The organism is Actinoplanes sp. NPDC051475 (assembly GCF_040689425.1).
Lineage (GTDB): Bacteria > Actinomycetota > Actinomycetes > Mycobacteriales > Micromonosporaceae > Actinoplanes.
Genome location: NZ_JBFAZZ010000022.1, coordinates 57672 through 114777 on the forward strand (window position 1 = coordinate 57672; position 57106 = coordinate 114777).

52 protein-coding genes, 4 pseudogenes and 1 CRISPR repeat array (1 of these 57 running past the window's edge) are annotated in these 57106 nt (G+C 67.5%); of the genes and pseudogenes, 25 read left to right on the plus strand and 31 right to left on the minus strand.

What is annotated here, in order from left to right; genetic code table 11:
• Nucleotides 1–178 precede the first annotated feature (178 nt).
• The 4 genes from AB0368_RS33660 to asnB (AB0368_RS33675) are packed head-to-tail and all read right to left on the minus strand — an operon-like array spanning nt 179 to nt 4526.
• Nucleotides 179–1198 carry a diiron oxygenase gene (locus AB0368_RS33660; RefSeq protein ID WP_366158062.1) on the minus strand — a complete coding sequence of 340 codons (1020 nt, stop codon included), beginning with the start codon at nt 1196–1198 and terminating at the stop codon, nt 179–181.
• Nucleotides 1199–1217: 19 nt separating this feature from the next.
• Nucleotides 1218–1514, minus strand: a complete 297-nt coding sequence (locus AB0368_RS33665; protein ID WP_366158063.1) for a PqqD family protein — start codon at nt 1512–1514, stop codon at nt 1218–1220.
• Nucleotides 1511–2293 carry a hypothetical protein gene (locus AB0368_RS33670; protein ID WP_366158064.1) on the minus strand — a complete coding sequence of 261 codons (783 nt, stop codon included), beginning with the start codon at nt 2291–2293 and terminating at the stop codon, nt 1511–1513. Before AB0368_RS33670 ends, AB0368_RS33665 begins: the two co-directional genes overlap by 4 nt.
• Nucleotides 2286–4526 carry an asparagine synthase (glutamine-hydrolyzing) gene (gene asnB, locus AB0368_RS33675; RefSeq protein ID WP_366158065.1) on the minus strand — a complete coding sequence of 747 codons (2241 nt, stop codon included), beginning with the start codon at nt 4524–4526 and terminating at the stop codon, nt 2286–2288. Before asnB (AB0368_RS33675) ends, AB0368_RS33670 begins: the two co-directional genes overlap by 8 nt.
• Before the next feature lie 1417 nt (nt 4527–5943).
• Between asnB (AB0368_RS33675) and AB0368_RS33680 the strand changes: the two genes are divergently transcribed.
• A complete protein-coding gene (locus AB0368_RS33680; protein WP_366158066.1) occupies nt 5944–6492 on the plus strand; it encodes a hypothetical protein in 549 nt (182 codons plus the stop codon).
• Nucleotides 6489–7313, plus strand: coding sequence for a ThiF family adenylyltransferase (locus AB0368_RS33685; protein WP_366158067.1), 825 nt, complete (start codon nt 6489–6491; stop codon nt 7311–7313). The genes AB0368_RS33680 and AB0368_RS33685 overlap by 4 nt, the downstream gene beginning before the upstream one ends.
• A gap of 485 nt (nt 7314–7798) precedes the next feature.
• Here the strand turns inward: AB0368_RS33685 and AB0368_RS33690 are convergent, their stop codons facing one another.
• Nucleotides 7799–8329 (minus strand): response regulator, encoded by a 531-nt coding sequence (locus AB0368_RS33690; RefSeq protein WP_366158068.1) that lies wholly within the window; start codon nt 8327–8329, stop codon nt 7799–7801.
• 391 nt (nt 8330–8720) lie between these two features.
• On the opposite strand from AB0368_RS33690, the gene AB0368_RS33695 reads away from it, so the two are divergent.
• Nucleotides 8721–9104: a response regulator gene (locus AB0368_RS33695; RefSeq protein ID WP_366158069.1), complete on the plus strand. Its 384-nt coding sequence runs from the start codon at nt 8721–8723 to the stop codon at nt 9102–9104.
• Nucleotides 9105–9202: 98 nt separating this feature from the next.
• Here AB0368_RS33695 and AB0368_RS33700 read toward each other — a convergent pair whose 3' ends face one another.
• The 5 genes from AB0368_RS33700 to AB0368_RS33720 all read right to left on the minus strand — a co-directional run bounded on the left by AB0368_RS33700 (nt 9203) and on the right by AB0368_RS33720 (nt 14714).
• Complete coding sequence (locus tag AB0368_RS33700; protein ID WP_366158070.1) at nt 9203–9946, minus strand: EAL domain-containing protein; 744 nt, start codon at nt 9944–9946, stop codon at nt 9203–9205.
• A 293-nt stretch (nt 9947–10239) separates the two neighbouring features.
• Complete coding sequence (locus AB0368_RS33705) at nt 10240–10947, minus strand: hypothetical protein (RefSeq protein WP_366158071.1); 708 nt, start codon at nt 10945–10947, stop codon at nt 10240–10242.
• A 39-nt stretch (nt 10948–10986) separates the two neighbouring features.
• Complete coding sequence (locus AB0368_RS33710; protein WP_366158072.1) at nt 10987–12030, minus strand: alpha/beta hydrolase-fold protein; 1044 nt, start codon at nt 12028–12030, stop codon at nt 10987–10989.
• Entirely contained in the window at nt 12005–12967 is a 963-nt protein-coding gene (locus tag AB0368_RS33715; protein WP_366158073.1) for a hypothetical protein, read from the minus strand. Before AB0368_RS33715 ends, AB0368_RS33710 begins: the two co-directional genes overlap by 26 nt.
• Nucleotides 12968–12980: 13 nt before the next feature.
• Complete coding sequence (locus tag AB0368_RS33720; RefSeq protein ID WP_366158074.1) at nt 12981–14714, minus strand: phosphatidylglycerol lysyltransferase domain-containing protein; 1734 nt, start codon at nt 14712–14714, stop codon at nt 12981–12983.
• A 162-nt stretch (nt 14715–14876) separates the two neighbouring features.
• On the opposite strand from AB0368_RS33720, the gene AB0368_RS33725 reads away from it, so the two are divergent.
• Together AB0368_RS33725 and AB0368_RS33730 are read left to right on the plus strand one after the other, a co-directional pair.
• Complete coding sequence (locus AB0368_RS33725; RefSeq protein ID WP_366158075.1) at nt 14877–15701, plus strand: LCP family protein; 825 nt, start codon at nt 14877–14879, stop codon at nt 15699–15701.
• Nucleotides 15702–15727: 26 nt separating this feature from the next.
• Nucleotides 15728–16114, plus strand: a complete 387-nt coding sequence (locus AB0368_RS33730; protein ID WP_366158076.1) for a hypothetical protein — start codon at nt 15728–15730, stop codon at nt 16112–16114.
• Nucleotides 16115–16146: 32 nt separating this feature from the next.
• Here the strand turns inward: AB0368_RS33730 and AB0368_RS33735 are convergent, their stop codons facing one another.
• Both AB0368_RS33735 and ftrA read right to left on the minus strand, forming a co-directional pair.
• Nucleotides 16147–17724 (minus strand): ISL3 family transposase, encoded by a 1578-nt coding sequence (locus tag AB0368_RS33735; protein ID WP_366158112.1) that lies wholly within the window; start codon nt 17722–17724, stop codon nt 16147–16149.
• Between the two features lie 297 nt (nt 17725–18021).
• A pseudogene (gene ftrA / locus AB0368_RS33740) lies at nt 18022–19028 on the minus strand (transcriptional regulator FtrA).
• 72 nt (nt 19029–19100) lie between these two features.
• Here ftrA and AB0368_RS33745 point away from each other — a divergent pair.
• The gene (locus AB0368_RS33745; protein ID WP_366158077.1) at nt 19101–19556 is read left to right on the plus strand and encodes a rhodanese-like domain-containing protein; all 456 of its coding nucleotides are present in this window, start codon (nt 19101–19103) and stop codon (nt 19554–19556) included.
• Between the two features lie 719 nt (nt 19557–20275).
• Here the strand turns inward: AB0368_RS33745 and AB0368_RS33750 are convergent.
• Entirely contained in the window at nt 20276–20623 is a 348-nt protein-coding gene (locus AB0368_RS33750) for an STAS domain-containing protein (protein WP_366158078.1), read from the minus strand.
• On the minus strand, nt 20620–21144 hold the full coding sequence (locus AB0368_RS33755) for an ATP-binding protein (protein ID WP_366158079.1): 525 nt from the start codon (nt 21142–21144) through the stop codon (nt 20620–20622). Before AB0368_RS33755 ends, AB0368_RS33750 begins: the two co-directional genes overlap by 4 nt.
• Nucleotides 21145–21757: 613 nt before the next feature.
• Between AB0368_RS33755 and AB0368_RS33760 the strand changes: the two genes are divergently transcribed.
• Nucleotides 21758–22087, plus strand: coding sequence for an STAS domain-containing protein (locus AB0368_RS33760; RefSeq protein WP_366158080.1), 330 nt, complete (start codon nt 21758–21760; stop codon nt 22085–22087).
• A 33-nt stretch (nt 22088–22120) separates the two neighbouring features.
• Here AB0368_RS33760 and AB0368_RS33765 read toward each other — a convergent pair whose 3' ends face one another.
• Nucleotides 22121–22531 (minus strand): response regulator, encoded by a 411-nt coding sequence (locus AB0368_RS33765; protein ID WP_366158081.1) that lies wholly within the window; start codon nt 22529–22531, stop codon nt 22121–22123.
• Nucleotides 22532–22819: 288 nt separating this feature from the next.
• On the opposite strand from AB0368_RS33765, the pseudogene AB0368_RS33770 reads away from it, so the two are divergent.
• The 4 genes and pseudogenes from AB0368_RS33770 to AB0368_RS33785 all read left to right on the plus strand — a co-directional run.
• Nucleotides 22820–22930 (plus strand): annotated as a pseudogene (locus tag AB0368_RS33770) (IS5/IS1182 family transposase); the annotation flags it as partial.
• Between the two features lie 219 nt (nt 22931–23149).
• Nucleotides 23150–23386: a hypothetical protein gene (locus tag AB0368_RS33775; protein ID WP_366158082.1), complete on the plus strand. Its 237-nt coding sequence runs from the start codon at nt 23150–23152 to the stop codon at nt 23384–23386.
• An 83-nt stretch (nt 23387–23469) separates the two neighbouring features.
• Nucleotides 23470–23802: a glyoxalase superfamily protein gene (locus AB0368_RS33780; RefSeq protein WP_366158083.1), complete on the plus strand. Its 333-nt coding sequence runs from the start codon at nt 23470–23472 to the stop codon at nt 23800–23802.
• 621 nt (nt 23803–24423) lie between these two features.
• A complete protein-coding gene (locus AB0368_RS33785; protein ID WP_366158084.1) occupies nt 24424–24549 on the plus strand; it encodes a hypothetical protein in 126 nt (41 codons plus the stop codon).
• 4 nt (nt 24550–24553) lie between these two features.
• On the opposite strand, the gene AB0368_RS33790 is transcribed toward AB0368_RS33785, so the two are convergent.
• Nucleotides 24554–25204 carry an HNH endonuclease family protein gene (locus AB0368_RS33790; protein WP_366158085.1) on the minus strand — a complete coding sequence of 217 codons (651 nt, stop codon included), beginning with the start codon at nt 25202–25204 and terminating at the stop codon, nt 24554–24556.
• A 109-nt stretch (nt 25205–25313) separates the two neighbouring features.
• Nucleotides 25314–26504, minus strand: a complete 1191-nt coding sequence (locus AB0368_RS33795) for a S8 family peptidase (RefSeq protein ID WP_366158086.1) — start codon at nt 26502–26504, stop codon at nt 25314–25316.
• A gap of 1158 nt (nt 26505–27662) precedes the next feature.
• Between AB0368_RS33795 and AB0368_RS33800 the strand changes: the two genes are divergently transcribed.
• The 3 genes from AB0368_RS33800 (at nt 27663) to AB0368_RS33810 (ending at nt 29505) form a co-directional block, all read left to right on the plus strand.
• Complete coding sequence (locus AB0368_RS33800) at nt 27663–28283, plus strand: TMEM175 family protein (protein WP_366158087.1); 621 nt, start codon at nt 27663–27665, stop codon at nt 28281–28283.
• Between the two features lie 188 nt (nt 28284–28471).
• The gene (locus tag AB0368_RS33805) at nt 28472–28924 is read left to right on the plus strand and encodes a CDP-alcohol phosphatidyltransferase (RefSeq protein ID WP_366158088.1); all 453 of its coding nucleotides are present in this window, start codon (nt 28472–28474) and stop codon (nt 28922–28924) included.
• Nucleotides 28925–29067: 143 nt separating this feature from the next.
• Nucleotides 29068–29505 carry an NUDIX hydrolase gene (locus AB0368_RS33810; protein ID WP_366158089.1) on the plus strand — a complete coding sequence of 146 codons (438 nt, stop codon included), beginning with the start codon at nt 29068–29070 and terminating at the stop codon, nt 29503–29505.
• 110 nt (nt 29506–29615) lie between these two features.
• On the opposite strand, the pseudogene lexA reads toward AB0368_RS33810, so the two are convergent.
• Nucleotides 29616–29963, minus strand: a pseudogene (lexA, locus tag AB0368_RS33815) (transcriptional repressor LexA); the annotation flags it as partial.
• 173 nt (nt 29964–30136) lie between these two features.
• On the opposite strand from lexA, the pseudogene AB0368_RS33820 reads away from it, so the two are divergent.
• Nucleotides 30137–30274: pseudogene (locus AB0368_RS33820) on the plus strand (transposase family protein); the annotation flags it as partial.
• A 24-nt stretch (nt 30275–30298) separates the two neighbouring features.
• Here the strand turns inward: AB0368_RS33820 and AB0368_RS33825 are convergent.
• Entirely contained in the window at nt 30299–30946 is a 648-nt protein-coding gene (locus AB0368_RS33825) for a TetR/AcrR family transcriptional regulator C-terminal domain-containing protein (protein WP_366158113.1), read from the minus strand.
• A 156-nt stretch (nt 30947–31102) separates the two neighbouring features.
• Between AB0368_RS33825 and AB0368_RS33830 the strand changes: the two genes are divergently transcribed.
• The 9 genes from AB0368_RS33830 (at nt 31103) to cas2e (ending at nt 39582) form a co-directional block, all read left to right on the plus strand.
• Complete coding sequence (locus AB0368_RS33830; protein WP_366158114.1) at nt 31103–31894, plus strand: DUF4386 domain-containing protein; 792 nt, start codon at nt 31103–31105, stop codon at nt 31892–31894.
• Between the two features lie 293 nt (nt 31895–32187).
• Nucleotides 32188–33171: an NAD(P)-dependent alcohol dehydrogenase gene (locus AB0368_RS33835; protein ID WP_366158115.1), complete on the plus strand. Its 984-nt coding sequence runs from the start codon at nt 32188–32190 to the stop codon at nt 33169–33171.
• Between the two features lie 328 nt (nt 33172–33499).
• Nucleotides 33500–34654: an alpha/beta hydrolase gene (locus AB0368_RS33840; protein WP_366158090.1), complete on the plus strand. Its 1155-nt coding sequence runs from the start codon at nt 33500–33502 to the stop codon at nt 34652–34654.
• Nucleotides 34655–34947: 293 nt separating this feature from the next.
• Nucleotides 34948–35661 carry a DUF4386 domain-containing protein gene (locus AB0368_RS33845; RefSeq protein ID WP_366158091.1) on the plus strand — a complete coding sequence of 238 codons (714 nt, stop codon included), beginning with the start codon at nt 34948–34950 and terminating at the stop codon, nt 35659–35661.
• Between the two features lie 6 nt (nt 35662–35667).
• Nucleotides 35668–36126, plus strand: a complete 459-nt coding sequence (locus tag AB0368_RS33850) for a hypothetical protein (protein ID WP_366158092.1) — start codon at nt 35668–35670, stop codon at nt 36124–36126.
• 894 nt (nt 36127–37020) lie between these two features.
• Nucleotides 37021–37581 (plus strand): type I-E CRISPR-associated protein Cas5/CasD, encoded by a 561-nt coding sequence (locus tag AB0368_RS33855; protein WP_366158093.1) that lies wholly within the window; start codon nt 37021–37023, stop codon nt 37579–37581.
• Between the two features lie 2 nt (nt 37582–37583).
• Nucleotides 37584–38312 carry a type I-E CRISPR-associated protein Cas6/Cse3/CasE gene (cas6e, locus tag AB0368_RS33860; RefSeq protein WP_366158094.1) on the plus strand — a complete coding sequence of 243 codons (729 nt, stop codon included), beginning with the start codon at nt 37584–37586 and terminating at the stop codon, nt 38310–38312.
• Entirely contained in the window at nt 38312–39307 is a 996-nt protein-coding gene (cas1e, locus tag AB0368_RS33865; RefSeq protein WP_366158095.1) for a type I-E CRISPR-associated endonuclease Cas1e, read from the plus strand. Before cas6e ends, cas1e begins: the two co-directional genes overlap by 1 nt.
• Nucleotides 39304–39582 carry a type I-E CRISPR-associated endoribonuclease Cas2e gene (gene cas2e, locus AB0368_RS33870; RefSeq protein WP_366158096.1) on the plus strand — a complete coding sequence of 93 codons (279 nt, stop codon included), beginning with the start codon at nt 39304–39306 and terminating at the stop codon, nt 39580–39582. The genes cas1e and cas2e overlap by 4 nt, the downstream gene beginning before the upstream one ends.
• A gap of 18 nt (nt 39583–39600) precedes the next feature.
• Nucleotides 39601–41027: direct repeats of the CRISPR family, unit length 21 nt; unit sequence GTCGTCCCCGCACGCGCGGGG.
• Nucleotides 41028–42749: 1722 nt separating this feature from the next.
• On the opposite strand, the gene AB0368_RS33875 is transcribed toward cas2e, so the two are convergent.
• The 12 genes from AB0368_RS33875 to AB0368_RS33930 form a co-directional block, all read right to left on the minus strand.
• Nucleotides 42750–43793 (minus strand): site-specific integrase, encoded by a 1044-nt coding sequence (locus AB0368_RS33875; RefSeq protein ID WP_366158097.1) that lies wholly within the window; start codon nt 43791–43793, stop codon nt 42750–42752.
• Complete coding sequence (locus tag AB0368_RS33880; RefSeq protein WP_366158098.1) at nt 43790–44128, minus strand: hypothetical protein; 339 nt, start codon at nt 44126–44128, stop codon at nt 43790–43792. The genes AB0368_RS33875 and AB0368_RS33880 overlap by 4 nt, the downstream gene beginning before the upstream one ends.
• Nucleotides 44129–44643: 515 nt before the next feature.
• Complete coding sequence (locus AB0368_RS33885; RefSeq protein ID WP_366158099.1) at nt 44644–45531, minus strand: alpha/beta hydrolase; 888 nt, start codon at nt 45529–45531, stop codon at nt 44644–44646.
• 96 nt (nt 45532–45627) lie between these two features.
• The gene (gene asnB, locus AB0368_RS33890) at nt 45628–47457 is read right to left on the minus strand and encodes an asparagine synthase (glutamine-hydrolyzing) (protein WP_366158100.1); all 1830 of its coding nucleotides are present in this window, start codon (nt 47455–47457) and stop codon (nt 45628–45630) included.
• Nucleotides 47458–47516: 59 nt separating this feature from the next.
• A complete protein-coding gene (locus tag AB0368_RS33895) occupies nt 47517–48716 on the minus strand; it encodes an MFS transporter (protein WP_366158101.1) in 1200 nt (399 codons plus the stop codon).
• Nucleotides 48717–48808: 92 nt separating this feature from the next.
• On the minus strand, nt 48809–50065 hold the full coding sequence (locus AB0368_RS33900; RefSeq protein WP_366158102.1) for an aminotransferase class III-fold pyridoxal phosphate-dependent enzyme: 1257 nt from the start codon (nt 50063–50065) through the stop codon (nt 48809–48811).
• On the minus strand, nt 50059–51210 hold the full coding sequence (locus AB0368_RS33905; protein ID WP_366158103.1) for a hypothetical protein: 1152 nt from the start codon (nt 51208–51210) through the stop codon (nt 50059–50061). The genes AB0368_RS33900 and AB0368_RS33905 overlap by 7 nt, the downstream gene beginning before the upstream one ends.
• Nucleotides 51207–52547, minus strand: coding sequence for a hypothetical protein (locus AB0368_RS33910; RefSeq protein WP_366158104.1), 1341 nt, complete (start codon nt 52545–52547; stop codon nt 51207–51209). Before AB0368_RS33910 ends, AB0368_RS33905 begins: the two co-directional genes overlap by 4 nt.
• Nucleotides 52534–53760, minus strand: a complete 1227-nt coding sequence (locus AB0368_RS33915; RefSeq protein ID WP_366158105.1) for a hypothetical protein — start codon at nt 53758–53760, stop codon at nt 52534–52536. The genes AB0368_RS33910 and AB0368_RS33915 overlap by 14 nt, the downstream gene beginning before the upstream one ends.
• On the minus strand, nt 53757–55106 hold the full coding sequence (locus AB0368_RS33920; RefSeq protein WP_366158106.1) for a DUF6002 family protein: 1350 nt from the start codon (nt 55104–55106) through the stop codon (nt 53757–53759). The genes AB0368_RS33915 and AB0368_RS33920 overlap by 4 nt, the downstream gene beginning before the upstream one ends.
• A 135-nt stretch (nt 55107–55241) precedes the next feature.
• A complete protein-coding gene (panD, locus tag AB0368_RS33925) occupies nt 55242–55661 on the minus strand; it encodes an aspartate 1-decarboxylase (RefSeq protein ID WP_366158107.1) in 420 nt (139 codons plus the stop codon).
• Nucleotides 55662–55688: 27 nt separating this feature from the next.
• Nucleotides 55689–56456 carry a TauD/TfdA family dioxygenase gene (locus tag AB0368_RS33930; RefSeq protein WP_366158108.1) on the minus strand — a complete coding sequence of 256 codons (768 nt, stop codon included), beginning with the start codon at nt 56454–56456 and terminating at the stop codon, nt 55689–55691.
• Nucleotides 56457–56810: 354 nt separating this feature from the next.
• Here AB0368_RS33930 and AB0368_RS33935 point away from each other — a divergent pair, with 354 nt between their 5' ends.
• On the plus strand, nt 56811–57106 hold the 5' end (the start) of the coding sequence (locus tag AB0368_RS33935; protein ID WP_366158109.1) for a maleylpyruvate isomerase family mycothiol-dependent enzyme. The gene runs 436 nt beyond the window's last position; 296 of the gene's 732 nt are visible here — the first part of the coding sequence; the start codon lies at nt 56811–56813; its stop codon lies off the right edge, out of view.

Below are 57106 nucleotides of genomic sequence, written 5' to 3' on the forward strand. Positions count from 1 at the left end.
CGCAGGTCGTCGCGTTTCGACCGCTCGCTACTCACGGCTTACGGGCCAAATAGCGCTCGTGGGCGCGCGAGGGCGCGGTTCCGCTGGGCGTCATCGGAGGGCCTCTCTATCGTCATCACGACTGACAGGTGGGTGACACAGACTAGCTCAGGACCGACAGGTCCCGAAGCGTCTGTGATCAGGATCGTGGAAGCAGTCCTTGGTCATGCAATCGCTGCGACACGCCCGGGAGGTCAAGCACCCCGAGCCGGATAAAATGCCGAAGGGTGTGCTGTGAGGTGGTCCGGGCGTAGTCCTCGATCACTTCACGGGGGAAGACCTCGGCGAGAACCTGCTCGGTGTCGTCCGCCCCGAACCGGTAGCCGAGCAGTTCCGTGCGCAGCGCGGGCAGGTCTGGCCGTAGGAAGGCGTCAATCAAGTCCGGCACCAGCATCGCTGCCCGGATCCGGAGCTGGGGCGTCAGCTCGCCCCACAGGTATGTGAGGAAAGACGCGAAGTAAGCGTGGTGGCGCCCCTCGTCGACCGCGTGGTCGTCGATCATCCCGCGCACAGCTGCCGACACCGTCGGATCATCCGGTACGGCCGCCAGCGTCGCCGATATGAGCGTCTCGGAGACGATGACGAATAGGATCTCGACGAGCGCCCGGACGTCCGGGTTCTGCTCCTGCAGCTCGCTGAGGCGGGCGAGGAAGTACGGCGTCGAGGGCAACCGGGGTGCGATCCCGGTACGGCGCTGAACCTGCGCCCGCAGGTCCGCGGTGAACAACGCGTGGTACGCCTCGTCGCAGTAAATCTTGAATCCATCGAGGCGCATCTCATCCGGAACGGCGACGCCGACGGAACCGTGGGCGATGCCGAGCACGGTCCGGTTGACGACCAGGTACTCCAACTTGGCGGTGAAGTCGAGGTATCGGTACAGGTGTTGGGTCAGCACCTCGTCGAGGATCGGCTCCGGCGCCTCGGCGACCAACGGATGTCGCGCCAAGGGCACCAGGTCCGTGGAGAACAGGCGCACCCCCGGAGCGTCGTCGTCGAGGTTGCGCCGTGGCGCTCGCCGGACGCTGGACCGCTCGTACCAGTTGGTGAAGGCGCTGCGATACTCTGGCTGTTCCTCGCCATCACCCGTCTCGGGCGGTGCCTGTACTGGACAGAACGCCACAGCGGCGCAACCGATGAAAAGCCCGAGGACTCCGCACACCGTCGTTCTCCTTCCAGGCTCAGGTCGGCGGGGGGCCCGCAATGGCGATGGCGCCGTGCGACACGAGTTCGGTGATCAGATCGGCAACGTCGTTGCAGGCCTCGCCGACATCGATGTCGTACTCGGCGGCAAGATCTGCGCCGAGGTCGGCAATCGTCCGCCGGCCGTCGATCCGGCGCCAGATGAATTCGGCGACCTCGTCGAGGGCGAATACCTCCTCAGGTCCGGCGAGGTGGACAATTCCTTGGTAACGGCGGACCCGTTCGTCGAGCCGACGCACCGGAACGGTCGGGCCCGGGAGTACGTCGGCGCTCACCCCACGTCTACCTTGCTGCAGAGGTCCCGGCAGAAGAGCAGGACTTCTTCGGGCCACCGCTCGGGGAACGCGGGGTCGAACGTGCGCATCGTCTCGAACGCCCAGTAGTCGTCGAAGGACATCTCCTTCGGCTGCGCGGCCAAAAACCTTCGTGCCCGCCACTTCGTCCCCGACCCGAACTCGCCATACAAAGCGAGGACACCGTCGATGGCGTAGCCGAAGGCCGCCTTCGCTGACAGGACGGCGCTTTCGGTGTCCCCGGTCGCAAGTTGACCGACGACGTCCTCGGCGTAGTTGTCGTAATAGTCGAGCGCGCGGACTGCCACCACTGACCGGTACGCGCTGGCCTCAAGCCGGCCACGCCACTGCTCGAACCAATCCCCGCCGTGAAGCAGCTGGCTGGAGCTGAACTTGTCCAAGAAGTCGACCTCGTGCGGCGTCAACCACAGCCCGATGTCCTTCCCGCTGGCGAATTCGCTCGGCGACACCTTCTCCAAGAGCTGTGCGATCTGACTCTCCAGCCAGTACTCGACATCCCAGCGACGTCCGTCGACGTAGACCGACCGGACATGAACGGCGCCCGCGTCCAATCCGACCGGCGCAGAGATCGTCGACGCCACCCCGGCTGGCTCGTCGAGGACGACGAACACATCGATGTCGCTGGTGGCGTTGCCCCACCCGCGGATCAGCGACCCGCCGGCGAAGACGCAACGATGCCCATCCGGGAGAAGATCGTGGTCACGCAGAACGCTCAGGGCGTCGTTCGGAAACTCAAACACGGGCCACCTCAACAATTTCGCCGGTCGGACCGGGGGACTGCACGACAGGGAAGGAAGCGAACCGCACGAGACCGATCTCGACGGCACTCTGCAGCTGCTCGGTCACATCCGCCAGGGACACCTCGATGCTGCCGAGCACATCGTCGAGGCAGCGTTGTCCGTCGACGGCACGCAGGAACGCGAGCCACGAGGGGTCGCTGTCGGCGTCAATCTCGTACTCCAGCACGCCGTCGACGGCGACGTACCACATCTGCACCGCGGGGTCATGCAGCAGCGAGGTGCCCGGCCGCAGACTCGGCACGTCAGTCGGACCGAGGTCGGCGAGCTGCAGAACCCGGCGAGCCGTTTCGGCCGGCGCATCAAGCCACGTCCGGCCGTCGAGTGCCACCGGTAGCGCAGCCCGGGCGGCGACCGCCGGTCGGGCTGGCATGCTCTGGGTCATCGCGTCGAGTAGGCCTAGGTTCACCACGCGCATCACTTGCTCGACGTGGCCAGAACCTGGGTCGTCGTGCAACGCTCGGAGCTGCATCATGACGTTGTCGGCGTCGATCAGCTCCCGCGCGGAGGGCGTCGACAGCGCCTCCTCAACCAATGCCGCGCCGTCGCTCAGCAGCATCCGGACGAAGACCGACTGCGTCTGCAGGAAGCCGTCACCGTGATAAAAGGCCACCTTCGGCCGGTCGACGATCATCGGTGGCAGCAGCGGCCGGACCGCTTCGCGGACCAACCATTTGTCCCACAGCAACGCCTTGCGCCGCTCAACGGACAGACCCATGATCAGCTCGATTAGCCGGACGTCCAGGAATGGGACGCGCGCCTCGATACCATTCCCGGCAGCCGTGCGATCCTCGTGCCAGCAGTTGTACTGGTCGACATCTCGCAGTTTCGCGGCCACGTATGCGGCATACGGGTCGTCGAGCGCTGACGCACCGTCGGCGAGCACACGGTCGCGCAACAGCGGCAAAGGCGAGTCGAACCAGATCGAGAGTCCAGGTCGCCGCTGCAGCAGTCGCTGCCGAGCCATCCCGGTGAGCGTGTCGATAAAACCGTCCCAGCCGCCGCCATCTGCGTACAGGCTGGAGTATCCGCCGGCGTACTCGTCCGCCGCCGCGCCGAGCAGCATTCCCTTGATGTTCGGGTGCTGTGCCTTCACGTAGCGATGCATCTCGTACTTGTAGAACTGTTCGGGCCCACAGGTCGGCATCTCGGTGAGCCACAGAAGCCGCTTCCACTCGGCCGCGTCCGGGACCCGATCCGCCGGAAACACCACCTGGTGGTGTGGCAGCCCCAACGCGTGCGCCGAACGGAAGGCATGCTCGGCGTCCCCGCTGCGCACCGTTCCGCCGGACAGGACCGTGAACGTGTGAAGGTCGCCCGTCCGTGCGGCCAGGCTCGCCACCGCGGCCGAGTCGACACCGCCCGACAGAAACAAGCCGACCTCGGCGTCCGCCATCGCGCAGTCGGTCACCGACTCGCGTAACAGTTCGGCGAACGTGTCGACGATAGCGTCGTCCGAGCCGACAGTTGTCCCGGGCTCAGGCGGCTGCCAGTACCGATGGGCGCGTGTGCCACCGTCGCGCAGGTCAATCTCCAGGATGGTTGCCGGTGGTACCTCCTCGATTCCGTCGAACCACACGGTCGTCGGCGCTTCACTGATCACTGGTGCGCCGGAGAACGCTGGATGCGCGAGCACGGCCTGCCAATCCAACCGCCGCGGGCACGCCGGTTCCTCGAACAGCGCCTTGATCTCGGACGCGAACGCGATCCGTGTACGGTCGCGCCAGAAATACAGCGGCTTGACCCCGAACTGGTCTCGCGCCAGGATCAGCCGCCCGGTGCGCTGGTCATACAACACGATGGCGAACATGCCGCGGACCCCGTCGAGAAAGCGCACCCCGCGCTGCCGGTACAGGTGCACGAGCACCTCGCAGTCCGAACCGGTCCGCATGCGTGTACCCGACGCCAAGCCCGCTTCGAGTTCGCGATGGTTGTACACCTCCCCGTTCGCGATGAGCACTACCGTGCCGTCCTCGCTGTACAGTGGCTGGCCGCCGCCCGCCGGGTCCACGAGCGACAACCGGGTGAAGGCGAGCCCGACAGGGCCGGCACGCAACAATTCCTCATCGTCCGGGCCGCGATGAGCCAAGGCCATCGCCATGTTCGCCAGCGTCCGATCCGCCGCTGGCGACAGGTCCGCACCGTCGAGCTGCGCCACCCCACCCAACCCACACATCGCGTACTCCTTGCCTATTGCCGTTCCGGACCGTCCCCGACGCGCCGGGCGCGGGTGTCACCCTTGGTGACACCCGCGCCCGTCACCATTAGTGGTTGCCTCGGATAACAGCGCCGAAGCCGACCTTCTTGGCCTCCGGCCGGGTGTACTTCTTCATGTCGTAACCTCCCCCCTCAACTAGGACACCTGGCGGGCATCACGCCAGCGACGGTCACCGACCACGGGGGCAGCGCGGTTCTCGTGCGCGGAGGTGACGGCCCATCCCACCCACCTGGTGGGCGTGCAACGTCGCGACGCAGGGGTCGCGACGGGTCAGGGGAGAGTCGACGGAGCTTCGACGGCGCAGCCTGGCACCGGCGCCGAACGGCGCAGAATCTTGGGAGGCCTGCAACACGTAGAGATCGAGAAATGCACCTTAGTCGCCTCTCTATCGCCCATCCGGACTGATAGGTGGTCTTACGTTCGTTGGCGGCGACTGTAGCGACCACCCGACTCGTGCGCAACCCGCACGGCGGCCGCAGCGCCCCCGTCCGCCCATGGCGGACGGGAGAGTTGCTCACCGCTGTCGATCCTTCAGCAGCGGGATCAGAGTCAAAGTTTCAGACATTTCCGGCGCACCACCGAATCCCCGACCGGCATAGCCGTGCAAGAGCGGTGCAGGGACGTTCGCGCATCCACGAGTGTGCGAGGCTCGGCGGCATTCGGCACTCCGTGCATCATCGGCCGATGAAACGAGTTTCGGGCGTAGGCTTTGGTGCTACGCCGAACCATCCTCGAACCGGGTGTGTTGTGGCTTCTCGGGGTTTGTCGCGTGGTCGATCGGGGCAAGCGCGAGGAATTCGTACACGCTGCGCGTTGCTAATCTCAGCCTCAGCAAACGCTGCCGCAGCAAGGGTCAAGTCGAACGGTCGCAAGACTCCCTATGCATCGAATGGCAGGCATCGCACTTGATTGGCCGTGGTCACGCGCCTGGTCACAGTGGTGATCAACTTCTCCGGGATTGGTTGAATTCAGGCGGCATAGCGGTGCCGTTCTGTCCGCTTCTGCGTACATAAAAGTACGTGCTGACACTGCTTAACCGGATTGTAATGCGACTGGGGGTCAAGGGGTCGCAGGTTCAAATCCTGTCAGCCCGACCAAATCAAAGCCCTGACCAGCAGATATGCCGGTCAGGGCTTTGTCGTCTGTCTAGGAAGTTTTGAACCTCCCCCCGAAAACCCCCCAGAAATCCGGTCGGCAACCATGTTTGTCATCCGACCGCTGTGGCTCGCTGCCGGACTCCTGCACACCCTATGCGGCGGTACTGCGATCTGCACTGCGTCGAGGGCGACATCGGCCAGGTCCTCGAATCGAGCCTCGACTCCATGCTGCACCTCTAGAGACCCGACGTGATCACCGACCGGCACCACACGGTCTGGTGACAAACCAAGTCGGCGCGCCAGCGGCGCCGATCCTAGAGTTCAACTTTACCTGGCCGGACAGCACGACCGTCGAGTTCGAGGCGGTGCCGTTCCTGTTCCTCCGCCCCGGCCCTGGCGACGCAGCGCCCGGCGCCGACGCCCGCGTCGGCGCTGTCCAGCTTCTCGAACCCGGGGACTACCTGCACCGCGATCGGCACGGCGTCGAACTCGCCGACCACGTACGCCCGGCCGTGATCCGCGCCGCGCACCAGCGCGGGTACGCGGTCGTGGAAGCCCACGCGCACGACTGGCCCGGACCGTCGACTCGGTTCAGCTCGACCGACCTCGACGGGCTTCAGCAGCTCGGCCCGCACATGACCTGGCGGCTGCCCGGCCGGCCGTACACCGCGCTGGTCCTCGGCCCGAAAAGCTTCGACGCCCTGCAGTGGCAGTCCGACGGCCGGGTGACCACGATCGACGCCTTCGTCGTCGGTGGTGAACCAACGGCGCCCACCGGGATCAGCCTCGACAGGCTGGACCAACGTGCCATCTGGAGTACGAGATGAACGACGACTCGATCCGGTACGACCGAAACATCATGTTGTTCGGGGCCGACGGCCAGAACCGCGTCAAGGACGCCCTGGTCGGCTTCGCCGGCCTTGGCGGGCTCGGCTGCCACCTAGTCCAACATCTGAGCTACCTCGGAGTCACCCGGTACGTGCTGGTCGACGGCGACCGGGCCAGCAGCCACAGCCTCAACCGGCTGGTCACCGCTTACCCAGACGACGTCGGCCAGTACAAGACCGACCTCGCCGAACGCATGATCCGAGCGATCCATCCGGACGCCGAGGTGGTCAACATCCGGCATCACCTTCCCCACCCGGACGCCACAGAGGCGCTGACCGGAGCCGACCTCGTCCTCGGCGGCCTGGACAACGACGCGCCCCGGCTGCTCCTGACCGACCTGGCCTCGCAGCACCGGATCATCTACATCGACGCGGCCACCGACACCCATGCCGACGCCGGGCCGCTGGTTTACGGCGGCCGGGTCGTCGTCGCCGGCGTTGGTCCCGGCTGTCTGTTCTGCCTCGACCATCTCGACCAGCGGCAGATCCGCCAAGCGGCCATGACCGACGAGGAGCGCACCGCAGACGCCGCGATCTATGGCGTGCCCGCCGCCGCCCTTGACGACACCGGACCCTCTGTCGTCACCATCAACGGAGTCGTCGCCTCGCTCGCCGCCACTGAGGCGATGGTCCATCTCACCGGCCTGCGGGTGCCCCAGAAGCAGCTCACCTACCGCGCCGATGTCGGCGGCGTTCGGCTCAACCTCGACCCGCCCAGCCTGTCGACGTGCCCGTACTGCGCACGGTGGAACAACCGCTGAGTAGTTTCGGACGTGTTCGCGATGGTCCGGCCGCAGGCTGGGCGTCGCTGGCCAATAGAGGCCGCCGCTCAACAGCTGGATGGGCTCCCGGGTTGACCGTACAAGCAATCGAGCCCGCCTGAACATGCCGGCGGGCTCGATGACGTAACGGTGGTACTCAGGGGAGTACGAAGGTGGCTTCGATGTGCAGCACACGATCAACCACGCTGCGTTGTTGCAGTTCTGTGACGTGCCCCCGGCAGGGCACCAACCTGCGCTAGCAGCCCGCCGCCGGACGGCGTCGGGCACCGGCTGGCCCCCCGTTTACTGCCGAAAACCCGCCGCAAGGGCCCACCATCAGCGACTCGCGGCGAGGCGCCGGACAGCGATCGTAGACGCGCGTCGGTGTCGGCCACCGTGCCGTGGTCGCTCGTGCCCACCGCCGCAATCACCCGCCGCCGAAGCTCTGCAACACCCATCACTCCAAGGCGACCTCGGATGGACCGCTACAACATCGTAATGGCGCATACGCGGAGGAGGGCGTGCACGGCGTAATCCCCTACCGCCTCACCGGCCCGCTTCGGCGATGTCAGGCCACGGCAGAACAAGGGGGCATGGTGGTGATGGCGGCCCGTGTCGGCGACACGACGCACGGCGCTGATCAGGTCACCGTTGACGAAGGGTTTGAGCAGCACGTCGCACAGTTGAACGCCGGCGGTACGTGGATCGCCGGGTTGCAGCCCGCCGCTGAGGATCGCCACCGGAGTGTCGGCCGGGGCGGGATCCTTGCGGATGGCCGCGCATAACTCCATGCCGTCGAGGTGGGGCATGTCGAGGTCGGTGAGGACCACGTCCGGGCGGTGTTCACGGGTGGTGGACAGAGCCGCGCGGCCATCGGGCGCAGTGAGAACGCTGAACCCGGCGCGGTTGAGCAACCGCTTCAGCACGGCGCGGACGTCGTCGTTGTCCTCGGCGATCAAGATCGTGGTCATCAAGGCCTTTCCGACGCGGTCGAGGCGGACCTGCAAGATCACCACCAGCGTTCACCCCAGCTTCAGGGACCCGGGAACTCTCCGTCGAAGATCATTCGCCCGGCACCGCGGGAAGGGCAGATGGCTTGGCGTAACCGGTGCTCGAAGTGCTTGACCAAGCCCGGCCCGGCGTCCGGGCCACCCGCCTTCTCGCTCCGCACGACCGGCACGGTGAACGCCAGCAACACCTCCGACGCCAAGCCGTCGCACCCGGTCACTCATCACCCGCGGCCGCTGCCGGTGCGCACCGTTCTGCCGCCTGATGTGCGCCCAGCTCACCTGCTGCACCCGCGATGCACCCCAACTGCTCGATCGCATGCTGTGTCGGCGCCGATAGTGCTGGAGACAACGGCGTGATCAGCGCCCAAGGGTGCACAGCAGGTAAAGGGGACTACTCATGCCGGTGATGGTGGTTGACGACTCCCGCGCGATGCGGGCGATTCTGCGTCGTATGGTCACGTCGATCGGTCACGAGGTGGTCGAGGCGGACAACGGCCGCAGCGCTCTGGAGGCTCTGCAGGCTATGCCAGAGCCCCCGCAGGCGGCTCTGGTGGACTGGAACATGCCGGAGATGAATGGTCTGGAGTTCATCGGCGCCGTCCGGGCCCAGCCGCAGTGGCGCGACATCACCCTGATTATGGTCACCACCGAAAGTGACCCGGCCCAGATCGTGCGGGCGTTGGCCGCCGGCGCTCACGAGTACATCATCAAGCCCTTCACCCCCGAGGTGATCAAGGACAAGTTCGAGATGCTGGGCGTCTCGCAGAAGATCGCTGCCTAGCGTCCGGCACGGCGAGACTCGGCCCCGCTTCTTACGGCGACCGCGCGCAGGGTGCGCGGTCCTGACCGGGGCGGCTTGACCAGCGTCGCGGGTGTCCTTTAGAGCAGCGGCTCGATGTGGCGGCTGGGCAGCGGACCCGGTCGGGCCATGTAGTAGCCCTGACCCAGTTCGATGCCGAGGGCACGCAGCTTCTCGTGCTCGGCGTGCGTTTCGACGCCCTCGGCGATCAGCTGGGCGCCGATGTCGCGGGCGAAGGTGGACAACGCGCGGGTCAGAGCCGTACGGATCGGGTCGGTGTCGACGCCGCGGACCAGGGCGATGTCGAGCTTGATGATGTCCGGGCGCAGCTGCAGGATGTGACTGAGACTGGCGTATCCGGATCCTGCGTCGTCGACCGCGATCAGGACGCCCGCGGCACGCAGCCGCTCGGTCACCTCGGTCAGCGCGGCGTAGTCCTCAACCTGGGTGTGTTCGGTGAGTTCCACGGTGATGCCCCGGTGCGCGTACGCCACCACCAAGTCGGCGACAGCCGGGGTCATCACGGCTTCCACGGACAGGTTCACGCTCAGCCACGCCCCGGCGGGCATGTCGTCGAGGCGCTCGAACGCGCACTGCATCGCCAACAGCTCCAGCTCGACTCCTAGGCCGGCGGCGTTGGCGGCGGCGAACGCCTGGACCGGGCTGGCGAAGTGGTCGCGGTCGAAACGGGCGAGGGCTTCGTAGCCTCGGACCAGCCCGTCGTTGAGCTGCACGACCGGCTGGAACGCCACCTGCACAGCACGACCCTGCAGCACCTGGCGCAACGCCTGCGCGTCGCAGGGGTCGTACTGCGTGATGGTCATACCTGCTATGTCGGCCGCGAACCTCAACGCAATCTCCAGGCGCCGACAAGAGCGCAACAAGGTTCCCGGTGGCAACGCATCAGCGCCACTACTGGACAGCTTGGAGCAACAAGCCGCCACCCGGCCAACTCCACCAACTCCTCGACGCCGTCGCACGAGGCCACGCCCTCAAGCTCTATCTACCGCCATAAAGGTGACAAACTACCGCCAGTCGCTGAGCCCGAGACGCTTACGTGAAGCGCCGAACCCGGCGCCGCCGTACATCTGGCGCTTGCGCTGCGACATCGTCGCGTTCAGCCGAGGACGTTGACAGCCCGGGCGACGATCAGGGCCATGGTCAGCAGGGATAAGGCGGACTGCAGCAGCATCGTGAGTTTGGCCCAGCGGGTCAGTGGCATGGTGTCGGTTGGGCTGAACGCGGTGGCGTTGGTGAACGACACGTACAGGTAGTCGGCGAAGCCCGGCTCCCAGTCGGGGTGAGCGACGTCCGCGGCGGTCATCTGGGGGAACAGGAAATCGGGGTAGGAGGTATCGGCGCGGGCCCGGGCGGCCGGGCCGCCGCGGTCGAGTTCCCAGTACCACAACGCGAAGACGATGACGTTGGTCGCCCAGACCGTCCCGCCGACGACCAGCAACGACGCCGCGTCGTCGCCTTCGCGGCCCTGGGCGAGACGCCAGATCAGCAGCGCGGCTGAGGTAGCGTTCGCCAGACTGGCTACCGCTACCAGGATCATGCCGGCGGGACGCAGCCACGCGCGTTCTCCGGTGATGCGCCGGGGGTTGACCGCCACGATGACCACCAGCACCGCTAGTTCCAGCCATGGCAGTAGCCAGCCGGGTGGCAGCGTGAGACGCTGCGGAACCGACAGTTGTAGCGCGATCGCCGTGAGCGCCGCGAGCGCGGCCGGCCATCGGGCCTCCGCGTTGGTGCGCCGCCGCCACGCCGGCGAGCGGTCGGAGGCCAGGGGTGCCGCGCCGTCGGCGGTGTCTCGTACGGTCATGATTCTTGCCGTCTTTCCGGGAGCCGCGGGCCGGCTTCGTCACGAGGGTTGAGGACCGGCCAACCAGCTGGAGATCCAGTCCAAGGCCGGGGGTTCCATGGCTCGCCAGGTGGCGTCGTTGTGTCCTCCGGTGCCAACGAAGGCGGTGGTGGTCGAGGCGGGGGCGTGGGCGAGCCGGGCGAGGCTGGCGGTGTCGCGCATGGCGGTCGCGTCGGTACGGGCACAGGCGAGGTACAGCGCGACGGCGGGCACTGGCAGGTGTTGCAGGCGCCATGCGTCGTTGTTGAGGGTGTGTTCGGTGCCGTCGCCGATGGTGATGCCCGGGTCCGAGTAGCCGGACAGGCTGGCAGCTGCAGCGTACTGGGTGGGGTGACGCAGCATCAGGTTCATCGCGCAGTAGCCGCCCGCCGAATAGCCGATCAGTCCCCAGGCGGCCCGGTCGGTGCGGATGCGCAGATGCGCGCGGGCGGCCGCGGGAACGTCGACGGTCAGGAACGTCTCGGCGTGCGGGCCGCCGACGAGGTCGGTGCACTCGGTGTCGCGCAGCGGGTCGGGTGTCTGGTAGGGCAGGAGCACCACGGTGGGGGCCATGCGCCCGGCGGCGATCTCGCGGTCGAGGTATGCGGCCATGTCCAAGCGGTGCAGCCAGGTCAGTGGCGAGCCGGGGAAGCCGTGCAGGGCCTCGATGACCGGGAACCGGGTCTTCGGCTGCCGGTCGTAGGCCGCGGGAAGGTAGACGAACAGCGGTGCGGTCATTGCGCTGGCGCGACCGGCGACGTTGACCGCGACGATCCGTCCGTGGCCACGAGTGGCGGCCGGTCCCCGTTCAGGCTCGGGCGCGGCGGCGGTCACCGTCTGCGGGGTACCGGCGAGGTCGCTCCACGATGTGTACGTCTCGACCTGCCGGTCGACCCAGACCAACGCGGTCGCCGCAGTGGTCAACACACACAGGACCGCGGATGCGGCACGCACCGCAGCCTGGCGCGGGCCACGGCCGAGGTCCCACGTCAGGGCGGTGGTGACGACGGCGAGGACGGCGAGGATGACCGCGATGAGCTCAACGGCGAGGCTGTCCGGAGCCATGGTCACCTCCTGTGGACGCGTCGTGCCGGGTCAACGGCGGGCTCGGGTGCCCGTGCCGGCGGTGATGCCGGCCGGGAGCGGGTGGCAGCAGGGGTGCCGGTGCGGCCAACGGCGCGGGCAGATGCCGACCGGCCCACGCCACCGCCTTCGCCACCTCGGCGGCTCGCGGGCCGACGGCAGCCGCCGGTGACGTGCCGCCGACGGTCGTCTGCGCCACACCCGCCGGTAAACGGGCAGTCGGGACGTGTCGGCCCACGGTGACCACGGCCAGCGCCGCGTAGCGGCCCGGTTGCCGGCGTGCGACGTCCTCGCCGAGCGAGGCGTCGCCGGTAGAGGTCACCAACGCCCAGCTGTGCCCGGTGACCCGCAGCTGGACGGCTAATGCGCTGGGCAGTGTCGTGGTGAGCGTGGTCGACGGTGTCGAGGCGGCGGTGCGGGCCCAGATCAGGACGGCGGGTGCGGCCGGTGGCCGGACCCGGGCGCTCCAGCCATCCTGGGCTCGGCAGATGACCAGCACGACGGGGTAACGCCACTCGGGATGCCTCAGGTAGCCGGCCGGTACGGTGACCGTGGGCGCGCCGTCCAGTGACCAGTGCGTCCAGCCTTGCGGTCGCCAGACGAAGGTGCTCGGAAGGTTCTCGCGACCGGCGAACCGGTCGCCGAGCCAGCCGTCCAGCGTTCCGGCGGTGTAGCGCACCGGAGGGTCGGCCGGTGAGCCGCGGTGGAACAGTGCCTGCCATGTCGGATAGAACTGCTGCGTCCGGTTGACCACCAGCCCCACGCTGACCAGCGTCAGCATCTCGGTCAGGAGTAGCCCGAGCACTCGGAGTACCGGGGTGGCCCGGCCAGGGCGCCGCCACCGCAGCACGGTGGCCGCCGCCACGACCCCGGTCACGCACGCGGTGACGACCAGGACCGGAATGCCGGTCAGTGACATGGTCCGGGCGCCCTCACCGATCGGACCCTGTCAACCCGCGCCGTACGCCTCCGATCGGCAGGAACGCTTCCGCCGACAACACGGCCACCGTGACGCGGGGCAGGTCGCGGGCCTTCGGGAAGCAGAGATACCGCGGTTGCCATGCGGGCAGGAACTTGGCGTTGGCCCGGTACAGCGACTCGATCTGCCACACGTGCGAGGCCAGCCGCAACAGTCGATGCCACAGCCGGAGCACCGGTCCGGCCCCCAGCTGTTCGGCGCGGGCGAACACCGAGCGCAACACCGCGAAGTTGAGCGAGATGCGGCGTACCCCCAGGGCGGGCGCGGCTCGGACGGTGCTCACCACCAGGAACTCGGTCAAACCGTTGTCGGCGCGACGATCTCCTCGCATGAGGTCCAGCGACAGGCCGTCGTCTCCCCAGGGCACAAGGTGCAGGATGGCGCGGATCCGCCCGGCGCTGTCGCGGCCCACGACGAACAGGCAGTCGCCGTCGGCGGCATCGCCCAGCCGCGAGAGCGCCATGGAGAAGCCCCGCTCCACCGATCCGTCGCGCAACGCGTCCGCGACCCGGACCAGCTCGGCGCAGGCCGCCGCGGACAGATCCCGGCGACGAGCCACCTCGCACGTGTATCCGGCGCGCTCGATGCGGGCGACGGCCTGCCGTACCCCGCGCATGGGTCGACCCTGCAGCGAGAACGTTCCCACGTTCAGGATCGCCTCGTCGCCCAGTTCGACCACGTCGAGCCCGGCGCGCCGGTAGGCCCGCCCGCCCGCTTGGCCGCATCCCAGCACCGCCGGCGTCCATCCGTGCCGGGCGCAGTCGCGCAGCCACTCCTCGATCGCATCCGGCCACGCGGACTGCACCCCGACGGGGTCACCCGACGCCAGGCTCACTCCGTTGACCACCCGGTACGCCACCACCGCCCGCCGCGAGGGCGCCCAGATCAACGCCTTGTCCCGGCGCAACGCGAAATAGCCCAGCGAATCCTGCCCGCCGCAGCGCTCCAGGAGATCTCGCACCAACGCGTCCTCGGCTTCGCTGCGCTGCGGGAGCGGGCTGCCCGGGCGCAGCAGCAACACCACCGCGACACCCGCAGCCAGCAACCCGAAGCCGCCGGTCGTCACGCTCACCGCCTCGGCGGCGATCGGATGCACGAACCGTATCGGGCCGCTGACCCCGACCAGCCCGAATGCGGCCTCTTGCGCCCAACCCCACCAACCAGGACGGCCCACCAGCCTGTCCTCCCGCACCGCGATCTCCACGAAACCGCACACGAACCCGGCGACGGCGAACCCGGCGAACGCCGCCGGCGCACGCCAGCGGTTGCGCGGATCGGCGACCGCCCCGAAGCGGCCGCGCGTCACCACCAGCAGGACCAGCAACGCCGCGGACACCAAGGCCGCGTCGACGTCCAGGCCTTTCGCCAGATGCAACACCACACCCAGAGCGGCCAAGGCCACCGCGACCTGCCAGGCCCGGCGTTTACCCCGGCGCAGACCGGCACCCAGATACACCAGCAGCAGTCCCGCCGCCGCCGTGGCCGCACCCGCAGACAAGACACCGGCCATCGGCAGGAACTCGGCCACCGCCACAAGCCGGCCGTGCCGCGGCGGCACCACCGCCGTCACCACATCGAACAGCCCGGCCACCTGCACCCACCGGGCGATGGCCGCCCGGGACAGCGGCGGCCGTGCCCGCCACGGCTGCACGGCGTCCCGCGCCGTCACACTCGAAGGCAGTGTCATGCCGCCATCGTGGAATTCGATACTTGACGATCCCGCAAAGCGCCCTGTGAACCCGCTGAGCACCCGGTGCATCGGCCCCGAACAGCACAGGGCGCGCAGCCGGAACTCAGCAATGCGCGCTACAACGGTCGAAGAGGTCGCGACCCCACTGAGGAGCGGCACATGGACAAGAACGCACCGCCGTGGCGGCGGCGAACGCCGCCCTGGACGCGCTGGTGCCTAGCCCTGGGAGTGCTGCTCATCCTCGCGAGCGGCGTCATCTTGGCAGCGGAGCGTGTACTGCTCACCTCAGCGACCGGGGCGATATGGCAGGAACAGCGGCTGGGCTCCGCTCGCCGCGTCAACGACGGTCACCCCGCGGACCTCGAAGGCGCCAAGGACATCCTTCTGGTCGGCCTGGACACTCGTCCCGGCTGGGTGAACACCGGGCAGCTGAGCCGATCCGACTCGATCATCCTCGTGCATGTTGCGGCCGATCACTCCTCCGCCTACCTGATCTCGTTCCCGCGCGACAGCTACGTCGCCATCCCGGCCTACGACAACGGCAAGCTGCGGTACCACGGCGGACACGACAAGATCAACGCGGCTTTCGCGTACGGCGGCCGTGGCCTTACCGGGACAGCACCCGAATCACACGGTTTTGAGTTGCTGGCGCTGACGATCAAAGAACTGACCGGCATCACGCCCGACGCCGGCGCGATCATCGACTTCTCCGGCTTCACGCAGGTGCTGCGGATCCTTGGTCGGGTGTGCATATACGTCGACGAGACGGTCACCTCGATCCACGTCGGCCACGACGCTAAGGGCAACCAGGCGCGTCCGTACACGACTGACAGCGCCGGGCTGAATCCGCGGCCGGTTCCGGGCGTCACCCCGAACGTGTACCGCAGAGTGATTCTGACGGTCACCCGGTGGGCTCTGGCACACCAAGTGTGGTCTTCGAAGGCCGGGGGACGCGCTGGGCCACCGGCGATCGCGAGTCGTTGAGGAGCCTGCTAAGTACCATCCGGAAGGTGATTGCTGAGGAGCTCTTTGCTCGTCTCTTGGCGGAGCAGGTCGTGTCGAACGGTCTGGGAGCATCGGCTGCCCAGCGGGATCGGTTGCTGACCGTGTGGGCCACGCTCGGGTCGATCTATCTACTGGATGGATCTGGCGAGGTGATGATCGACCGGGACGATGGAGGGCTGCACCCTGCGGACGAATCTGACCGAGAGCTCGCATACGTCCAGGCAGCGCGCCGCTTTCCGGAACTGCGGCATCTGATGCCGCAACGACCGGCGGCCGCCGAGACGTGCCCAAGATGCCGTGGAGTCGGCGAGCTGATCTTCAACAACGGAGTCAATCGAGCGTGCTGTCCCGACTGCAACACGCGGGGATGGGTGCCTGTCGCCCGACCCTGACTAATGGTCTTTGGGCAATGTCGATAGCGCTGTCATGGGGCCAGCAGCACTCGCTTGCGGAGCAGGTCGAAACCGGCTCTGCCGTACATCTGTCGCTTGAGCATCTTGATGCGATTGACGTTGCCTTCGACGGGTCCGGAACTGTAGGGAAGGGTCAGACCGGCGGTGACGGCTGCCAAGTCGCTCTTCAGGCCCGTGGCGAACCCCGTGATGCCGGGTAACCTCGCCTGCTCGGCGGAGACTATCCAGCTGCCGAGCCGGTCGCCGTGCAGGCCGGTGAGCATCGCGGCGAACGAGCGCACCAGTTCGGCGGCAGCAGCGGCCAATTCCGGGCAGCGGTTGAGGATGGCTCGGAGCTGGTCGGTGTCAGTGTCGACGAGGTGATCGGGGTGGCGGCAAATCCAGCCGGTCATCTGCCGCACGGATGGCGGCTTGACGTGCTGGCTCAGATCCGGGCGGGTGCGGTGCTGCTCGACGAACGCCCGGACGATGCCGTAGCTGCCGGTGAAGCCCTGCGCGGTGACCTCGCGGTGCAGCATGGTGGCCCTGAGGCAGCCCTCGCCGATGCGTCGGAGCAGGTGCGGCTTGAACGGGTCAAGGCTGCTCGGGCGAGGATTCTGCCCGACCACCATCTCTTGCCACGTGACCGCCCGGGCGTAGCGCTGCACGGTGTGCCGTCCCCACCCCCGATGGCGGGCAATCTGCCGGATCCCGGCGCCTTCGGCAAGCAGGTCGTGTACCAGCTTATGGTGCACCCAACGGCGTTGCGCCATCGCTCCGCTGGGCTCCGGCGTCTCAGCCGCAGCCGGCTGGGCTACAACCGGTGCGGAGACGGGTGGTTCTTGCAGGCCGTTCTTGTGCCGGGCGACGCACCGCTCGACGGCCTTGGCGAGGTTCTGCCACAGGTGGAACCGGTCCGCGACCTGAACTGCATCCGGTGCACCGATGCGGGCGCCCTCGGCGTAGGCGCTGGCCCTGTCCCGGCAGACGATCTGTGGCTTCGGGTGCTCGGCGAGCCAGCCGGCCAACGGGGCGGCGTCACGGCCGGATAGCAGATCGACCACCCGCCCGTCCTCGCAGTCGATCAGCACAGCGCCGTAGTTCTGTCCGCGTTTGATAGCGAAATCATCGACGCCCAACACCGCCACCGAGCGCACGGCCGGGTCCGGTAGCGCCTGCACCAGCCGTAGCAGGCTGCTGCGACTGGTCCTCATGCCAAGCACGGCCGCGAGTCGAACCCCAGCCCGGCCGGCCAATGCCAGACCGATGGACGTGAGCGTCTGCCGCAGGTTGTCTGTGCTACGGAGCCGGCGACGGGTGATCCCGTCGACCTGTTCAACGAATGTCCGCACGGTGCAGCCGGCGTTGCCGCAGGCGAACCGGCGTACCCGAAGCCAGATCTTGGCTGCGACTCCCGCAATCGGAACATCCGCCAGTTCGCGAACGTACCGCCCATGCACGCGGGCCGACGACGTACCGCAGGACAGGCAGATCGCCGCCGGGGCACAGACGCTGGCCCACAGCCGCAGACCTTCATCCGACTGCTCGAGCTTCTCGATGTTCAGGGCGTGGAGATGCGGCAGGACTTGCTGGATCGTCGCGTCACACAGCGGCGCAACGACCCATCAGCCATGATCAATCACACTTGGTGTGCCACAACCCACCGGTGGCCCCGCCCGCCCGGGGCTTGAGTTGGCCCCACTGATCGAGTGAGTCACTTCTTGCGACGGCCTGATTTTGGCCCCAGCGTGTCGGCGGGTGGGAACATCGACGCTCTGTAGTGGAGAGGCCGTCGGGTGGCCGGGTCACGTGTGGAGTTGTCCGAGGCGATCCGTCGAGACCATCGGCGAGGGCGTCTCGATTCGTGGTCTGTCGGAGCGTTACGGGGTGCATCGTCGCACGGTGCGTCAGGCGCTCGACTCGGCTGAGCCGCCGGCGGGTAGGAAGCGGGTGTGGAAGGCGCGGCGGTACGCCGAGGGCGACGTACGCATGATCTGGCCGAAGTGGTGTCGGTAGCTGACCCCGTTGGCGAAGCCGACCGCCGCGGCCACCTCCTCGATCGGCGCGCAGGTCGTCTCCAGCAGGGCGAGGCTGGCGTGCACCCGCTGGTTGATCAACCAGCGGATGGGTGTCGTGCCGGTCGCCCGGGCGAACCGCCGCAGATAGGTACGCGCGGACATGTGTGCCGGCCGGCCAGCGTGCGTACCGTGATCGGCCGGGTCAGGTCGGCGAGCGCCCACTGCATGCTCCGGGCCACCCGGTCGTCGTCGGGGTCGACCGCGACCGGGGCCTCGATGAACTGTGCCTGGCCGCCGTCGCGGTGCGGCTGTACGACCAGCCGCCGGGCCACCGCGTTGGCGATGCTGGGCCCGTGGTCGTTGCGTACCACGTGCAGGCACAGGTCCAGCCCGGCGGCGCTGCCGGCGCTGGTCAGCACCCGGCCGTCGTCGATGTAGAGCACATCGGCGGTGACCTCGACCGAGGGGTAGCGACGGCGCAGCAGGTTGGCGTACCGCCAGTGGGTGGTGGCGCGGCGCCCGTCCAGCAGGCCCGCGCCGGCCAGGGCGAACGCGCCCGAGCAGATCGACATGATCCGGGCACCCCGGCGGTGCGCCCGGCGAAGGGCGGCGACCAGCGCGGGGGAGGGGTCGGCCCGCACGTCCGGTACGCCCGGGACGATCAGCGTCTCGGCGTCGGCGAAGGCGCCCAGCCCGTACGAGGTCTGCAGGTCGGCGCCGCCGAGGACGCGTAGCGGTCCGGGTGTCTCAGCGCAGATGGTCAGCTCGTACCACGGGACGTCGAACTCCGGGCGGGGCAGCCCGAACACTTCGGTCACGATGCCGACCTCGAAGACGGACATCCCGGCGTACACCAGCACCGCCACCGACGGCCCGCGCGTGTCTACCCACGGCATGGCGGGATGTTAGCGGACGATGTCGCTGACGCCACTGGGCCACCGGCTGGGAGCTCGGGAACGATCATCGGCATGTCGAATGTGCTATCCACACCAGCCGCCCCTCCTTCAGACGCCGTCGCGCACTTCGCCGGCCGCCTCGCCTTCGAGACCGACGTCAGCGACGTGCACGCCGACCTCGAGGCCCGCGTCCCCGACGTGGTCGTGGTCGACACGCGCGGCCCGGACGCCTGGCGCCAGGGGCACATCCCCGGCGCGGTGCTGCTGGCCACCGGCGAGATCGCGGCCAGCGCAGCCGAGCTGGTCCCGGCCGGCTGCACCGTCGTGACGTACTGCTGGGGTCCGGGGTGCAACGGTTCCACGGTTGCCGCTCTGGAGTTCGCCCGGCTCGGCTTCCCCGTCAAGGAGATGATCGGCGGTTACGAGTACTGGGTGCGGGAGGGCTACCCGGTCCGCGACGAGCGCGGGGTGTACCGCCGGACGGTCGACGACCTCACCGGGCCCGCGGCCGGCTCCTGCGGCTGCTGAGCGCATCCGGTCTCAAGGGGTCGCGTCGAGAGAGTTCGTCGACCCCGTCGCGCCGGGGCCTGCGGGGCGCGGATCGCCCATTCGGTGTCGCTGGTATCGGACGGGTAGTGCCGGGCGCGGGCGGTGGGCAGGTGATCAGCGAGGGTGGCCGGGGTGGTAGATGCGGCGGTCCCGGCGAAAAGGTATACACCCGTTGGGCCTTCGATCGAGCTGCTGGCTAGTGCGGTGTCCACCAACCTTCGCCGGGGTGGTGGACACGCTGGACCAGCGCAGACAGCGGCCGCCAACCCGGTCAACGTTGGTGGACACCGCACTAGTCACCGTTGCTCGTACCGAAGGCCCTTCCTGGCCATGGGCGTGGCGCGCGGGCGTGACCGGCGAGACCGGGATCTGGCTCAGATTGGTATCGGCTGACCCGAAGCAAGTCTCCTGGCGGACTACGGTGCGTCACCGAGAGGTCCGGCAGGACACCAGCGGACCACGACCAGATACGGGATGCCGCCAGCTACGCGCGCGGAACATGACCGTTCTGTTGCTCGTGCTCCGCGTGCGCGGAGATTCGGGTATGACGAGTGTTCTCGATGCCCGCCCCGATGTTGGAGTGTCTGTGACCAAGCAATGGCGTGGCCGCTTGACGAAGCAGTTCATGCCGGCCAGGTTGGCGGCGCCGTCCGCGCCTGCGGGGCAGACGTTGTCGACCGGGCGCCGGCTGGCGCGGATTACGGGTTCGGACAGGGACGTGGTGAGGCGTTGTCTTCGGCGAGGGTGTCGAGGACTCCGGTGATCTGCAGGACGCGGCGTACCAGGGCGCCGGGGTTGACCACGGCGAAGTGGCAGCCGTTGGCCGTGGCGGTGTTGTGCGCGGTGACGAGGGCGCTGATCACCGTCGAGTCGATGAACTGGACACCGGCGACGTCCACGGTGACTGTCCGTGCGGCCCCGACGGCCTGGGCAAGCAGCTGCTGCAGGTGTGTGGCCCCGCTCATGTCGATCTCACCGGTCAGCTCGATGGTGGTGTGGCCGTCGGCGGTGCGCACATGGTGGCGCCATGTCGGCTCGGGGGTCACGGCTGCTCCCTCGCGGTCGGGGACGTATCGACGTTACCGCCCGCCGGGTCCGCGCTCGGCTGATCGGAGGGTGCCGTCGCGCTGGTGAGGCAGACGCTGACCGAGGCGGTGACACCGTCGGGGCGTTGGGTCAGCATGAGTCCCTGGGTGAGGTGGTGCGCGAGCCACAGGCCGCGTCCACCCGGCGTGTCGGCCTGCGGCAGTTGCACGGGCAGGCTGTCGGCGGTTCCTCCGTGATCGACGACTTCGCAGACCAGGGTGTCGGCGATCAGGCGCAGCTCGAGGCGGCCGCTGCCACCGCCGTGGCGCACGGCATTGGTGACCAGTTCGTGCACGGCCACGACGAGGTCGTCGGCGCTGCTGCCGGACAGCCCGGCCCCGGCGACCTGGGCTGCCACCGCGTGCCGCAGCGCGGTCACCGTCTCAGCGCTGAACTGCTGCCGCAGCAGCGCCACCGGCCCGGTGGGGGCCGGACCGGGTCCTGCCGGGCCGGCGTCGCTGGGCCCGGCGCCGTCTGCCATGACCGGCACGCTACCGCGCACGGTGAGATCCGCGACCCTTGCCCGACGGCAAGTAACCGCAGGTCAGCACCCACGGCACGAGCCCTCGATATCGGCCGGTACGTCAACGTGCGGGGCCGGGGCGAAGGTATCCGGTCCGACTTCTGTCCGACGTCTGTCGCCCGCGATCGCCGACCGCCCTACCGCACGACGTGCATGCCATCGCGCACGCCTGCAGCAGGGCGCGGCCGATGGTGGCGTCATAGCCGGTATGGCGCGACAACCCGCGCGCGGTCGTCGCGCAGATGTCCGCACCGACCGTGTTCGTGCGGATGCCCTTGGCCGACTCGGCCGCCATGTCCTCACCCAGATAGGCGCGCGGCGATCCACTGCCATCGGTCCGCATTTGGCCGACACCGACACACCATGGCCGGAGCTGATGCTGCTCGGCCCCCAACATGCCGCGCCTGGACCGTCGGGAAAGGAGTAGGCCGTGGTCGATCGGCTGATACCACTCACCCGGTATGCCGATGCTCGTCGGTCCGTGGCGCCGATGCCCGCTCACTGATCAACGCGGTGAACCAACCCCGTGATCGGTGTACACGAATGCTGTCGGCGCCTAGCCTGACGCATTATGCATTCAGAGGATCAGGTCGTCGTCATGACCACGACGGTCCGGTGGCAGAGAGACCGGGTCGCTGTGGTCGAGGTGGCCGGGGACCTTGACGTTCAGTCCGCGCCGCACCTGCGGGCCGTGCTGGACGAGGTGTGTCGTCTACAACCGGTGCGGATCGAAGTCGACCTCGGCGGCATCACCTTCTTCTCCTGCGCGGGCGTGCGCGAGCTGCTCGACACCCGCCGCCACTGTGCCGCGGATCTGGCCATCGTGCGGCCCGCGCCTGCGGTGCGGCGCGTCATGGACACCCTCGGTCTGGGCTGGGACCTGCAGGCCGTCAGCGTGTGAGTCCTCGCCGTACTCGCCGATGTCGGCGGCCGGCTAGGGGCAGGTGGACGGTTGCTGGCCCTGGTCGTGGCCGGTCTGCAACGCCTTGTCGACGCAGGCCAGCAGCTCCTGCGGCGTAAACGGTTTACGCAGCATCGCCGTGGCCTGCGCCTGAACCGGACGTTGGTCACCGGGTAGCAGACTGCCGCTGACGAACACCACCGGCAAATGTTGCAGAGCCGGATCGGCCCGGATGAGCAGGCACAACCGCACCCCGGACATGACCGGCATGTCGATGTCGGACACCACAATGTCCGGCCCCTGCTCGCTGCGCTGCTCGGTCACCAGCTGCCAAGCCTGAGCGCCGTCGGCCGCAGCGCGCACCTGGTGCCCGGCACGGCGCAACACCCGCTCGATGAGCGCCCGGATGTCGTCGTCATCTTCGGCCAGCACCACGACCGCCATCCCGCACCAACCCCCCTCGAATGTTCCTGGTGAAGGGATCGACAGTACGAGGGTCCCGATGTCACCCGTCCCGGTTAAACACCTCGGCTCGCCGCGTTCCCCCGAACGGGTACACATGGGTGACGACGACGATGCATCGCCCTCATCCTGGCCCCTGCTCCGCACCGACCAACGTCCCGTGCTCAACCAGGGCCCCCCAGCTTCATCGAGGACGTTTCACAGCCGGAGATCATTCCGACGCCCCACACACCCCGACAGCCCCCACGCCTAGATCATCGCGAACAGGTCCGCGAAACCGCCGGCCGCGAACCCGAGCCCAGCGCGGCGATCATCGACCGCCAGTCGATACGCGCCGCCGAGATCGTGGCCCGCACCCATCGCGGCTACGACGCCGGCAAGTAGAACCCTGAGCGCGACACCGCCAAGACCCGGGACAGCCGCTTGACGCCGTGCACCCACCCATCGACCGGGGCACGCCGTGGCGTTCGCAGGCTGCGGCGAGGGGTAGCCGGACGGTGAAGGCGGTAGGCGCTTCGTCAAGACGGTGGTCTACCGGCATGCTGCTCGACGCTGGCGCGGGGCGGAGTCAGGGCCCCGCCCCGCGCCCGCCATGCCATGGTGACGAGCCGCCTCGTAGCGGAGGAACAGCTCAAACAACCGCGCGCCCTGCGCCGAGGACCGGGCCTGGTCCTTGGTGGCCTGCGCGGCGTCCCGGGCGGTCTGCTTGAGCTGGGCGGCGGCCTGCTGCACTCGCACTGGCACACCGCGGCGAACGCCCGCGACCTGCGAGCCCGGCTAGGCGTCATCGCCGACGTTATCACCGCGGTGTTGAGCGTCGTCTGCGGGCTCACGTAGCTGGTGACCACCGGGCACGAACACATCGCGGTGATCATCCGAAACGGTGACTTTACTCCACCCTGACGCGTCAGGATGGCTGCATGGAGGAGAAGATCACACCGATCCTGCGTACCGAGGACGCGCGAGCGTCGGCGCAGTGGTACGAACGGCTGGGTTTCGTCACGCAGTGGGAGCACCGGTTCGAGCCGGACCTTCCGCTGTTTGTTTGCGTCTCCCGCGGGCCGATGCAGATCTTCTTGTCGGAGCACCACGACGATGTCCGGCCTGACACGCTCCTGTACCTCCACGTCGACGACGTCGAGGCGGTGGCCGCCGAGTTCGGTGTCGCCATCGAGGAAGCTGTTTGGGCACGAGAGGTTCACCTCAAAGATCCCGATGGAAACCGTCTCCGTGTAGGCAGTGCTCGGCTCTGACGTCTATCGTCGTCCGCCGCACGGCCCCGACGGTCGCTGCTCGGCAGAAAGGCACAGCAATCCAGCTCTGAGAGCCATCCCACGATCGCCGGCCTCGTACAGGTCCCGATACTGGGGGTGCCGGTAACCAGCCGCTGGTCGAGCAAGCCCCCTGGGGACCGCGGCACTCGCGCTGCTCGCCACGCTTGACGCGGCGTGCGCCAACGTCGACCGGCTCGGCGAGGCCCTGCGCCGCAACCTTCGGTTAGAACCCCGATTACGGCGCCCGCGTGCTGGCTGAGCTTGACCGACGACCGGGCTCGCTTCGCCGACGCCCGAGCCGATGCTTACGCCGACTCAGCGCCGGTCACCGGCGCCTGCGGCGGGGGCATCTCGATCACCCCACCGGCGGTTCAAGAACAACCCCACCGGGACCGCCAGGCCGCAGCGGCATCTCGCCTGTTCAACTGCACCCAAGGCTGACCAATGCCGCCCGCCAGCCCTACGAGGAACTCAAGACCTCCCCGGCGCCTGTTGAGGCCTGCGCTTGACCGCACGGGATCGGAGGGTCTTGCCAACCCATCAGTCGGGCAGCTGACTGATCCACTTCGCGTGGGTGAAGCTGCTGGAGCCGCGCTGATGATGAGGCAGCGTGCAGGCTCGCCCGTTCCCCGGTCCTTCAACGTCGGCATGAGCGCCGACTCGGTGCCCGGATACCACTCGATCCGGGCACCGAGCCGCTGCGCCAACTGCACCTCGGCGCTCTGATGGGTTAGGACGTGCAGGCGTCGAGGATGCTCTGCAGCGCCGACTTCTCGGCATCTTGCACGGTGAGTTGCCAGGAGTGCTTAACGGTGACCCACATTTTGGCGTAGGTGCACCGGAAGTCGGTGCGCGGCGGCAGCCATTCGGCGGGGTCCTGGTCGCCCTTGGCCTGGTTGAGGTCGTCGGTCACGGCGATCAGCTGGGGGTTGGTCAGATCGTTCGCGAACTGTTCGCGGCGCTCGGTGGTCCAGGCGGCGGCGCCGGAGCGCCAAGCCTCGGCCAGGGGTACGAGATGGTCGATGTCGACGTCGGCCGCGTCCGTCCAGGTCTTTCCGTCGTATGGACTGGTCCAGGTGCCGGAGGTGGGCTGGCAGGTGTTGTCGACGACGACTGCGTCACCGTCGCGCTGCAGGACGGTCTCGCGGGTGTTGCAGCTTCCCTCGACGTTGTCCCAGTGCGGGAACTTCTCGCGGGAGTAGCCGTCGCCGGTGCCCTCGGCGTCGACGGTCAACGCGCTCAGGTATTCCTGCGCGACGGCCTTGGACGGCACGGCGGGTACGTCAGGTATGTCCGCGGCGGAGGCGGGTACGGCAGTGACGACGGTCGCCGCCATGGCCACGGTGGCGACGGCGATGGCGGTGACACGGGAAAGACGCATCGAAGCTCTCCAGGGGTCGACTCGGGAACGGGTTGGGATCCGTGGGAGAAGAGCGGCGGCGGGCCTCCGGGAGCCGAAGGCCCGCCGCCGCCGCGGGGTTAGGCCGTGGTCAGTTACCGATGCGCAGCAGCTTGGTGGTCGAATCGGTGCCGGGGCTGGTGACCACGTCGCCGGTGGCGGCGTCGGTCAGTGCCGTGGCGACCTCGGCCGGGGTGGCTTCGGGCTGGGTATCCAGCACGAGGGCGGCGGCGCCGGCCACGTGCGGGGAGGCCATCGACGTACCGCTGATCGTCTTGGTGGCGGTGTCGCTGTCGATCCAGGCCGAGGCGATGTCCTGGCCCGGGGCGAAGACGTCCAGGCACTTGCCGAAGTTGGAGAAGTCGGCCCGGGCGTCGGTGTCGGCGGTCGCGCCGACCGTGATTGCCTCGGCCACCCCGGAGGGGCTGCCCTCGCAGGCGTCGGCGTTCTCGTTGCCCGCGGCCACGGCGAAGGTGACGCCCTTGGAGACCGCGCCCTTCACGGCGGTGTCGATGGCGGTGTCCGCGCCACCGCCGAGGCTCATGTTGGCCACGGCCGGCTTGACCGCGTTGGCGGCGACCCAGTCGATGCCGGCAACGACCTGCTCGGTGGTGCCCGAGCCCTCGCAGTTGAGCACCCGTACGGCGATCAGCTTCACTTCCTTGGCGATGCCGTACTTGGTGCCGCCGATGGTGCCGGCGACGTGCGTACCGTGACCGTTGCAGTCGTCGGCCGGACCCCCGTCGACCGCGTCGAAGCCGCTCTCGGCGCGACCGCCGAAGTCCTCGTGGGTGGTGCGGATGCCGGTGTCGACGACGTAGGCGTGCACGCTCTTGCCGGTGCTGGGGTAGGTGTAGGACTGGTCCAGTGGCAGCGCCGCCTGGTCGATGCGGTCCAGGCCCCAGCCGGCGTCGGTCTGGGTGTCCATCGTGTGCAGCAGGCGGACCTGCTGCACGGAGGCCACGCTCTTGTCGGTGGCCAGCCGCTGCGCCTCGGCGGGACTCATCGTGGCCGAGAATCCGCGCAGCGCGTGGCTGAACGTGCGCTGCACGGTACCGTCGTGCCGGTCGGCCAGCCGGGTGGCCGCCGCCGAGACCTTGTCGGCGCCGGGTTTGAGCACCACGATGTACCGGCCTGCCACGGCGTCGGCCGCGCCGGCCCCGTGGATCGTGCCGGTTCCGTCCGGCTGCGGCGTCGTCGTCGCACTAGCCGGCATCACCACTCCCGCCGCGGCCAGCGCCCAGGCCGCCACCGCCGTCGCACCCCACACCCGACGCGTCACTTTCCTGCGATCTCGCAATGTGCCTCCCTGACCGGCCACCCCACCGTTCGGCTGGCTGTAGCCACCCCGTTCGGTGGAGAGGATCAACTGAGTGGTTGGCACGCTAATAAGAATCGCTCGATATATACAACCGTCGAAACATGGACCAAGGCCCGCTGATCGCTCCTTCGTCGGACGTCCGGAGAGAGGGTGCTGCACGGCTGGGAGCGCGTCCAGTTTCCGGGACGCAGGCCACGGGCAAGCCTCGGCCGACGTCGCGGAACCCGCCGGGTGAGCAGGTGATTTGTCCGCGGCGCGCCCGGCCGGGTGGGCGCCGGCGCGCCCGGCGTAACGGTTCGTCGCGGCCATCCTTAACAGTCCAAGAAGGACAGATGAGTGAAGGTGATCGAAAAGAACCTGAAAAAGTTTTCTGGATCGCGGGTTCAGATAGCTACAAAAGGTGAATAAGCGATTATTCCTGTGCACCCGCGTCCGGGAACGCGATCCCGGCGCCCCGCCGCGCGAAGCCACCATCCGACCGTGTGAGCGCGTCAGGTGGCCCGCTTCCGTGGCTGCGCCGCGCCCCATGCCGTCACGGCTCCGACCGAGGACACAAGCCGCGACCCCACGTCGGCTGACCCAACGTGGCCTCGTTCTGTGATAGCTCAACCGCGACGTCGCCGCCCGCGGGCGCACCCGGTGCACACGATGCGCACTCTGTTGAGTCGCGTGCGGTCTGCCGCAGGGCCGCGCCGATACCGCAGGGTTCGGTCCTGTGGCCACTACCGTCCGAAGCGACTATCAGACCAGACCAGACCGGTGGGTGGGTGGGGGCGGGCGCGACTTCGTGGTTTACCTGACGAAGGCCGCGTCGCCGACTCGGCGGGGTCCCCGGCCGGTAGCGCCCGCCAGCATCTTCGCGCATCCTCCGTTCCGCGCTCGGTCGTCGTCGCCGCCGTTGTGCGCGATGAGCAGGAGCTGCGTCAGTGCGCCCTTCCAAGTGCGAGGACGCCCAGACTCTGGTCGGACGGCATCTGCTGCCTGACGCGGTCGCGGCTACGGCCGAGGGCAACGGGCGCTGCGGGTCGGTGCCGGTGGACGCGGGTCACGGCCGTGACGCACCCGGCGCATGCCCGATACCATCGTCTCCGCATCGCACAAGATCCAAAGGGAGACACGATGGTAGAGAAGACGCATGGCCTGGAGCGCATGATCTTCTTCTCCGACGCGGTCATCGCCATCATGCTGACGCTGTTGGCGCTGGAGTTGCCGGTGCCGGAAGCTGAGGACCCGCAGCATCTGTGGCACGCGCTCGCCGCGCACAACTCTCAATACCTCGCATTTCTCATCTCGTTCTCCGTCATCGCCGTCACCTGGGTCGCGCACCACATGCTGTTCACCCACGTCAGCCGCACCGACCCGCCGCTGATCACCCTGAACGTCTTGACACTGTTCGCGTATGCGCTCGTCCCATGGGCAAGCAAGACGCTCGGCGACGTCGCGAACGGAGCGGGGGTCGTCGTCTACGCCGCGGCGATGACCTTGCTCGGATTCACGATGTTCCTCGTGGTGCGCCATGTCGTCCGCTCGGGACTTCTGGAACCCCAGGCCCCTGCGGAGATCGTCAAGGGTGTTCAGGCATGGTCGGTAGCCACGGCGATCATGTTCGGGGTGTCGATTCCGGCAGCTTTCGTCATCGGCCGCTGGACCATGATCGTTTGGCCGTTTGGCTATCTCAGCTTGCGGCTCGTCGCCGAGTACCACAGCCGCAGGAACCGCAAAGCGGCAACTGCCTCGTAACTGGCGGCGACGAACCGCTGGGATACTTGTCTCACCGATCTGTCGCAGGCGACTTATAGGCGGCAAGTCTCGTGAGACGGCGCAAGATCTAATGAGACCCTGCTATGCCGCTGGTGATGAACGGAGTCACCCGCGCGATCGGGGTTCCGCCGCGACGGCGATCACCTGGTGTCGACCTCGGAGGAGGTATGCGGATTCGTGGAGATGCAAGGTGCTGGACGCTCGCCCGGGTCGCCTCCATGTCCACGGTGGCGGGTGGCCGCCTTGACGTGTTGTGTGACATCGCCGTGCAGGTGGCGCTGGTCGGCGCCGTCGCGGCCGTAGCAACAGCCGCGCACCCCGGCCTGCCGTCGTGGCTGATCGCCGCGTTCGGCGGGTCGTGGATGGTCAACATGGTGACCAGCGTGATGGCCAAGGAGAAGACCAGCTTCAGCCTGCTGACCGCCACCTCACTGCCGGTGCAGCTGATCAAGCTGACCCGTGACTACGGCGCCATACTGACCGCCATCGCGGCCGTGCTCGCCGTAGCCCCGGTGGCCATGCCGTGGGTGATGATCCTGTTCACGGCAGGCAACGTCGCCTTCCTGGCCGCGAGCATCACGCGGGCGGGCCGCAGAAGCCTGCACGATCCGGGGAGGTGACCAGCTCACCCTTTCGTTCTCTGTCTGTTCCTCACGTTCACCCGCGGACCCTCACCGGCACCTTGGAGGCACGGCATGACCGCTGACCCGGCTGCACGCGGTCAGAGCCGGAGGACTACACGGCTAGCCTGCCCACCAAACGGATGGCCGCAGCGGTGCTGTTCTTCGACCCCGCGGACCGGATCCTGCTGGTCGAACCCGCCTACCACAAGTTGCACTGGGAATTCCCGGGCGGCTGCGTCGAGGCCAACGAGTCACCCCGAGGCGCCGCGGTCCGGGAAGTCCAGGAAGAGCTCGGTCTCAGCGTTAACCCTGGTCGGCTGCTCGCGATCGACTGGGTGCCACGACGCGTCGGCCGTACCGAGGGACTCATGCTCGTTTTCGACGGCGGCATCCTGCCGCCGGAACAAGTAGCAGCCATCATGCTCGCGCCCGACGAGCTACGCAGTTGGGCATGGTCCACCCCGCACGAGGCGACGCAGCGACTGTCACCGCTGCTGGCAAACCGAGCAGCCGCCAGCCGCCAGGCCCGAGATCGCGGCTGTACCGCGTATCTGGAGGACGGCTGCCCAGTCGGCTAGGAGGACAGCCATTCCGCGCTTTCTACCCGCTTGTTCAGGCGTTGGTCGATTCCCATGGCAGCTCGGGCCGCATCGAGCAGCGTCGGCGAGTGTTTCATTGGGGTGCTGGATCAATAGGTGCGTAGGACGCAGACGACCTTGCCAAGGATGACCGCGTGGTCGCCCTTGATGACGTCGTAGTGCGGGTTGCGGGGAACGAGCTCGACGTGCCGTCCGCGGCGGCGGTAGTAGACCTTCACGGTGGCCTCGTCGCCGAGCAGCGCGGCGACGATTTCACCGTTCTCCGCGGTGGGTTGCTGCCGGACGACGACCACGTCGCCGTCGCAGATCGCCGCGTCGATCATGGAGTCGCCGTCGACGGTCAACGCGAACAGGGTGCCGTGGCCGACCATCCGGGCGGGCACGGTCAGGTGGTCTTCGACCGCGTCGTCTGCGAGCAGCGGCGTGCCGGCCGCGATGTGGGTGGCTTCGTTCGCGAGTCTGAGGTTCTGTTCCGTGAAGAGTGATCGATGCCCATCATGATTGATCGTTGAGTAGATGGTGTGATGAGGCCATCGGCAGGCTGCTGCCCCATCTTGACGGCGTAGAGGTCAAGGACGTCGGCGAAACCAGCATTGGTGTCGTTCTTCATGCAGCCGAGCAACGCTGCCCGGTGTGCTCGGTGACGTCGCGGCGGGTGCATTCGCGTTATCAGCGTCGCCTGGCTGATCTGCCGGTCGCGGGCCGGCTGGTGGAACTGTGCCTGACGGTGCGCCGCTTCTCCTGCGTCAACGCCGTCTGGGGAAGCGGACGTTCACCCCGGGGCTGTACAGCCGGTGATGCCGTCGAGGACCCGGTGCAGTCCCCAGAGGTACTGCTCGGTGCAGATGTAGCCGGCTGCCACGCCTGCCGCGGCGGCAGAACGGGGGAACCGTTCGACCGGTGTTGCGGCGAACGCAGACTGACGGGTGGCGACTCGCTCGGCTTCCGGTGGCAGCGGGCCCGCTGTGGCGACGTCGGCCACCTCCAGGGCGATGGACCCGAACACGTAGACGATCACCAGGTAGGCGGCCCGCGCGGCGTCGGTGGGCTCGAGCCCGGCGTCGCCGAGGATTTCCAGGAGCCGTTCGTTGAGAGCCAGAGCGTGGGGGCCGTCCATCGGGCCACCGATCATCATGGTGACCCTGCCGGGGTGGGCTGTCAGCAGTGCCCTCAATTCCAGGGCCAGGGATTCCAGGCGCTGCCGCCAGGGTTGCCCGCGGTCCGCGAAGACGCCGTGGTCGACCCTGCCGAGCAGTCGCTCGACGAGGGCCTTGACCACCGCGGCCTTGTCGGGGAAGTAGGTGTACACCGCGTTCGGGGCCACGCCGACCCTGGCGGCGATCGCCCGGATGGAGGCCGCGTTCTGCCCGCCCTCGTCGAGCAGGCCCAGCGCGGCGTCGAGGATGTCGTCTTGGCTCAACGACCGCCGCGGACCAGGACGACCTCGCTTGATCGGCGGCACCATTTGCCTACTCCTGCCCTTGACCGGTTTCTCTGTACGGCGTGCAATATCTGTACGGAGTCCAGATCCTGTACGGCGTCCAGAGGGGCCGACATGACATTAACAGCCGCAGACGTGAGCGCTGGCCTTCGACGGACGACCGGAGGACTGTTCCTGCTGGGAGCCGTCGCGTTCGCCGCGGCGGCGACGATCCTGTCCTCGACGTTCGACTGGCCGGACATCCTGCGGGAGCCGGGCAGCGTGGTGCTGCCCGCCTTCGTCGCGGGCGGTCCGGCTCTGGTATGGATCTGGTTCGCCACCGCCTGGACGTACGCGATCCTCATGGTCCCGATCCTGTTGCTGCCCGCGGCACTCGGGCGCCGTGACGATGCGGCGTTGCGGGTGGCCACCTACGTCGGCGCCACGTCGGTGGTGCTCTCGCTGGTCGGGTTCCTGCGCTGGGTGTTCGTCGTTCCGCCGCTGGCCCGGTCCTACGTCACCGGCGACGCCACCACCAGGGCCGCGGCCGACGCGGCGTGGACCGCCCAACACCAATTCGGGGGTGCGTTGCTCGGCGAACACCTGGGCCAACTGCTCGTGGTCGCCTGGTCGGTCACCGTCTGCGTGATGATCCTGCGCACCCGGGTGCTGCCTCGCGCGCTCGGCGTCACAGGACTCGTCGTCAGCGCGCTCTATCTGCTCAACCAGGGCGACATCCTCGCCACCGCCGTACCCGGCTTGCCGGTCTGGGACCTGGCCGGGCTGCTCGGCAGCACCGGCTGGGGACTGTGGGTGGCCGCCCTCGGCGTGACCATCCTTGCGCGTCCTGTCCGCGACCCGGTGCCGTCCAGCACCGACGGCGCACGAACGCCGTCCGCGGGCACCGCCACCCCGCACCGGGCCGCCACCGCTGGGCCGAGGAGCTGAGCACCGTGACGGCCCCCAGCGCCTTCCGGCCATCATCGCTGCGCACCTGGTTGAGATGGAGCGCCGGGCTAGGTGCAGATGACGACCGGCCGCGCCTCGGACCACCCCGGTCCTCGCGGCGGGGCCCAGTCCAACCAGATGACAGGACACTCGCTGCACGCCTCTTGCACCGCGGCCTCCGCCAGAAAGGGACGACCATGAAGGCAACACGACGCACCAGCGGCCGGACGGCGGCACCCTCCACAGACGGCACAGCCGCCACCCCCGCGGCACCCGCACGGCAGCGGATGCGGATGCGGGCGATCGTGCAGGACGAATACGGCTCCGCCAACGTGCTGCGCATCGAGGACATCGACCGACCGACGATCGGAGCCAACGAGGTACTGGTCCACGTCCACGCCGCCGGCCTGGACCGGGGCACCTGGCACTTCATGGCCGGCATGCCCTACCTGTTCCGACTCATGGGCCCCGGCCTGCGCAGACCCAGGAACCCGGTCCTCGGACTCGACGTCGCCGGCACGGTGGCGGCGGTAGGTGCAGACGTCACCAGACTGCACATCGGTGACGACGTCTTCGGCATCAGCAAGGGCTCGTTCGCCGAGTATGCCTGCGCCCGCGAGGACAAACTCGCCCGCAAGCCCGCGAACCTCACCTTCGACCAGGCCGCGGTCGTGGCGATCTCCGGACTCACCGCCCTGCAGAGTGTTCTCGACGTCGGGCGCGTCGAAGCGGGCCACCACGTGCTGATCGTGGGCGCGTCTGGAGGCGTCGGCACGTACGCCGTACAGATCGCCAAGGCATGCGGAGCGCAGGTCACCGGTGTGTGCAGCACCGCGAAGGTCGACCTCGTCCGAACGATCGGCGCGGACCACGTCATCGACTACACCCGCGACGACTTCGCGCTCGGAGCCCAGCGCTACGACCTGATCCTGGACATCGGAGGCAACTCCCCGCTGTCCCGGCTGCGCCGCGCGCTGACCCCGTCCGGAACGCTCGTCATGGTCGGCGGCGAAGGGGGCGACCGCTGGACCGGAGGCATGGGCCGCCAGCTGCACGCCGTTGCCCTCTCACCATTCGTTGGTCAGCGGCTCATCATGAAGACCCCGAAAGAGCACTACCCGGACCTCGAGCGCCTCGCCCGCCTCATCGAAGCCGGCGACCTCACCCCGACGATCGACAAGACCTACCCGCTGGACCAGGCACCCGACGCGATGCGTCACCTGGAAGCCGGACAGGCCCGAGGAAAGATCGTCATCGCGGTGGCACCAACAAGATGAGCGTGTCAGCCGCCTGCCACCACACTGCGCGCCGACCCTGAGCGTCTCGCGCGACATCAGCTGTGCAGGAATGGAAGCCATCGTGACTACCACCCCCGCCCCCAGCCCCACGCCTACCCCTCACGACGACGGCCAGGGCCCTTCACCCGGCCCCGGCCCCAAGCGCAGGGGCTACATCGGTTGGATCGTGGCCGGCTCGTTGGCCACCGGAGTGCTCGCTGCCCTACTTCTCGCCGCCGCCCCGTTCATCCCGGCAGAGGAGAGTGAGCTCACCGGCGCAGTCCTATGCGGATTCGCGCTGGGCTGGACGATGCTGACCGTACTCTCGATGCGGTTCACCGATCAGCCACAGCGATGGGCCGCGACCCCCGCACTGCTCATGGGACTGGGAGGTCTTCTCCTGGTGGTGTTCGGCTCCCCGGCGCGCGAGGCACTCAGCTGGGTGTGGCCCCCCACCATGCTGGCCTTGGCGATCTGGATGATCATCCGCGCCCATCGTCAGCTGCGTAGCCGGAGCCGACGCTGGCCGCTCTACCCGGTGATCACCCTGTTGGCGGTCGCCTCGATCAGTGGCGGCTACGAGACCCTGCGGGAGACAGCGGACGCCAGGGGCTACCCGATGCCCGGTCAGTTGATCGACGTGGGCGGACACAAGCTTCACCTGCACTGCACCGGCGCCGGCAGTCCCACAGTCGTGCTCGAACCGGGCGCCGGCGAGATGTCGTCGAACCTCGGGTGGATCGCGCCGGCGATAGCCCGCGACACCCGCGTCTGCGTCTACGACCGTGCCGGTCGCGGGTGGAGCCAGCCCGCCGACACCGACCAGAACGGCGCGCAGATAGCGACCGACCTGCACACGCTGCTGCAGCGCGCACACGTTCCCGGACCATACGTGCTGGCGGGCCATTCCTTCGGCGGCCTCTACGTGCTCACCTTCGCCGCCCGCTACCCCGACGAGGTCGCCGGCATGGTATTGGTGGACTCCACCGCGCCCGCGTCGGCGGCGAGACCGACGACGGCATCGCCGTACGACGGAGGCTCCTACGACGTCATGGGTCGTGTCTCCGCACTGGTGTCGGCCTCGGCGCGACTGGGTCTGAGCCGCCTGTACGGACGGCTCGAACACGGCAGCCTCCCGCCGCGATCCCGCGACGAGGCACGCACCAGCAACGCGACCGCCAGCCATGTTCGCAGCACCATCGACGAGTACGTCCAAGCGAACGCCTCGACGCAGCAAGCAGCAACTCTAGGAACCTTCGCCGACAAACCGTTGGTCGTCCTGACAGCCGGCAGCGGAAGCGATGCCACCCACTCAGCGGCGCAGAACGACCTGGCCACCTTGTCGACCAACAGCGTGCACCGCATCATCGCCGGCGCCACCCACGACTCGCTGATCTCGAACGAAGAACACGCCGCCGCCACCAGTCACGCAATCCTCGACGTCGTCTCATCGGTCCGCAGCGCAGGCCCGCTAAGCCGGTGAGAGGGGACAGCATCCCTGCGTTGCCCGGCTGACCCCGTTCCAGTGCCTGCCGTCAAGTCCTCACCCTCATCCTCGATCACTGGCGGCGCACGCTCACACCCGTGGTGCGCACCTACGTCGTCGCGTCCCTGGCCGTGCAGTCCACCCACGACGACCGTCCGACCCGGCCCGTCGCACGAGCAGGCCCGTGCCCAGCAAACAGCCCGGGGTGGCAAGCACCGCCGGGAGCCGCTGGACACGCTCCCGGCCACGGCCCACGCCCCATCCACCTACCAGGAACGGAAGTTCGTCTGATGGACACGAGGAAGATCGCAACCCTGACGGGCTGGTTGATGGTGGTCACCTTCGTCACCTCGATTCCCGCGTACTTCATCCTCTACGCCCCGGTGCGAGACAACCCCGCTCTGATAACCGGCGCCGGCGCCGACCCCACCGCCAGCGTGGCCTTGGGCGCAGTCCTCGAACTCATCCTCATCATCGCCAACGTCGGCACAGCGGTCGTGCCGTACGCGCTCTTCAAGCGCTACAGCGAAGGCCTCGCTCTGGGATACGTCGCAGCCCGCCTCGTTGAAGCCATGTTCATCGCCATCGGAATCCTCAGCCTTCTCACGTTCCTGTTCATGCGCCAGGAAGGCACAGCCGGCACAGACGCCGCTTTCGGCGAGACCTTCGTCGCGATCTACGACCGGGCGTTCCTGATCGGGCCGGGCTTCTTCGCCGGCGTCGCGAACGGAATGATCCTGGGCTACCTGATGTTTCGGTCCGGCTTGGTGCCACGAGGCATGGCGATGCTGGGTCTCATCGGAGGCCCGCTGGTCGCCGCCTCTGGAATCGCCGTCATGTTCAACATCACCGAGCGCGGATCGGCACTGCAGGGAATCGCGACGATTCCGGAGTTCATCTGGGAGCTGTCCTTCGGCATCTACCTGATCGTCAAGGGATTCAAGCCGTCCCCGATACTGGCAGGGCTAGAAGGCCAACCCGTCGCACAGGGCGCGGGCTCATAGCCGTCCGTGGCAAGCGAGGGTTGGCGCATCGACTACGTCTTCACGTTCGACGACTTCCGCCTCGACTACACCGACTTCCCCTCGGCCGCCCCGTTCCACGAGTCGACCATGCTGAGCGTCTCGTTCAGCGGCTGCGGAACCGTCATCGTGCTCACCGACCCCGCCCGCCAGAGCCGAACTCGCACCGGCGTGGCAGAGCGCCCCCAGCCGGACTGTCCAGCTCGCGGTCACCTCCGCGAACGACGCCGGCGACGGCAAGTTCAAGATCCTGCACTCGCTGATCGCGATGAACCTCAGCGCGGTGACGGCGTTCGGCAGGATGCAGCCGTTCGACCAGACTCGCGCGGCGGGTTCGACTCCGCCCTCGGCGCGCTGGGCGGCGGGAAGCACTGGGGTGCCATCATGCCCGATTTCGTGCCGACCGTCGTGCTCGACCGGCGACGAAAGCGAAGCCAGCCGGGATGACGGGGCACCAGTTTCCGAAGTTGTGTCGGCCCGCGCCGTGGCATCGCGCCTTGGACCGACCGACAGTTCAAGATCGCGAAGCTGGTTCTGCCGACGCGACTCTGCACCGCTCGATAAGTGGGCGCCATAGAGGATGCGGTGATGCGGGAACGATGATGTGGGCCTGTTGCCTTGCCCTCGTCATGACGACGTAGAGAAGCTTGGAGCCGGATGTGAACGGTTCTCCTTCGTCTCCGTGGTACTCGTCCTTGGTATCAGCCGATCAACCATGGCCTACTCCCTTTCCCTGCCGTCCCTGCACGCCATGTTGGGGCCGAGCAGCATCAGCTCCAGCCATGGTGTGTCGGTCGGCCAGTGAGGACAAATGACGGCGGTGGTACGAGATCATTGTCGGGTCGCACGCGGGTGTTGAGGCGTGGTCCCGGCCGAAGCTGGCGCGGTAGGGCCGATCTGCAACCGCGGGCGAAAGAAGCCACCTAAGGCTAGGGCAGGTACCCCGGCCCCCGCCCCCACCCCCGCCATTGACGTACCAGCCGGGCGTCGAGCGCTCGTAGCGTCGCGCTGAACTGCGGCTACTTGCCGTTGTGCAAGGGTCGCGGATCTTGCTGTGAGCCGTAGCGTGCCGGTCATGACCGACGGCGCCCGGCCCAGCGACGCCGGCCCGGCGGACCCAGGCCGGCCCCCACCTGGCCGACTGTGCTGCTGCAGCAGCAGTTCAGCGCCGACACGGTGACCGCGCTGCGGCACGCGGTCGCCGCCCGGCTCGCCATGGCCGGGGCTGTCCGGCACCGCCGCCGACGACTTCGTCCTGGCCGTACATGAACTGCTCACCAATGCCGTACGCCACGGCGGCGGCAGCGGCTGCCTCGAGCTGCGCCTGATCGTGGCACCCTGGTGTGCGAAGTCGTCGATCACGGAGGAACTGCCCCGGGACCCGGCGATAGGCTCCCTTGCCCGCGACGACCCCGTGGTGGCCGGCGATCAGATCTGCTGCAAGCCCTCGTCGACGCCCTGCACCGGCCGGCGTTCCCGCTCGCACTCGGCCGCCGCTGCTGCCCACCGACACAACCACTGCTGCTCACCCCGCCTCCAACGGCGGACGCCGGCGGCGGGCGGTGGCGCGGTGAGATCGGCGACGTGTTGGCGGGCTTGCCCTGGCAGGGCTCCGACGCCGCCCGCTCTCGCCTGCAACAAGACGCGAAACGCCGACGGCAGCCGACACCGGGCAGCATTGACCTGCCCATGACCATCGACGCGGGCCCACCCACGGCAAATGATGCGAACGAGGGTTTCGACCTGCGCGCCGACGTCCCGCTCAGCTTCGGCCCGCACCAGCGCCGATTCACCACCCGCCGTGTGCACCACCTCTGGGCCCGCGACGTCCCCACCGGACTCGCCGGTGACGAACCCACGGCACCCGCCGAACACGACCCGGTCGCCCTCCTGGGATGGTGACCATGCCCTACCTGTCCCGCATCTACCTCAACCCCCTTCGCACCAAGACCCAACAGTTCCTCCGCAGCCCGCAAGCGCTGCACGCCGCAATCCTCGGCGGCATCAGCCGCCAGCCGGTCACCGAACGCGTCCTGTGGCGCCTCGACACCGACAACAAGCACCGAGCGACTGTGCTTGCCCTGACCGACTCCCACCCGTCCTGGGAGCACCTCATCGAACAAGGCGGCTGGCCCGAATCCGACGACCCGCAAGCGCTCATACGTCCCTACGAGGCGCTGCTCGACCAGATCATGCGGGGCCGCCAGTTCGCGATGCGCCTCAGAGCCAACACCGTCACCGCCACGAAGAGCCCTACCGCACCTTCACCGGCGCAGAAGGAACACCTCACCACCCACCCGCGCCCACGCGGCATCCGTGTGCCACACCGCACCGCCGCGCACCAACTCACCTGGTTCACGCAACGCATCGAGAAATGGGGCTTCACCCTGCAGCAGGTCGACGACGTCCCCGCAGTACAGCTGACGGCCCGTGAACGCTTGCAATTCACCAAACACGCCGACGACACGACCGGCCGCACCGTCACCCTGCAAACCGGCACGTTCGACGCGGTCGTTGCCATCGACGACCCAGACCGTGCCCAGAGAAGCCTGCTCGAGGGAGTCGGCGCCGGCAAAGCCTACGGGCTCGGCCTCATCACCCTCGCCCCGCCCACCACCGCGGAGCCCCACTGATGTGGTGGCTCGCGAACCCGCAAGACCTGCACCGCATCAGCAACCGCATCTCGAGCGTGTACGTCGAGAAGAGCCACGTCGACCGAGCCGACAACGCCATCGTCCTGGTCAATCGGGAACGCACCACTCGCATCCCCGCCGCCATGATTGCCACCATCCTGCTCGGTCCCGGAACCCGCATCACATCCTCCGCGATCGCCCTGCTGGCGAACTCCGGCACCGCCGTGTGCTGGGTCGGAGAACAGGGCGTGAGGTTTTACGCCGCCGGGCTCGGACCCAGCCGCGGCGCTCAACTGCTTAACCGACAGGCGTACCTCGTCACCCGCCCCACCCACCGCCTGGCAGTCGCTCGACGCATGTACGCCATGCGTTTCCCCGGCGAAGACGTCACCACCATGACCATGCAACAACTCCGCGGACGCGAAGGCGCACGGGTCAAAAAGGTTTACCGACACCACAGCACACGCACTGGCGTGCCCTGGAACGGCCGCGTCTACAAACCCGGCCAACCCTTCGACGCCGGAGACGACGTCAACCGCCTGCTGTCCGCGGCCCACAGCTGCCTCTACGCCCTCTGCCACGCAGCCATCGTCGGCATCGGCGCCAGCCCGGGCCTCGGATTCGTCCACACCGGCGGCGCCACCTCATTCGTCCTGGACATCGCCGATCTCTACAAAGCCACTTACGCCATCCCCCTCGCCTTCGAACTCACAGCCGACGGCCACACCACGGAGCGCGACGCCCGCACCGGCTTCCGCAACCTCATCACCGATGGGAAACTCTTGACCACCGTGGTCCGTGATATCACCGCCCTGCTTACCGACACCACCGAAGCGCTTTCCGACACCGACAACAACGAGCTATGGGACGACATCGCCGGCAACGTGCCAGGCGGCGTCAACTGGGCAACACACCATGCCGAAACCCTCACCGACGACGCTTTTGTCGCCGTGACCGGACCGGACGTGGACGAGTCACTGCAGGTCGACTGGTGACCGTCATTGTCCTCATCGCGACCGCCGAAGGGCTACGCGGACACCTCACCCGGTGGATGATCGAAGTCGCCGCCGGAGTCTTCATCGGCAACCCCAGCACACGGGTACGCGAACGCGTTTGGGCACTGCTCAGTGAGCGCGTCGGCGACGGACAGGTGATCATGGCAGAGCCTGCCCGCAACGAGCAGGGTTGGGCGCTGCGCACCGCTGGCCATGACCGCTGGCAACCCATAGACCTCGACGGACTAATCCTCTCAGCCCGTCCCCGCCGATGAAGCCGCTGGTCACCAAGCGTCGTCCCCGCACGCGCGGGGGTCTTCCGAAGAAGTGACCCAGCCCAGCGACCAGGGCAACGTCGTCCCCGCACGCGCGGGGGTCTTCCCAACCAGAGCCGCGACTACAGCCCGGAGAACACGTCGTCCCCGCACGCGCGGGGGTCTTCCCGCCAGCTTCGAGGGTTTCGGTTTCCTGGTTGAGTCGTCCCCGCACGCGCGGGGGTCTTCCGTATTACTCCTACACGGAGGAGGCCCCGACGCTGTCGTCCCCGCACGCGCGGGGGTCTTCCGTATTACTCCTACACGGAGGAGGCCCCGACGCTGTCGTCCCCGCACGCGCGGGGGTCTTCCGTACTGGCTCACGGAGCCGTCGTCCGGGCAGAAGTCGTCCCCGCACGCGCGGGGGTCTTCCCCTGGCTAAGGCGCTTGCCGATGGTGATGACGAGTCGTCCCCGCACGCGCGGGGGTCTTCCTCACGGGGGATCCTGGCCGGGCTGGTCCCGGACGTCGTCCCCGCACGCGCGGGGGTCTTCCCCCGACGCCGGGTGCTTCATACCGTCGCGCGGCGTCGTCCCCGCACGCGCGGGGGTCTTCCCAGGGCAGGCAGGCCCCACGCCACTTTCAGGGCGTCGTCCCCGCACGCGCGGGGGTCTTCCCGAGTTCTCCGGGGCCACCGACTACGGTGCCGGTCGTCCCCGCACGCGCGGGGGTCTTCCGACGTACCGGATCATGCCGCTCGGTGATTCGATGTCGTCCCGCACGCGCGGGGGTCTTCCCGCCAGCAGCGCCAGCTGACCCGCCCAGCACACCCTGTCCCCGCACGCGCGGGGGTCTTCCGGACCTGTTCTACTCCGGCGACCGTGACGCCTCGTCGTCCCCGCACGCGCGGGGTCTTCCCCTGGACGCAGTTCGGTGACGCGCTCACCGGGGGTCGTCCCCGCACGCGCGGGGGTCTTCGCGGTGCCACGCCTTCAGGGCCGTCAAGGCCTTGTCGTCCCCGCACGCGCGGGGGGTCTTCCGGGGCCGGCCGGTTCGCTGCTGCTGGACCTGGCGTCGTCCCCGCACGCGCGGGGGTCTTCCAAGGTCCCTCATGGCCACGCGGTACCAGAAGCTGTCGTCCCGGCACGCGCGGGGTCTTCAGGGTCCACACTTGGTAGTGCCCGGCGGGAAGGTGTCGTCCCCGCACGCGCGGGGTCTTCCCGCCTGCAACACCTTGCCGGCCGGCACCACGTCGTCGTCCCCGTACGCGCGGGGGTCCTCCGCCCATCCAGTCCACGGCGCGACCGCTGCCGTGGTCGTCCCCGCACGCGCGGGGGTCTTCCCGAGACGCAGGAATGCGAGCGGTGCCGGCCGTAGTCGTCCCCGCACGCGGGGGTCTTCCCATGGCCGGGCAGGACCGGGTGTGCCACTCCTTGTCGTCCCCCGCACGCGCGGGGGTTCTCCGGTCCGGGCTGCGATGGTCGAGTGGAGGCGGATGTCGTCCCCGGGAAAGGGAGAGGATCATGCCTGGGCCTGAGTCGTCCCGCACGCGCGGGGGTCTTCCCGATCGCCGGGGTACCGCATGGGCCCGGAGAACGTCGTCCCCACACGCGCGGGGTCTTCCCGCCCACCGGTTGATCGCCGACGATGGGGTGTCGTCGTCCCCGCACGCGCGGGGGTCTCCCCGACAACGGCGACTTCTACGGTGGTGGCACGTTGTCGTCCCCGCACGCGCGGGGGCCTTCCCATGTCGGGGCCAGTCATCGCGTCCCACGTCCGGTCGTCCCCGCGGACGCGCGGGGGTCTTCCCGTCAGGTCCGAGGCGTCCGGGCGCTCCCGGGGGTCGTCCCCGCACGCGCGGGGGTCTTCCGGCGGAGACGGCCGAGGCTGCGTCGGTCAGGTGGTTCTGACGGTCACCCGTGGCCCGATCCGGACGTCCAGGCGGGGCCACTCCAAGCCGTCAGAATCAGTCAGGCCGTCGTCCCCCGCACGCGCGGGGGTCTTCCCCGGACGGTGTCGCCGTCGGTGAGCCCGTGCGAGTCGTCCCCGCCCGCGCGGGGGTCTTCCGTCGTAGGACGGGGGCCTAATCGGCATAGCGAGTCGTCTCCACACGCGCGGGGTCTTCCTCGCTGGTCGCACGACTTCGTGGCCCGCTTGTTTTCGTCCGTCCGCGCGGGATCTTCTCTACCGGGAGCTTGGCCTTGACGGTGAAGTCTTCCTCACGCGCATAGGAAAAGTGCTACGTGGCGCCACTGGCCGGCCGTCGTACCGCCTGGGACTTCGCCTGGCGCCGTCGGCTGGCCAAGTGAACCAGCGTGGCAGCGAATCCGTTCACGCCCGTCACTGTCGGGCCGCTAAGCGCGTAGACGCTGACGACACCGCACCGCCGGCAGTACCACGACCGTCTCCACAATTTGATCGCCTCATCGACTACCGGAGTCATTGTCTGAATGTGGCGGTGCCGTGCCCATAACACCCATCCGCTTCCCAGCGCCATGACGGCGAAGGACACCACCCCGAACCAAGCCGTGCCGTCAACCGGATTCAACGCCGCAACCTGAAGATTCCATAACGCCAGCAGACCCGAGACACCGAAGGCGATGGCAGGGGCCGTCGCGGTGCGCGGCCGTGCCGGTGCAGCCAGGGCGCGAGACAGCGCACTTGTATGCACCACGCTCGCCTCAACGGGAACGGCATACCCGAACCGACCGGTCACACTGCAACGCACCACGCCGGCAGAACGACCGTTGCGTACGGCAGTCGCCACAGTGATTAATTGATCCAAACGACCGCACCGCAAGCAAACCCGATCCCGCGCTCGCTGCGGCACCCGATCGCCAGCCATACCCATTCCTCCTTGACGGAACTGAACGTGTGGAAAAGCAATTACTTATCCGGCGGACTTTAGCGGAGCGGCGCGTGAGTAGCCGTGACCCCGTGTGGGATCGACAACAACTGGCCCGCCGTTACCACTGACTGCCCAATGGGGCACCCACTCGCCCGGCGGCTGTTAAGTCTGAGGGTCCGACATCAAGCAGCCTCACCTGAACCGACAATCAACGCCGAACCATCGCGCATCGCCTTCTTGCGCGTCTTCTTTGGACCCTTCCCGAAGTTCTCCAAGACCATCACGTCTCGCCTGACAACCGCTGATCCAATGCCTTCAACGCGCCGTGCCGCAGCGAATATCAGGCAACCAGATCCGCAGCGTCCGGCAAGGCGAGCGGATGCCGCTCGCCGGTAAGGCCGGCCAGAGCGGTGGCGACCTCTTGCTGGGTGGCCTTGACGTATCGGGCGGTGGTGCCGGCTTCGCTCGGCGATTCGGCATGACCTGCATACGCGAGGGCTACGCCATAGCCGTAGACCCGTTCCACCCAGGTCAACGTCGTATGCCGTAACCAGTGCGCCGAGATCTGTTGCGCGGCAACCCACGGCAACAACAGGCCCAGCCGTGTGAACAACCCGTCGTACCGACGGCGGCCGACTGGCTTGCCGTTCCGGTACCGCAGCAGCGTCTGGTCAGGCGTCGCGCCACGCTGCTTCGCGTGGTGCTGCAGGAAGTCCATCAGGGTCGGCGACACCGGCTGCCAGCGAAACGATTCGCCTTTCTCCCGCAGCATGACCAGGCACTGCTGCACGTCCAGGTCCATCGGTCGGAGCCGTAGCAGTCCGCCACGGCGGCACGCGGTCTCGATGTGGAACCGCAGGATCAGAGCGTCCAACTCCGGATCGTCGCCGGACGTGCTCGCAGCAGCCAGTAGTTCACCGAGACGCTCGTCCGGCAGAGCGCTGCGGGTGCTGGCCGGCCGGCGTGGCTTGGCCACCATCCGCGACGGATCATTCGCCTCCGCAATCAGCCCATCGGCAGCCGCTCGTCGATACAGACACCGCAACGCGGCAATCAGATGCTCGCCGGTGCTGCTGCCTCCGCGGAAGTTGCTGCGCCGCACCGCGCTTTCCTGGAGCTGGCGCATCAGCGTTTCGACCTCGGTCGGTGTCACCTCGTTCAGGCGGCGATCACCCCAGCGTTCGACAACCTTGCACCAGTAGCTTCCGTAGGTGCGCCGTGAGCCCGCCGCTACTGCGGCGGTCACCACAGGAACGTATTCGGCGAACGTCGGTACCGGCTTGCCGACGACGGCCTGCTTCAGAAGGTCCTCGGGGCGTATTCCCATCTGGTCCAGCAGTATCCGCGCCGCGGCGACCACCTCCGGTGTGGCCTGGACGGTCACAGCTCGCCCTCCACTACGGCCGTGTGTACAGGTGCCGCCCACCTGTCCAGCAGCGCGATCGGGTGCACGATCAATCGCTGTGCGACGACGAGAGCGGCCAGCAGCACCCGCTCCTGGCCCTGGATGCCCGCCGCGAGGCGGATCCTGGAGGGCAGTCGTAGAGCGCGTCGCCGGCCGACTGTTTGAGCACCGTGCTCATCGTCGGCGGCCACCACGATGACCCCGTGAGCAACCGTGAACCGGACCCGTTGCCCGGGCTCCCAGCCGAGGGTTGCCATCAGCTGCCCATCCGAGATGCGGCCTCGGTGGTCCAGCTGGCACAGTCCGAAGGTCACGCCGTCGCGCCTTGCAGGCGGCGGCGCCTCGGGCAGCGGCAAGGGTTTGCGCCTGACTGGAGCACGGGGGACCGGGGTTCTGCGCTGGCCCTGCCGATCTCCTTCTTGCATCCGCGGTACCAGCGGCGGAAGCGGCAGCGCCCTCACCACAGCGGCCACCCTCCCAGGTCAACAGCCCGAGAGGCTCGCACCGATGCGACGAAACAGATCATCAAGTGCACTCGAATACCCCATCCCTAGATGGGGGCAGATTGCGACGCGTGGGGGTTCAAGTCCCCCCTCGGACACACTGAGGGCATGGCATCTGCTGTACCAGACGGAGTTCTGGCGTGTAGATGAACCTGATTCCGACTTGCCGATAGACCTCGGTGTTCCCCGGAGTCAGCCCGTGCCGCAGGACTGTACCGATGCCGGCCCAGCGTTTCCATAGGTCTACCGACGTCGGCTTGGCTCCGGCGAATCTCATCGTTCACTCTGAGCCCGCCTGAACACCCCAAGATCGTGATGGGCGCCTCTTAGGAGGAAGGGCGTCCCGAGGCGAAGAACTGCAGCAGTTCATTGGCGAGTTGGGCAGGTGCCTCTTCGGCTAGGTGGTGGCCGGACTCCAGCGGTTTGCCGGTCACGTTGTCGGCCCAGCCACGCCATACGGACAGCACGTCGCCGTAGAGCTCCGGTAGGTTGTCCTTGGTAGCCCACAGGGCTAGTACCGGACAATTGATGCGCCGGCCAGCGTGCCGGTCGGCGTCGTCGTGTGCCCGGTCGATGGTCAGCCCGGCGCGGTAGTCTTCGCACATGGCGTGCACTGTGGCAGGGTCGCCGATCGCGTTCCGGTAGTCCTGCCATGCGTCGTTGCCCATAGTGTCGCGGTCGTTGTCGCCCTTGGCGCCGTACCAAGTTTCGGGATCGAGATTGATGACCCGCTCGGGTTCTGTGCCTTCCTGTCCGAGGAAGAACCAATGCCACCAGCTACTAGCGAAACGGGCGTCGCAGCGTGCCAGCGCTTCGCCGAGGGGCACGATGTCCAGGACGGCGAGGTGGCTGACGACGTCGGGGTGGTCGAGAGCGGCTCGATAGGCGACGTAACCGCCGCGGTCGTGACCGACGACGGCGAACCGATCATGGCCAAGGGAGCGCATCAAGCGTACAGCGTCCTCGGCCATGGCGCGTTTGGAGTAGGTCCGGTGATCGTGGGTGGTCGGCGGTTTCGAGGACTGGCCGTAGCCGCGCAGATCCGGGCAGACCACCGTATGCCGCTCGGCGAGTAAGGGCGCCAGGCGGTGCCAAGTGACATGCGTGCGAGGGTGTCCGTGCAGCAGCAGGACGGGTGTTCCGGCGCCGCCGTGGCGAACGCGGAGGACGACCTCGCCGACGTCTACGTGGTCTAGCGCGAATCCTTCGAACACGGTCGCTAGCTTGCCCCTAAGGCAATGGCTCGAACCATCGGATGCCCCACTTCCACTCGGGCAGGGGATATGGGGCATCCGCCAGGTTGCCGTCTGTCAGACGAGTGTCACGCCGTACTCCCGCATCCACGCATCGATCTCGACGATGGGCAGGAGCAGGTGAGAGGCGTTCAGCCATGTCATGGTGGCGTTGCCGGATGAGATGGTGTCCTTGATGCGCTGTTCGTCGAAGAGGCCGTGCAGGGGCGAATCGGGATCTGCCAGGATGTGTGTGACCGTGGCCATGACCTCCGCTTCGTACTTCGGGTCATGCGTGCCGGGATAGCCGCTCTTGGGCCGTTGCAGCGTCTCCGCCGGCACGAGGTCTTTCGCGGCCAGCCGTAGTAGCGTCTTCCAGTGCCCGTCGGCGACCTTCATGGACCACGGGACGTTCCAGACGTATTCGACCAAGCGGTGGTCACAGAACGGTACTCGTACCTCGAGGCCGACTGCCATGCTCATGCGGTCCTTGCGATCGAGCAGGTAGGCAAGCGGGCCGAGGAGGTTGAAGTAGAGAACTTCGCGCATGCGGGCGTTTAGGCCCGTCTCCCCGGGTAAGCGGGGGACTTGCGCGCGCAGGGTGCTGTAGCGATCGGCTTCAACCTCGGCGGGACGGACTCTGGCGTGGACGTCCGGTGCCAGGCAGTCGGCTAGCCGTGGGGCGTCGCCTATCCAGGGGAAACGGTCGCGCCACACCATTTTGGGATCGTGATACCAGGGGTAGCCGCCGAATATTTCGTCGGCGGCTTCCGCGGACAGTGCCACGGTGGAGCGCTGCCGCATGGCGGCGAACAGCAGGTACATGGACGTGTCGAATTGGCCCAGTGAAGGCAGGTCGCGGGCGCGGCGAGCGGCTGGTAGGGCGTCGAGGATCTCGGCGGTGTTGAGGATGATCTCGTGGTGGTCGCTGCCGATGTGCTTCGCCGCCAGTCGCGCGTAGGGGGCGTCTCGTTCGGGACGCAATTGGGTGGGCCGGAAGTGTTCCTCGTCGCCGACGAAGTCGACGCAGAAGGTGGTCAGTGGCTGCTCGCCGCGGCGGTGCAGGCTGCGCGCGGCAAGCGCGGACGTGGTAGTGGAGTCCAGCCCACCGGACAGCATCGAGGATAAGGGCACGTCAGCGACGAGCTGACGTTCGACGATGTCCTCGAGCAGCTCACGTACTGTGGCGACGGTGGAGTCGAGGCTTTCGGTGTGCTCGCGACTCACGAGGCGCCAGTAGGGGTATTCGTAGCAGCCGCGTCGGTCCACCCGCACGACATGGCCTGGCTTCACTTGGCGCAAACCGCTTAGGGGCGTTTCTCCCGGCATTGCCAGGCGTGCGTTGAGGAGAACGGGTAGAGACTCCTCGGTGACTTTCGGGGTGAATAGGGGGTTCGCCAGGATGCCCTTCGGCTCAGAGGCGAATAAGACTCCACCGGGATACGGATAGTAGTAGAGGGGTTTGACGCCGATCCGGTCGCGTACCAGCAGGAGTTCCTCACGCGCGGCGTCCCAAATGGCGAAGGCGAACATGCCGTTGAGGTGGTCGACGCAGTCGGCGCCCCACTCTTGGTAGGCGCGCATCACGACTTCGGTGTCGGACCTGGTGGTGAAGCGGTGTCCTCGAACGGCAAGGGCGTCACGCAGCTCGCGGAAGTTGTACACCTCGCCGCTGTAGACCAACACCACGGGCTCGCGGTGCGGCCCGTGACTATCGACGAACGGCTGCTTGCCGCCCTCGATGTCGATGATGGCCAGTCTGCGATGACCGAGTGCTGCGTGAGGGCCGCTCCAGGTGCCGCCGTCGTCCGGGCCACGCAACTGCATCGTGTCCGTCATGGCATCGATGGTGTCCTGCTGAAGTTGCAGATCGCGGGTGAAATCTACCCAGCCTACGATTCCGCACATTTCGCCTCCTTGGAGTTCGTGAATTGGCCGTCATGCCTTGAGGGCGTAGGAGAGCTCCGTTAACCTGTGGCGGCCGGACTTGTCGGCCGAGTCCGGAGCGCCCAATTGGCGGCCGGCGTCAATGCCATACCGGCGGTGGCGAAGACGATGGCGAGCACCAGCCAGCCGGTTCTACCTCTATCCACGATGAGTGTGGTCATGACCAGCGGCGCGAACGCCTGCGCCAGAGCCAGCCCGGCGGCGTTCATTCCCTGGTATTCGCCGCGGGCTTCAGCCGGCATCAAGGTGATCGACAACCCCCAGCTAGCCGCCACGTACAGCAACTCGCCGAGCACGTGTATGCAGGCGGCGAGCAGCAGGAGAGTGATCACGCCGACTCCACGGCCGCCCGCAGTAGAGGCTAGGGTCAGGCAGGCCAGGGCCAGCAGAAGACCAGCGTGCCGGGCGGCGCGCATGGAGCCGCGGGTGCTTTCCGCCGGTCGGGAAAACCGGACCTGCAGTACGGCAATGGCCAGGGCGTTCAGTACGACGATGGCTGCGGACGCCCAGCGGGGCGCCTCGGTATGGTGTACCACCCACAACGGGATTCCCGTGGAGAGCATGCCCCAGTTCAGGGTCAGGACGGCAATCAAAGCGGTGACCAGCAGGTACGGACGGTCGGCCAGCACTGAGCCGGGGCGTCGCCGCTCAGGGGTCGGTAGCGGGCTGGCCGGCAGCCGGGTGACCAGCGCGGCGCAGATCAGAAACGACAGTGCCGTGGCAGTCAACATTGTTACGTAGGCCGCGCGAGTGTCGAGCTGGATGACGACGGCGGCTCCGGCCGCGCCGATGGCAAGGCCGATCTGGGCCATCACCCGCGACTGCGCCAGGACGGACATTTGCCGCTCGTCGTCGGTGACCACCGTCGTCAGGGCAGTGCGCACCCCCATGCTGCTTTCCGTTGCCAGGGCGAGCAAGCAGGCGGCGAGCACGTACGGCCAGAAGTGATGTACGACCACGTACAGCACAGTGGCGAGTCCGCCGCAGAGGTAGAGCACAAATAGCACCCGCCGGTATCCGAACCGGTCGGCGAGCATGCCGGCCGGGGTGGCGGCGACGATGCCTACTACGCCAGCAATGAGTGCGCCAAACCCTACCTGTTGCGGGGCCAGGTCGACGGAGCGAGTGAGGAACAGGACGAACGAGCCGAGCCACAGACCCGTGCCGATACAGCTCACAAGGGCGATAGCAAGGATCTTGCGGACGGGTCCGACCGGCATCGGTCCGTAGAGTCGCCCTAGCGCTCGCCGCCACCACGGGCGGCGACCGGCGACGGCCGGTGCCTCGGTGATGTCGGAAACCGGCTGGCCTGTCACGGCAGAATCGCCATGGCGTCGCAGAGGATCCTCAGTGCTTCCTGGGCCTCTTCGCGCGTGACAGTGAGGGGCGGAGCGATGCGCAGCGTGGCACCGGCTGCGCCACCGAGGCCGACGAGCAGGCCGCGGCTGCGGCACGCCTCAAGCACATGCCGCGCTGCGAACGGGTCCGGCGTCACACCGTCGGCCGCCGTAAGGTCGACGCCGATCATGAGGCCGTTTGCTCGGACATCGGCGATACGCCGTTGATCCGTACGCAGCCGGCGTAGCCCTTGGTGCAAGATTCGGCCGATGGATTCGGCGTTGCTCTGTAAATCATGGTTCAGCAGGTAGTCGATGGTGCTCAGCGCGGCGGTGGTGGCAAGCGGATTTCCTCCGAAGGTGGAGATGGACTTGGCGGGCAGGCTGTCCAGTACCTCGCGGCGTCCGACGACGCCGCCGATGGCGAAGCCGTTGGCCGCACCTTTGGCGAAAGTGATCAGGTCAGGTTGCAGCTCGTGTGCCTGGTAGCCCCAGAAGTGAGTGCCGGTGCGACCCCATCCGGTTTGCACCTCGTCGCAGATCAGGATGGCGCCGCGGTCGGCGGTGATGGCTTGATAACCGCGCAGCAGTTCGGGCGGCGGCCGCCAGAAGCCGCCGAGGCCTTGGATGGGTTCGACCAGCAGGGCGGCCGGTGGATGGTCTTGGGCGTCCAATCGCCGTTCGAGGTCGGCGAGGCATTCCCTTACCGATCGCCCGTCGCGGCCGTTGCTGGCTGCGGTGACCAGCAGCGGAGTGAAGGGGCTCGGCTGCCACCCCGTTAGTTGCGATACGGCGCAGGTACCGAAAGTCCGTCCGTGGTAGCTGTCGGCGAGCGTTACAACGTGCGGGCTGTGGCTGCGACACACGGCAGCCAGCAAGGCAGTCTCGTTGGCCTCAGATCCGGAGTTGCAGAAGAACGCCACGGCGTCGTCGATGGCGGTGAGCCCGATGACTCGTTCCGCCAAGCGGACTTGCGCGTCGATGAAGTACAGGGTGGAGGTGTGCACAATGCCGGTGGCGAGCTGCTCTTGCACCGCATCCTTGATCTCGGGGATGTTGTAGCCCACCGAGGTCGTCAGGATGCCGGCGAAGAAGTCCAGATAGCGGCGACCCTCGCGGTCAGTGACATGGCGGCCCTCGCCGTGGACGAGGTCGAGCGGTTGCTCGTAATAGGTTGTGACCCAGCGTGGAAGCACCGCGCCCTGCTGTGCGAGTCGATCCTGAGTCAGCATGCAAGCTCCTTGCTGTGGGACGGCAGGTGTTGGTTGTCGACGCGCGTAAGGGATTCCGGGTGGCCGTCTGCGGTGCGACGGCGCAGTGCGGCTCGCAGATTCAGCAGGTCGGCGCGCAGCTGCGCCACCGCGTCGACCGCTACCGTGCCCGGCGCCTGGGGCCAGAACTGGTGCAGCGCGGCGAGCGCCGCAGGAGTGAAGGTCAGGCACCCGTCCGAGGCGATCTGTACGCCATCGAGGGTGGCCGCACGCTGGTTCCAGTCGACCGCCGCCTGCGGCGACGTGCCCGGTGGTAGCCGCAGCGTCACGGATCGCCCGGTGACCAGGACGGGGTAGCCGCCGGGTAGCCCGAGCGGCCCAGGAAGGTGCCCGACGTAGGGTTCGTCATTGATCACTGCGGTGATCAGCGGGCCGGCAGCCCACGCGCTCACTTCATTGACGACATCGCGCGGGCAGGTGCGCATCATGGTGAGCAGGTCTGCAACGTCGTCGAGCGGTTGCCCGTCGACCCAGGCCCGTGCCTCCATCGATGGGTCGTCCGGCCGGTGCAGATGGGCGTGGTGCGCGAGCAGTTGTACCCGGTGCGGGTCGTCGATCTCGAGTCGGTCTTGGATACCGAGGGCTAGGGCGGCGACGTTGCCGATACCGCACAGGACGGGCAGGCCTCGCGCGCTCAGCAACGGGTTGACCGCGTCGGGGAAGCAGGCGTTGAGCAGGATGGGGCTGTCGTTAACGTCGGCGTAGTCGGCGGCGATCCGTTCAACCAGCGCAGCCTGCAGGGGCACGGTGACACCGAAACCCGCTTGCCGTAGCAGGGCACTCCATTGGGTGGTGGTTTGTCTGCTTTCTGCGGGCGGCTGCAGAGATGCGCATACCACCACCACGTCTGGCGAGAGCTGGGCCAGCAGAGGACGCAGATCGGTGGTCAGGTGCAGAGCCGTGACAACGGGCCGGAACTTCACCGGAGCGCCGGCGAGGCGTGCGTGTGCTGAACCTAGGGCGCATGTTGCGGAGACGGCCGTGCTCGTACGGCCGAGCACGTGCACTGTGGTGTCGCGTGTGAGGCTGCGGGCGAGCGCCCGGCATACTGCCGTGGCGAAGGTGCCGGTGCCGACGACAACGATGGATGCGCCGGTCACCTTCATGACTCGGCCACCACGACGTTCTCCATGGCCCCGTAGCCGTCGCGGCTGACCACGCCCGCGTGGCGGCCGGGTGCAAAGAACCGGGCCCACAGGCCTGCGGGGCGGCCGCCGAAGAGGAAGGGGCTCAGCACCGGCGCTACGGAGGCCACCTCGGTGTCGTGGTCGCTCATGGAAATCTCGAGGTGGCACGAGGCTGGCGCGACGTACTCCTGCACGACGCTGTCCTGGCGTTTGAGGGCGTCTTGCACGGTGCTGCGCCACGTCGATGGGTCCGTCTCGCGGCCAATTACTACCTGCAGACCCTTCATGCCTTCGCCGCGTTTGACAACGAATCGGTCCTGGTGGCGTTCGACGAGATCCAGAAGGCCGCTGCGGCTGCCGTGCCAGTCGGCGGGTTCGTCTGCCAGGATGCGCGTCCATGGCAGGTAGCGCGCCACGATTGCGCGCTCAGCGGTGCTCATCCATGCCGGGCCGGTGGACAGCAGGGCCAGGACCTTCTTGTGGTCGAGCAATCCGGCGCTTTGGGTGGGCAGTAGCAGGCAGCCAGCGTCGAGGATCTGACGGATCGGAGCGAGGTCGATGCCGTGGTCACGCCACTCAGAAATGGTGAATTGCCGTAGTCCTAGAGGGTAGGCGCCGCCTGGACCGTCCAGTAGACCGTCGCTGACTTCCTCCGGTTCGAAATGCCGTGCGGTGAATCCGCGACTGTGCAGGTATTCCAGTTCTACGTCGAAGAAGCGGTCGGTGTTGGCCAGGGGCAGGTCGCGGCGGCTGCCGATCCACGCCAGTCGTGGTGGGAGACCTCGCTCAGTGCAGGTGTCGGCGAAAAGGTCGGCGCGGGCCACGAGAGGGTCGAGTGCCTGGAACGGGAAGGTCCCCGTTCGTTGGTAGGCCGCACGCCAGGTGCGCAGGAGCAGGTGAGTTTCGATCACCCCGGAGACGGCGCCGCTGGGATTGAACTCGAGGATCTTCGGCCCGTCTTCCCCGATGATGACGTCTGGTCGGGCGATGCTGGCGGCGAATTCTTCCTCGATGAGCTCGTCGGTGTAGAGCAAGGGATAGTCGGCCATGTCGGCGCCCAAGGCGGCGATGCGTCCGGTTGTGTCATCGGCGAGACTGAGCATGGTACGTCGAACGAGGTCGAGCAGCAGCCGGGCGGCTCGGAAGATCTCCCCGTAGGAGCGAGCGGGGATGACGAACGGTCCGGCGGGCAGAGTCTGCGACGGCAGCATGCCGGTGTCTTCAAGGCCGGTCCACAACATCTCGCGCAGGGCCGCTGTGCTGAGCTCAGGTGCACGACCGTAGTGCGCGGTCCCGAACCAGTCAGAGGTGAGCATCGTGATTCCCTTCCGCGGCGGAGGCCAGCGACACTGACGTTGCACCGCTGCTTGGTCGGTGCTGCGAGGACGACTGCTGGGGTGCCGGGCCAGGAAGTCCGCCGAGGAGCTCGTCGAGGTGGCGATGGCATTCCTCGGTGACGCCTGGAAGTCCGCAGCTGATCGCGGAGCGTGCCGGGCGCGTGTCGTCGTAGAACCACACCGCGCGCAACTGGGTGCCGCTCGCTATTTCGAGCACGGGGTTGGCGACGAGAAAGTCGCGCACGGCCGGCGTGTCCCGCGTGGCGCGCAGCCACAGTCGCTTATCCGCGTGGTGGTTGGGCGCCAGGGTGATGCGCGGATGGAATTTGCGTTTCCACTGAAAGATTCCCTTGGCCAGGAATGCCTCGGTGCCATGGAAGTCGAGATGCTCTACTTGGTGTTCGCTGCACCATTCCAAAAGGAAGTGGTAGACGGCCTTGAACGCGCCGCTGGCGTAGTGCTCGGCGGCGCCATCGAGCACGCCTAGCAAACGGGTTGTCAGGGTGGAGGTTGTAGCGTCCAGCCGGCAGAGGGCACCTGCGACGGGATGCCCGCCCTGCTCAACGAAGAACAGGAATCCCTGACGAAAGACCCCATGGAACGCGACGTCCGGTCGCTCCGTGCGAGCGCGCTCGCCGTGTCGGGCGTCCATGGTCGGTTGGTGCATGCGCCGGTAGAAGAACCAGAAGTCGTCGGGCCGGCTGCCGACGCGGACGGTCCATCCGGAGCGGCGCCTGTTGCGGTTGAATTCCCAGCGTTCCCTCTTAGAGATACGTAGTCGCAGCTTCTCCAATTCGTCGTCGACGTCGACGACGAGGTGAATTCGGAAGGGCAGCACCAAGGCGTTTGCGCCCGGCAGCCGATGTGCCAGCGACTTGCGGCAGCCGACCGCCAGGATGTCGGCGTCTGCCGGCGGCGGGTGATGCAGAACGCGACGGCGTACCGAGTGTCGGGGGCCACGGTGCGCGGGACCGAGAACCGGCTCGCCCAGCTGTTCTAGCAGTGGCACGATGTTGGCGAAGCCCTCCGCTACCCCGGCGTAGCGCAGCGACAGCTGCTGTTGTGGAAACGTGGTGCGCACGGTCGGCCAGAACGGACGGCCATCGCGGTCGACGAGACGGTGGCCAGCGGTCACGAGTGGATGACTGCTGTTCTGCCAGGCGTAGCGCAAGCGCTGCACGGGTGCTGTCACCGTGCCGCCTCCACGGCGCCGGTGACCACGGCGGCGAGGTCTCCCGGGCAGTTGACCGGAGTGAGCCGCCCGCTCGGCAGGGGCTTGAAGTCGTTGGTGGCGTAGCTGCCCGAGCCGTGAACGACCACATCCGGGTGTCGCAGCAGGCCCCGGTCTATGGCGTTGAGCACGCCGGTCATGGCCATGACGAGCGACCATTCTCGCAGTTCACGAGGATCTGCCGGCACGTTTACCTCCCCCGCAAGCATGCTGCGTACCTCGGCGTATCGCTGGAGACATTCGTGCAGCGAGACCACGATCCCACCGCCGCCTTGGTCAGCGATGATCGCGCTCATCTGTGCTGCCGTGACCGGTTGGCGGGTGTAGAACGTGCTGTCGAGTTCTTCGTCCGGGTGAAATGTCGTGGAGGGGAAGGTGAGTTCGCTGTCCTGGTGGTAGAGCCCTGTGCCTGCGTCGTAGCGGTAGTGCGGGCGGTCCGCTTCGTCGATGCGTCCGTGCCGCAGGTGAAGCACCATGTCCGGGGTTCCTAGGTGTTGAACGAGGAAGTATCCCGGCGCCGGTCCGGGCCCGTTGAGCAGGCTGCGACCGAAATGGTGACCGAGAAGTCCAAATGCACTGGACACGGAGTGCACGTGCAGGCGATCCCTACCCGGTTCGGCGGGGAAGTGATCCGCCTCGAACAACGCCCGCGCAGCGTCCGCAACCTGGTAGTTCGGCAAAGCGAGGCTGTACCACAGACGGACGCTGCGGCGTGCGAGAGCCTCAGAGTGCTCGTCAACCACAGCCTGCGCCAACGGCTTGACGTCTGCGGCATGTCGGCCGTCATACAGAGCTACCGGGTTCGCCGCTGCCCAGTGAGGGGTCAAGTCGAGCTTCGAGGTCCACAGCTTGTGCCGCGACCCCTGGGGTACGACGGTGACGATCTGCAGCTGATCGGCGGTGATCAGTTCGCATTCGATGGCACGCAGAACCGCGTCGCGCAGGGCGGTTGCCTTGTTTCCCGAGGAAGGTGTGAGGATCAGGATGCGCTCACCGGTGTCCTGAATGTATCGGACCGCGCGCGCGACGATGATCAGTGAGGCGAAAGTCTTCGTGGTACGAGTGCGGTGGTTGCCCATCAAGTCAAGGAGACGCAGCCGACTGGCGCCGTAGGTTCCCAGATCAGCCACGCTGATGATTGATGCGTCCAGGAAACGCTTCATGCGGTCATCGAGGTCAGGCAGGCCTGATCCGGGATCGAAGCCAGCCGTGTCGGTGTCTATCGTGGCGAGTGCGGCCTGGATTTGCGGGTAGTAGTGAGCCAGGGCATTCTGCAGCGTGCTGGTTCGGGCCATCACGGACGTCATGGATGCTCTCCCAAAAAACCGGTTACGTTGCGGTGAAAGCGAAGGTGCGGCGGTATGCGCGGTGTGGACGGCTCTAATGGGTGGGTCCCGGGGGGCCCACCCGTGTCGCCGTGGAGGGGCCCGCCCCTGATCGCGTCAGCGCGCAGCGACCACGTCGCCGCGAAGAAGGTTGCTGTTCGGTACGGGCTCGGCCGGATCGGTTCCGGTATCGAGGATGCGGTTGTCCTGGCCGACGAAAACAACCCGAGGTTGCAGGGTCTGGATCTCGACGTCGGTGTAGGTGCCGTAGGCGATGATGATCACGAGGTCGCCGGGGGAGATCAAGCGTGCAGCTGCGCCGTTGATGCCCACGATTCCGCTATCGGGGGGACCTTCGATCACATAGGTCGACAGCCTGTTGCCGTTGTTGATGTCGACGACGTCGACGCGCTCGCCTGCAAGGAGATCAGCAGCTCGCATGAGGTCTCGGCACAGCGTCAGGGAGCCGACATAGTGCAGGTCGGCTTGAGTGACTGTTGCGCGGTGAATCTTGGATTTGAGCATGGTGCGATGCATTGATTTCCCTTCGATCGCGGTGTCAGGTCAAGATCCGACGGCGGTCAGGGCGCGACCGTCCGCCATGGCGCCGGTCGGGGCTTGCGTGGGCTGCGCGATTTGAATACGACGCAAGTGCCGGTTGCGGTCGTTGAAGGCCGTGCGCGAGTGCAGCATTCGCCAGTTGTCCCAGACCAGCATGTCGTTGCGTTCGTACCGCACCGAGATGTGCTGAGGTTCGAAATACTCGCGGACCCGCGTCTGGATGTCGGCAACCAGATCGTCGTCGTCTCGGACAATGTTGTTGCAGGAGAACCGCACGATACGTCCGTCTGCGTGATCTTCCAGGACTGGATGCTCGGTGTGCAGGTCGAGTCCGAGTCGACGGATCCCGTCGGTGGTCTTCCACTGATAGACGTGTTGCCGGAGGTGGTCGCGCTCGGTGTTGGTGAGCGTGTCCGTGAACGCGAGCCCGTCCATCAGCGTCGTCTCGCCACCGTCACCCTCGCATGGTGTGACGCACCACAGAGCGATGTAGCGCGGGGGGACGATGTGAAAGTCGTAGCCTTCGGTGTGCGGCAGCAGCGGGCGCGTGTTACCGGCATGGTAGACGTCGTCCATGCCGGGCTCAGGGCGTACGTCACCCACGACTGCACCGGTGTAGTTGGGGATGAACCTGCCGAGCGAGCGACAGAATCCAACGGGGTCGAAGGTGTCCGGGACGTTGCACATGTAGACGTAGCCATGCGTCTCCATCAGGTCTTGGAAGGTGCTGGAGAGCAGGTGCTCCGGCAGCGGATCCCCGTTGAAGTCCATGAGGGACAGGATGCTCAGGGGTGATCGACCCATTGCGACTCCTTCCGAGTCAGGCGGAGGAGTCAGGTCGCAGCCGTACGACTAGCATGCGCACGCCATCAGCTGTCCTGCTTGGCCGGCCGCGGCACCTATCCCCCGTACTTTTAGGACTGGATCTCTGTACCGCTGCGCCAAACATCCAAACTTATAACTTTGTGCGATCGCGCGGGGATGTTACTTAACGTCGATCCAGGCTGGTAACGGCGCTGAGTCGATAGACAGCGAACTTACGCTCTGTAGTGGACGCCCACGTCACACCGCCGGTTGGATGACGGTCGATGAATGATGCATGCTACGGCGGGTAAGGCTGCCGGCATGACGGCACTATCGATGCAAGCGCATCCCATGGAGCTCCTCGATGTTGTCAAGGCCTCGACCGACCGACTGATGGCCACTGCCGAAGAACTTGAGGAGGAGGAGCTCCGCCAGCCGTCCCTCCTGCCAGGCTGGAGTCGCGCCCACGTCCTCACCCACCTCGCCCGAGGCGCCGACTCACGGCGACGACTGCTGCTCAGCGCACGGATTGACGCGACGATTGAGCAGTACCCAGACGAAGAGACGCGTGAACGAGAGATCAACGAGGGGGCGCAACGACCACGGTCGACGATCCT

What these genes read in the sequence shown, in the direction of transcription:
- asnB (WP_366158065.1), bottom strand. Translation starts at nt 4,526, where the DNA reads ATGTGTGGGTTGGGTGGGGTGGCGCAGCTCGACGGTGCGGACCTGTCG.
- AB0368_RS33685 (WP_366158067.1), top strand. Translation starts at nt 6,489, where the DNA reads ATGAACGACGACTCGATCCGGTACGACCGAAACATCATGTTGTTCGGG.
- AB0368_RS33695 (WP_366158069.1), top strand. Translation starts at nt 8,721, where the DNA reads ATGCCGGTGATGGTGGTTGACGACTCCCGCGCGATGCGGGCGATTCTG.
- AB0368_RS33700 (WP_366158070.1), bottom strand. Translation starts at nt 9,946, where the DNA reads ATGACCATCACGCAGTACGACCCCTGCGACGCGCAGGCGTTGCGCCAG.
- AB0368_RS33705 (WP_366158071.1), bottom strand. Translation starts at nt 10,947, where the DNA reads ATGACCGTACGAGACACCGCCGACGGCGCGGCACCCCTGGCCTCCGAC.
- AB0368_RS33710 (WP_366158072.1), bottom strand. Translation starts at nt 12,030, where the DNA reads ATGGCTCCGGACAGCCTCGCCGTTGAGCTCATCGCGGTCATCCTCGCC.
- AB0368_RS33715 (WP_366158073.1), bottom strand. Translation starts at nt 12,967, where the DNA reads ATGTCACTGACCGGCATTCCGGTCCTGGTCGTCACCGCGTGCGTGACC.
- AB0368_RS33720 (WP_366158074.1), bottom strand. Translation starts at nt 14,714, where the DNA reads ATGACACTGCCTTCGAGTGTGACGGCGCGGGACGCCGTGCAGCCGTGG.
- AB0368_RS33725 (WP_366158075.1), top strand. Translation starts at nt 14,877, where the DNA reads ATGGACAAGAACGCACCGCCGTGGCGGCGGCGAACGCCGCCCTGGACG.
- AB0368_RS33745 (WP_366158077.1), top strand. Translation starts at nt 19,101, where the DNA reads ATGTCGAATGTGCTATCCACACCAGCCGCCCCTCCTTCAGACGCCGTC.
- AB0368_RS33755 (WP_366158079.1), bottom strand. Translation starts at nt 21,144, where the DNA reads ATGGCAGACGGCGCCGGGCCCAGCGACGCCGGCCCGGCAGGACCCGGT.
- AB0368_RS33760 (WP_366158080.1), top strand. Translation starts at nt 21,758, where the DNA reads ATGCATTCAGAGGATCAGGTCGTCGTCATGACCACGACGGTCCGGTGG.
- AB0368_RS33765 (WP_366158081.1), bottom strand. Translation starts at nt 22,531, where the DNA reads ATGGCGGTCGTGGTGCTGGCCGAAGATGACGACGACATCCGGGCGCTC.
- AB0368_RS33780 (WP_366158083.1), top strand. Translation starts at nt 23,470, where the DNA reads ATGGAGGAGAAGATCACACCGATCCTGCGTACCGAGGACGCGCGAGCG.
- AB0368_RS33785 (WP_366158084.1), top strand. Translation starts at nt 24,424, where the DNA reads ATGAGGCAGCGTGCAGGCTCGCCCGTTCCCCGGTCCTTCAACGTCGGC.
- AB0368_RS33790 (WP_366158085.1), bottom strand. Translation starts at nt 25,204, where the DNA reads ATGCGTCTTTCCCGTGTCACCGCCATCGCCGTCGCCACCGTGGCCATG.
- AB0368_RS33800 (WP_366158087.1), top strand. Translation starts at nt 27,663, where the DNA reads ATGGTAGAGAAGACGCATGGCCTGGAGCGCATGATCTTCTTCTCCGAC.
- AB0368_RS33805 (WP_366158088.1), top strand. Translation starts at nt 28,472, where the DNA reads ATGCGGATTCGTGGAGATGCAAGGTGCTGGACGCTCGCCCGGGTCGCC.
- AB0368_RS33810 (WP_366158089.1), top strand. Translation starts at nt 29,068, where the DNA reads ATGGCCGCAGCGGTGCTGTTCTTCGACCCCGCGGACCGGATCCTGCTG.
- AB0368_RS33835 (WP_366158115.1), top strand. Translation starts at nt 32,188, where the DNA reads ATGCGGGCGATCGTGCAGGACGAATACGGCTCCGCCAACGTGCTGCGC.
- AB0368_RS33840 (WP_366158090.1), top strand. Translation starts at nt 33,500, where the DNA reads ATGCGGTTCACCGATCAGCCACAGCGATGGGCCGCGACCCCCGCACTG.
- AB0368_RS33845 (WP_366158091.1), top strand. Translation starts at nt 34,948, where the DNA reads ATGGACACGAGGAAGATCGCAACCCTGACGGGCTGGTTGATGGTGGTC.
- cas6e (WP_366158094.1), top strand. Translation starts at nt 37,584, where the DNA reads ATGCCCTACCTGTCCCGCATCTACCTCAACCCCCTTCGCACCAAGACC.
- cas1e (WP_366158095.1), top strand. Translation starts at nt 38,312, where the DNA reads ATGTGGTGGCTCGCGAACCCGCAAGACCTGCACCGCATCAGCAACCGC.
- asnB (WP_366158100.1), bottom strand. Translation starts at nt 47,457, where the DNA reads ATGTGCGGAATCGTAGGCTGGGTAGATTTCACCCGCGATCTGCAACTT.
- AB0368_RS33895 (WP_366158101.1), bottom strand. Translation starts at nt 48,716, where the DNA reads ATGCCGGTCGGACCCGTCCGCAAGATCCTTGCTATCGCCCTTGTGAGC.
- AB0368_RS33900 (WP_366158102.1), bottom strand. Translation starts at nt 50,065, where the DNA reads ATGCTGACTCAGGATCGACTCGCACAGCAGGGCGCGGTGCTTCCACGC.
- AB0368_RS33905 (WP_366158103.1), bottom strand. Translation starts at nt 51,210, where the DNA reads ATGAAGGTGACCGGCGCATCCATCGTTGTCGTCGGCACCGGCACCTTC.
- AB0368_RS33910 (WP_366158104.1), bottom strand. Translation starts at nt 52,547, where the DNA reads ATGCTCACCTCTGACTGGTTCGGGACCGCGCACTACGGTCGTGCACCT.
- AB0368_RS33920 (WP_366158106.1), bottom strand. Translation starts at nt 55,106, where the DNA reads ATGACGTCCGTGATGGCCCGAACCAGCACGCTGCAGAATGCCCTGGCT.
- panD (WP_366158107.1), bottom strand. Translation starts at nt 55,661, where the DNA reads ATGCATCGCACCATGCTCAAATCCAAGATTCACCGCGCAACAGTCACT.
- AB0368_RS33930 (WP_366158108.1), bottom strand. Translation starts at nt 56,456, where the DNA reads ATGGACTTCAACGGGGATCCGCTGCCGGAGCACCTGCTCTCCAGCACC.